At 71.8% G+C, this 55139-nt stretch carries 60 protein-coding genes (1 of these 60 running past the window's edge); 36 read left to right on the forward strand and 24 right to left on the reverse strand.

The features are described 5' to 3' along the window. Positions 1-331 precede the first annotated feature (331 nt). Positions 332-586 (forward strand): hypothetical protein, encoded by a 255-nt coding sequence (locus FHS22_RS15025; RefSeq protein WP_184942139.1) that lies wholly within the window; start codon positions 332-334, stop codon positions 584-586. 114 nt (positions 587-700) lie between these two features. Further along, a complete protein-coding gene (locus FHS22_RS15030) occupies positions 701-1204 on the forward strand; it encodes a hypothetical protein (protein ID WP_184942141.1) in 504 nt (167 codons plus the stop codon). Positions 1205-1858: 654 nt separating this feature from the next. Here FHS22_RS15030 and FHS22_RS15035 read toward each other — a convergent pair. Continuing rightward, complete coding sequence (locus FHS22_RS15035) at positions 1859-2653, reverse strand: DUF6461 domain-containing protein (RefSeq protein ID WP_184942142.1); 795 nt, start codon at positions 2651-2653, stop codon at positions 1859-1861. A 121-nt stretch (positions 2654-2774) separates the two neighbouring features. Here FHS22_RS15035 and FHS22_RS15040 point away from each other — a divergent pair, with 121 nt between their 5' ends. Next, positions 2775-3176, forward strand: coding sequence for an SCO4225 family membrane protein (locus FHS22_RS15040; RefSeq protein WP_184942144.1), 402 nt, complete (start codon positions 2775-2777; stop codon positions 3174-3176). A 40-nt stretch (positions 3177-3216) separates the two neighbouring features. Here the strand turns inward: FHS22_RS15040 and FHS22_RS15045 are convergent, their stop codons facing one another. Continuing rightward, positions 3217-3480, reverse strand: coding sequence for a hypothetical protein (locus tag FHS22_RS15045; RefSeq protein ID WP_184942146.1), 264 nt, complete (start codon positions 3478-3480; stop codon positions 3217-3219). 253 nt (positions 3481-3733) lie between these two features. Between FHS22_RS15045 and FHS22_RS15050 the strand changes: the two genes are divergently transcribed. Continuing rightward, positions 3734-4528: an MOSC domain-containing protein gene (locus tag FHS22_RS15050; protein ID WP_184942148.1), complete on the forward strand. Its 795-nt coding sequence runs from the start codon at positions 3734-3736 to the stop codon at positions 4526-4528. A 123-nt stretch (positions 4529-4651) separates the two neighbouring features. On the opposite strand, the gene FHS22_RS15055 is transcribed toward FHS22_RS15050, so the two are convergent. Continuing rightward, entirely contained in the window at positions 4652-5569 is a 918-nt protein-coding gene (locus FHS22_RS15055; protein WP_184942150.1) for an aminoglycoside phosphotransferase family protein, read from the reverse strand. Positions 5570-5691: 122 nt separating this feature from the next. Here FHS22_RS15055 and FHS22_RS15060 point away from each other — a divergent pair, with 122 nt between their 5' ends. The 5 genes from FHS22_RS15060 to FHS22_RS15075 all read left to right on the forward strand — a co-directional run bounded on the left by FHS22_RS15060 (position 5692) and on the right by FHS22_RS15075 (position 8861). After that, complete coding sequence (locus tag FHS22_RS15060; RefSeq protein WP_184942152.1) at positions 5692-6186, forward strand: hypothetical protein; 495 nt, start codon at positions 5692-5694, stop codon at positions 6184-6186. Between the two features lie 146 nt (positions 6187-6332). Beyond that, positions 6333-6905 (forward strand): hypothetical protein, encoded by a 573-nt coding sequence (locus FHS22_RS15065; RefSeq protein WP_184942153.1) that lies wholly within the window; start codon positions 6333-6335, stop codon positions 6903-6905. A gap of 54 nt (positions 6906-6959) precedes the next feature. Further along, positions 6960-7085, forward strand: a complete 126-nt coding sequence (locus FHS22_RS38045; protein ID WP_260407965.1) for a hypothetical protein — start codon at positions 6960-6962, stop codon at positions 7083-7085. A 30-nt stretch (positions 7086-7115) separates the two neighbouring features. Further along, positions 7116-7295: a hypothetical protein gene (locus tag FHS22_RS15070; RefSeq protein WP_184942155.1), complete on the forward strand. Its 180-nt coding sequence runs from the start codon at positions 7116-7118 to the stop codon at positions 7293-7295. Between the two features lie 309 nt (positions 7296-7604). Next, on the forward strand, positions 7605-8861 hold the full coding sequence (locus FHS22_RS15075) for an ATP-binding protein (RefSeq protein ID WP_184942157.1): 1257 nt from the start codon (positions 7605-7607) through the stop codon (positions 8859-8861). Between the two features lie 141 nt (positions 8862-9002). Here FHS22_RS15075 and FHS22_RS15080 read toward each other — a convergent pair whose 3' ends face one another. Beyond that, positions 9003-9365 (reverse strand): nuclear transport factor 2 family protein, encoded by a 363-nt coding sequence (locus FHS22_RS15080; RefSeq protein WP_184942159.1) that lies wholly within the window; start codon positions 9363-9365, stop codon positions 9003-9005. Positions 9366-9567: 202 nt separating this feature from the next. Between FHS22_RS15080 and FHS22_RS15085 the strand changes: the two genes are divergently transcribed. The 10 genes from FHS22_RS15085 to FHS22_RS15130 all read left to right on the forward strand — a co-directional run bounded on the left by FHS22_RS15085 (position 9568) and on the right by FHS22_RS15130 (position 18473). Beyond that, positions 9568-11502, forward strand: coding sequence for a glycosyltransferase family 2 protein (locus tag FHS22_RS15085; protein WP_184942161.1), 1935 nt, complete (start codon positions 9568-9570; stop codon positions 11500-11502). A 112-nt stretch (positions 11503-11614) separates the two neighbouring features. Continuing rightward, positions 11615-12658 carry an energy-coupling factor ABC transporter permease gene (locus FHS22_RS39250; protein ID WP_184942163.1) on the forward strand — a complete coding sequence of 348 codons (1044 nt, stop codon included), beginning with the start codon at positions 11615-11617 and terminating at the stop codon, positions 12656-12658. Positions 12659-12784: 126 nt separating this feature from the next. Further along, positions 12785-13567, forward strand: a complete 783-nt coding sequence (gene cbiQ / locus FHS22_RS15095) for a cobalt ECF transporter T component CbiQ (protein WP_184942165.1) — start codon at positions 12785-12787, stop codon at positions 13565-13567. Further along, the gene (locus tag FHS22_RS15100) at positions 13564-14322 is read left to right on the forward strand and encodes an energy-coupling factor ABC transporter ATP-binding protein (protein WP_338047759.1); all 759 of its coding nucleotides are present in this window, start codon (positions 13564-13566) and stop codon (positions 14320-14322) included. Before cbiQ ends, FHS22_RS15100 begins: the two co-directional genes overlap by 4 nt. A 120-nt stretch (positions 14323-14442) precedes the next feature. After that, the gene (locus tag FHS22_RS15105; protein ID WP_184942168.1) at positions 14443-14781 is read left to right on the forward strand and encodes an STAS domain-containing protein; all 339 of its coding nucleotides are present in this window, start codon (positions 14443-14445) and stop codon (positions 14779-14781) included. A gap of 83 nt (positions 14782-14864) precedes the next feature. Continuing rightward, positions 14865-15638: an SDR family NAD(P)-dependent oxidoreductase gene (locus tag FHS22_RS15110; RefSeq protein ID WP_184942170.1), complete on the forward strand. Its 774-nt coding sequence runs from the start codon at positions 14865-14867 to the stop codon at positions 15636-15638. A 9-nt stretch (positions 15639-15647) separates the two neighbouring features. After that, a complete protein-coding gene (locus tag FHS22_RS15115) occupies positions 15648-16433 on the forward strand; it encodes a crotonase/enoyl-CoA hydratase family protein (RefSeq protein ID WP_184942172.1) in 786 nt (261 codons plus the stop codon). A 187-nt stretch (positions 16434-16620) separates the two neighbouring features. Then, positions 16621-17265 carry a rhomboid family intramembrane serine protease gene (locus FHS22_RS15120; RefSeq protein ID WP_260407966.1) on the forward strand — a complete coding sequence of 215 codons (645 nt, stop codon included), beginning with the start codon at positions 16621-16623 and terminating at the stop codon, positions 17263-17265. Between the two features lie 200 nt (positions 17266-17465). Next, positions 17466-18005 (forward strand): helix-turn-helix domain-containing protein, encoded by a 540-nt coding sequence (locus FHS22_RS15125; RefSeq protein WP_221473682.1) that lies wholly within the window; start codon positions 17466-17468, stop codon positions 18003-18005. A gap of 36 nt (positions 18006-18041) precedes the next feature. Then, a complete protein-coding gene (locus FHS22_RS15130; protein WP_184942173.1) occupies positions 18042-18473 on the forward strand; it encodes a HEPN domain-containing protein in 432 nt (143 codons plus the stop codon). 8 nt (positions 18474-18481) lie between these two features. Here the strand turns inward: FHS22_RS15130 and FHS22_RS15135 are convergent, their stop codons facing one another. Continuing rightward, positions 18482-19129: a TetR/AcrR family transcriptional regulator gene (locus FHS22_RS15135; protein ID WP_184942175.1), complete on the reverse strand. Its 648-nt coding sequence runs from the start codon at positions 19127-19129 to the stop codon at positions 18482-18484. Positions 19130-19219: 90 nt separating this feature from the next. On the opposite strand from FHS22_RS15135, the gene FHS22_RS15140 reads away from it, so the two are divergent. Further along, a complete protein-coding gene (locus FHS22_RS15140) occupies positions 19220-19780 on the forward strand; it encodes an anthrone oxygenase family protein (protein ID WP_260407967.1) in 561 nt (186 codons plus the stop codon). On the opposite strand, the gene FHS22_RS15145 is transcribed toward FHS22_RS15140, so the two are convergent. The 5 genes from FHS22_RS15145 to FHS22_RS15165 all read right to left on the reverse strand — a co-directional run bounded on the left by FHS22_RS15145 (position 19764) and on the right by FHS22_RS15165 (position 24759). After that, positions 19764-21455, reverse strand: a complete 1692-nt coding sequence (locus tag FHS22_RS15145) for a serine/threonine protein kinase (protein ID WP_184942176.1) — start codon at positions 21453-21455, stop codon at positions 19764-19766. The two genes, FHS22_RS15140 and FHS22_RS15145, sit on opposite strands and share 17 nt — an antisense overlap. Before the next feature lie 589 nt (positions 21456-22044). Further along, positions 22045-22422: a GntR family transcriptional regulator gene (locus FHS22_RS15150; protein ID WP_184942178.1), complete on the reverse strand. Its 378-nt coding sequence runs from the start codon at positions 22420-22422 to the stop codon at positions 22045-22047. Further along, positions 22419-23231 (reverse strand): hypothetical protein, encoded by an 813-nt coding sequence (locus FHS22_RS15155; protein ID WP_184942179.1) that lies wholly within the window; start codon positions 23229-23231, stop codon positions 22419-22421. Before FHS22_RS15155 ends, FHS22_RS15150 begins: the two co-directional genes overlap by 4 nt. Before the next feature lie 560 nt (positions 23232-23791). Then, the gene (locus FHS22_RS15160; protein WP_184942180.1) at positions 23792-24166 is read right to left on the reverse strand and encodes a VOC family protein; all 375 of its coding nucleotides are present in this window, start codon (positions 24164-24166) and stop codon (positions 23792-23794) included. Then, positions 24163-24759, reverse strand: coding sequence for a TetR/AcrR family transcriptional regulator (locus FHS22_RS15165; RefSeq protein WP_221473683.1), 597 nt, complete (start codon positions 24757-24759; stop codon positions 24163-24165). The genes FHS22_RS15160 and FHS22_RS15165 overlap by 4 nt, the downstream gene beginning before the upstream one ends. A 287-nt stretch (positions 24760-25046) precedes the next feature. On the opposite strand from FHS22_RS15165, the gene FHS22_RS15170 reads away from it, so the two are divergent. Beyond that, positions 25047-25286: a hypothetical protein gene (locus tag FHS22_RS15170; protein ID WP_184942181.1), complete on the forward strand. Its 240-nt coding sequence runs from the start codon at positions 25047-25049 to the stop codon at positions 25284-25286. A gap of 69 nt (positions 25287-25355) precedes the next feature. On the opposite strand, the gene FHS22_RS15175 is transcribed toward FHS22_RS15170, so the two are convergent. The 6 genes from FHS22_RS15175 to FHS22_RS15200 all read right to left on the reverse strand — a co-directional run bounded on the left by FHS22_RS15175 (position 25356) and on the right by FHS22_RS15200 (position 28609). Next, the gene (locus FHS22_RS15175) at positions 25356-25850 is read right to left on the reverse strand and encodes a hypothetical protein (RefSeq protein ID WP_184942182.1); all 495 of its coding nucleotides are present in this window, start codon (positions 25848-25850) and stop codon (positions 25356-25358) included. A 64-nt stretch (positions 25851-25914) separates the two neighbouring features. After that, the gene (locus FHS22_RS15180) at positions 25915-26322 is read right to left on the reverse strand and encodes a hypothetical protein (protein WP_184942183.1); all 408 of its coding nucleotides are present in this window, start codon (positions 26320-26322) and stop codon (positions 25915-25917) included. A 92-nt stretch (positions 26323-26414) separates the two neighbouring features. Continuing rightward, positions 26415-27389, reverse strand: coding sequence for a hypothetical protein (locus FHS22_RS15185; RefSeq protein ID WP_184942184.1), 975 nt, complete (start codon positions 27387-27389; stop codon positions 26415-26417). A 238-nt stretch (positions 27390-27627) separates the two neighbouring features. Beyond that, positions 27628-27984, reverse strand: a complete 357-nt coding sequence (locus tag FHS22_RS15190) for a hypothetical protein (protein ID WP_184942186.1) — start codon at positions 27982-27984, stop codon at positions 27628-27630. Beyond that, positions 27981-28223, reverse strand: coding sequence for a hypothetical protein (locus FHS22_RS15195; protein ID WP_184942187.1), 243 nt, complete (start codon positions 28221-28223; stop codon positions 27981-27983). The genes FHS22_RS15190 and FHS22_RS15195 overlap by 4 nt, the downstream gene beginning before the upstream one ends. Then, entirely contained in the window at positions 28220-28609 is a 390-nt protein-coding gene (locus FHS22_RS15200; RefSeq protein ID WP_184942189.1) for a hypothetical protein, read from the reverse strand. Before FHS22_RS15200 ends, FHS22_RS15195 begins: the two co-directional genes overlap by 4 nt. Positions 28610-28753: 144 nt before the next feature. Here FHS22_RS15200 and FHS22_RS15205 point away from each other — a divergent pair, with 144 nt between their 5' ends. Further along, on the forward strand, positions 28754-30049 hold the full coding sequence (locus FHS22_RS15205; RefSeq protein WP_184942191.1) for a helix-turn-helix domain-containing protein: 1296 nt from the start codon (positions 28754-28756) through the stop codon (positions 30047-30049). Positions 30050-30146: 97 nt separating this feature from the next. On the opposite strand, the gene serC is transcribed toward FHS22_RS15205, so the two are convergent. Next, the gene (serC, locus tag FHS22_RS15210) at positions 30147-31256 is read right to left on the reverse strand and encodes a phosphoserine transaminase (RefSeq protein ID WP_184942193.1); all 1110 of its coding nucleotides are present in this window, start codon (positions 31254-31256) and stop codon (positions 30147-30149) included. A 125-nt stretch (positions 31257-31381) separates the two neighbouring features. Continuing rightward, positions 31382-32485, reverse strand: a complete 1104-nt coding sequence (locus FHS22_RS15215; RefSeq protein ID WP_184942195.1) for a citrate synthase 2 — start codon at positions 32483-32485, stop codon at positions 31382-31384. A 169-nt stretch (positions 32486-32654) separates the two neighbouring features. On the opposite strand from FHS22_RS15215, the gene pdxH reads away from it, so the two are divergent. The 5 genes from pdxH to FHS22_RS15240 all read left to right on the forward strand — a co-directional run bounded on the left by pdxH (position 32655) and on the right by FHS22_RS15240 (position 38813). Then, positions 32655-33308 (forward strand): pyridoxamine 5'-phosphate oxidase, encoded by a 654-nt coding sequence (pdxH, locus tag FHS22_RS15220; protein ID WP_184942197.1) that lies wholly within the window; start codon positions 32655-32657, stop codon positions 33306-33308. A gap of 54 nt (positions 33309-33362) precedes the next feature. Then, the gene (locus FHS22_RS15225; protein WP_338047760.1) at positions 33363-34625 is read left to right on the forward strand and encodes an MFS transporter; all 1263 of its coding nucleotides are present in this window, start codon (positions 33363-33365) and stop codon (positions 34623-34625) included. Between the two features lie 188 nt (positions 34626-34813). Further along, positions 34814-35518 carry an iron-dependent transcriptional repressor DtxR gene (locus FHS22_RS15230; protein WP_184942199.1) on the forward strand — a complete coding sequence of 235 codons (705 nt, stop codon included), beginning with the start codon at positions 34814-34816 and terminating at the stop codon, positions 35516-35518. Between the two features lie 120 nt (positions 35519-35638). Then, positions 35639-37888 (forward strand): ATP-binding SpoIIE family protein phosphatase, encoded by a 2250-nt coding sequence (locus FHS22_RS15235; protein WP_184942200.1) that lies wholly within the window; start codon positions 35639-35641, stop codon positions 37886-37888. A 148-nt stretch (positions 37889-38036) separates the two neighbouring features. After that, positions 38037-38813 (forward strand): alpha/beta fold hydrolase, encoded by a 777-nt coding sequence (locus tag FHS22_RS15240; protein ID WP_184942528.1) that lies wholly within the window; start codon positions 38037-38039, stop codon positions 38811-38813. 78 nt (positions 38814-38891) lie between these two features. On the opposite strand, the gene FHS22_RS15245 is transcribed toward FHS22_RS15240, so the two are convergent. Continuing rightward, the gene (locus tag FHS22_RS15245; protein ID WP_184942554.1) at positions 38892-39101 is read right to left on the reverse strand and encodes a hypothetical protein; all 210 of its coding nucleotides are present in this window, start codon (positions 39099-39101) and stop codon (positions 38892-38894) included. A gap of 249 nt (positions 39102-39350) precedes the next feature. On the opposite strand from FHS22_RS15245, the gene FHS22_RS15250 reads away from it, so the two are divergent. Continuing rightward, the gene (locus FHS22_RS15250) at positions 39351-39815 is read left to right on the forward strand and encodes a hypothetical protein (protein ID WP_184942202.1); all 465 of its coding nucleotides are present in this window, start codon (positions 39351-39353) and stop codon (positions 39813-39815) included. Between the two features lie 121 nt (positions 39816-39936). Here FHS22_RS15250 and FHS22_RS15255 read toward each other — a convergent pair whose 3' ends face one another. After that, entirely contained in the window at positions 39937-41082 is a 1146-nt protein-coding gene (locus FHS22_RS15255) for an acyl-CoA dehydrogenase family protein (RefSeq protein ID WP_184942204.1), read from the reverse strand. A gap of 392 nt (positions 41083-41474) precedes the next feature. Between FHS22_RS15255 and FHS22_RS15260 the strand changes: the two genes are divergently transcribed. Beyond that, entirely contained in the window at positions 41475-42746 is a 1272-nt protein-coding gene (locus FHS22_RS15260; RefSeq protein ID WP_184942206.1) for a protein kinase family protein, read from the forward strand. Positions 42747-42902: 156 nt separating this feature from the next. Then, positions 42903-43718: a class F sortase gene (locus tag FHS22_RS39255; protein ID WP_184942208.1), complete on the forward strand. Its 816-nt coding sequence runs from the start codon at positions 42903-42905 to the stop codon at positions 43716-43718. A gap of 32 nt (positions 43719-43750) precedes the next feature. Here FHS22_RS39255 and FHS22_RS15270 read toward each other — a convergent pair whose 3' ends face one another. Then, positions 43751-45061 (reverse strand): EAL domain-containing protein, encoded by a 1311-nt coding sequence (locus tag FHS22_RS15270; RefSeq protein WP_184942210.1) that lies wholly within the window; start codon positions 45059-45061, stop codon positions 43751-43753. 153 nt (positions 45062-45214) lie between these two features. Here FHS22_RS15270 and FHS22_RS15275 point away from each other — a divergent pair, with 153 nt between their 5' ends. Further along, complete coding sequence (locus FHS22_RS15275; protein WP_184942212.1) at positions 45215-46771, forward strand: phospholipase D family protein; 1557 nt, start codon at positions 45215-45217, stop codon at positions 46769-46771. A 136-nt stretch (positions 46772-46907) separates the two neighbouring features. On the opposite strand, the gene FHS22_RS15280 is transcribed toward FHS22_RS15275, so the two are convergent. After that, on the reverse strand, positions 46908-47327 hold the full coding sequence (locus tag FHS22_RS15280; RefSeq protein WP_184942213.1) for a hypothetical protein: 420 nt from the start codon (positions 47325-47327) through the stop codon (positions 46908-46910). 312 nt (positions 47328-47639) lie between these two features. On the opposite strand from FHS22_RS15280, the gene FHS22_RS15285 reads away from it, so the two are divergent. The 4 genes from FHS22_RS15285 to FHS22_RS15300 all read left to right on the forward strand — a co-directional run bounded on the left by FHS22_RS15285 (position 47640) and on the right by FHS22_RS15300 (position 51969). Continuing rightward, the gene (locus FHS22_RS15285) at positions 47640-48542 is read left to right on the forward strand and encodes a hypothetical protein (RefSeq protein ID WP_184942215.1); all 903 of its coding nucleotides are present in this window, start codon (positions 47640-47642) and stop codon (positions 48540-48542) included. A gap of 13 nt (positions 48543-48555) precedes the next feature. Further along, a complete protein-coding gene (locus FHS22_RS15290; protein WP_184942217.1) occupies positions 48556-49518 on the forward strand; it encodes a class F sortase in 963 nt (320 codons plus the stop codon). Beyond that, positions 49515-51038, forward strand: coding sequence for a DUF2079 domain-containing protein (locus FHS22_RS15295; RefSeq protein WP_184942219.1), 1524 nt, complete (start codon positions 49515-49517; stop codon positions 51036-51038). The genes FHS22_RS15290 and FHS22_RS15295 overlap by 4 nt, the downstream gene beginning before the upstream one ends. Positions 51039-51576: 538 nt before the next feature. Continuing rightward, positions 51577-51969, forward strand: coding sequence for a MerR family transcriptional regulator (locus tag FHS22_RS15300; RefSeq protein ID WP_184942220.1), 393 nt, complete (start codon positions 51577-51579; stop codon positions 51967-51969). A 57-nt stretch (positions 51970-52026) separates the two neighbouring features. Here FHS22_RS15300 and FHS22_RS15305 read toward each other — a convergent pair whose 3' ends face one another. After that, the gene (locus tag FHS22_RS15305; RefSeq protein WP_221473684.1) at positions 52027-53016 is read right to left on the reverse strand and encodes a helix-turn-helix domain-containing protein; all 990 of its coding nucleotides are present in this window, start codon (positions 53014-53016) and stop codon (positions 52027-52029) included. Positions 53017-53068: 52 nt separating this feature from the next. Between FHS22_RS15305 and FHS22_RS15310 the strand changes: the two genes are divergently transcribed. Further along, positions 53069-53461 (forward strand): cupin domain-containing protein, encoded by a 393-nt coding sequence (locus tag FHS22_RS15310; protein ID WP_184942222.1) that lies wholly within the window; start codon positions 53069-53071, stop codon positions 53459-53461. A gap of 123 nt (positions 53462-53584) precedes the next feature. On the opposite strand, the gene FHS22_RS15315 is transcribed toward FHS22_RS15310, so the two are convergent. Next, on the reverse strand, positions 53585-55139 hold the 3' portion of the coding sequence (locus FHS22_RS15315; protein ID WP_184942224.1) for an ABC-F family ATP-binding cassette domain-containing protein. Its footprint extends 128 nt past the window's final position; 1555 of the gene's 1683 nt are visible here — the last part of the coding sequence; its start codon lies beyond the right edge, outside the window; its stop codon occupies positions 53585-53587.

A 55139-nucleotide genomic window follows, 5' to 3' on the forward strand; every position in this document is an offset into this window, starting at 1 on the left:
CTCCCGGTACGCCAAGCGCGCGGTCATCTACCGCTGCCAGATCCTGCTGGTCGCGACCTTGGACTGGCTTTCGTGATTCACAGGACAGGCCTTAGAGGCATCCACCGGAGAGCCGGCGCCGGGCTCCGCGCGCCTCGTGTTTGACCATGATGAGTGGGACGAGTGACTTTGGGCCGTTGAACAGGGCGTCAGGAGGTCGATCATGATCACTCGCGACCGGCTCGATGCCCAGCTCAGCCGCTCTGCGAGGCGTGCTCCATGTACTCCTCAAGCTGGCCGTTCGGCCTCGCGCTCTCTCCACGCCGTCTGGCGTCGCGGTTACGGTAAGGGCATGGACGAGGCCATGGTGAGTGCGGAGAGGTGGCGCGAACAGGTTCGGGCGCGAGGTTCCATTGAGCAGGACCGTGAGGCGCTGGCCCGGCTGATCGAGTACGACCACGATCCGTTCGAGACCGAGCTGTACGAGAGCTCCTCCGACCCGCGGAACCGGTTGGCCGACAAGGCCGAGAGGTCGTACGCCGGTCAGTACGACCGCCGCCTGCGCCGGCTGAGGGAGCGCGCCAGGCACACCGAGGCCGATGAGTAGCCGCTGCGGGATATGCGCCGAATGATCTTCGGTGGTCGAGGTGCGGGAAGATGCCGCCACCCTGGTCAGAGGCGTAACGCTGCAGATCTCACCGACCTCCTCGCCGAACCGCCCATGCGCCGCCACGCCACCCCCGACAGCCTCCCCGGCACCCCGGCGGCCGACCTCAGCCGGGAGGGCTACCTACCGCGCCCCTGCGTGCTCCATCCCGAACGCGTCACCGAATACCCCTATCCCGAAGAGCTCCCCGAGCAGCTCCACGCCGCCCTCGACGCGTGGGACGAAGAAACCGACCGTCCCTACCAGGAGCTCCTGTCCATCGCACCGGGCTGCAAGATCGGCGGATGGGAGTCCTGGCACCTCACCGACATGTACCCGCTGCCCTGCACCGTCTGCGGAACCGAGACCGAACCGCTCCTCAAACTGGACAGCAGCGAATGGGGCGGCGGCAGCGAACCACGATGGCGGCCTCTGGAAGAACACCACCTCGCCTGGGGAACGCCCGAATGCGAGGAGACCCGCGAGCCCACCACGATGACGCTCGGTCGCTACGGAGCCCTCACCGTCTTCCTCTGTCCCCGCTCCGTCGAACACGGCTACCGCCTGACCGTCCAATAGCCGCCACCAGCCCTTGCGTCTCCGGCGGGAGCGCAACGGCCCCGGAGCGATCACCGGTGAAGCGTTCTCGGACTCGTACGGTTCCAGGAGCCATGCTGGGCGCCATCCGAACGGACGATCATGAACCGAGTCGGACGGATCTGAACGGCCGGAGGCTCGGTGAGCAGCGTGGCGAACGGGTCTGAACGATCCTGGAAGCCGTTCGGGGACCTGGTAAACAGAAGGGCAGGGGGCCGATTCCCCTCGTGGGCTCGCATGAGAAAGGCCGCTGAACAGGTGATACGCCGTCAGGGGCCTTCCGTTTCCGGTGTTCGACCGGTGCTCTCGGAGCCTTTGGGAGCCGCGGGCGCCTGTCCGCCCAGGAGAGTCCCCGAAATCGCCGTCGCCGCCCTGATGCACGACCTCTCCTGGAGCGACGAGGGGCTGTGCACCCTGTCCGAAGGACGGCGGCGGCCGACCCGGATCTGCGGGGCCCGCATGGACCTTCCCGCTATCGAAGGGGAGCCGCGACCATGTCCGACAACGGGGTACACCGACGACGCCGACCGGTATCGAGGCCGGTTCCTGGGCCGCTTCGTCGACCTCGAGGGCATCCCGCAGTGCCGCGCGCCGAGCCGGCAGCACCCCGAGATGCCCTGGGAAGCACCGGACCGGTCAGGAGGCGCCGGGAACGGCCGCGCCGAGGATCGGCCGGTGAAGGTGCCTCTGAGTGAGGACGGCGCCTGTGACACGGGCGGCGATCGCAAGGGCCGCCTCGATGGGGTTGTCGATCTGGTCGGCGGCTTCCGGATCGATGCCGAGATCCCGGAGATGGCCGTTGAGCCGGTCCGGGTCGCTTCCCTGCCGGTTGTGCGGGAACGTCGGGTCGATGTCGGTGATGAGCACACCGTCGGCGGCATAGGAGAGGTGGTGCCGGGCGGCGTAGTCGTGCCGCATCACCGCCACGGCTTCGCCGCCACCGCCGGACAGGTTCCCAAGCGTCGGGGGTTCTGCTCCGCGCCAGCCGTCCTCCTCGGCGGCGACGGCCCAGTCGCCGATCCGGGTCACGGTGATGAACCGGGGGCCCTCCGGAACCGAGTGATCCCCGTCGAGGATCGGGCGGATGTCTTCGGCGGCGGCACCCAGCCGGTGCAGCATTTCGTACTCGTCGATCCCTCGGGCGAAGACGGCGGTGTAGATCGGGCCGAGCGGACCGTCCTGCTGCCAGGTGAAGTCCTCCGGCGACGGGCCTGGCGTCCTCGCAGTGGCCCGAACGAGTTCGATTTTCCCTGCCTGTTCGTAGGCCTCGGGGGCGGCGGCGAAGAACGCTTCCACGATCTCCTCTGCGACCCGTCCCCGATGACTGACCGGATATCCGTTGGCCCGCGCCCACTCCCGCATGGCGAGGCTCAGCGATCTGCTGGTGACGAGGCGGGTGATCCGCAGGGGTGTGAATCCGGGTTCCGGCATGCGGGGAATCTACTGCGCTCTACTCCTGTCGTACCACCGCCCGAACCTGAGCATCCCACCGAGGCCCACCTGAGCACCCCTACTCAAGGCTAGGCGCCTCTGACCAGGCAGAATCGCTCTCATGGGACTTCTGCGAGCGATACTCCGCCACGTCTCCCGATATGACCGGGGCACCTTCGCCCTGTCCATCGCCGGTCCTTACGCCCTGATCGTCGTCGCCGCGACCGTCTACGTGGAGATCGCCACACACCGGCCGGGCAGCCAAGGCTTCGAGGCGCTCGTACTGTTCATGATCACTGCTCCGATCTCGGAACTCTTCATCTTCCTGCCCCTTGCTTCGCTCCCGCCGACGCTCTTCCTCTTGCTGTACACCGCCGCAGGGCTGTTTCAGGCGTGGCTCCTCTGGCTCATCGCGCGGGGGCGTAGAAAGACCGCGCCTCCGGCGAAGGTCCCGCCTCCGCAGGAGTGGTCAGGGCCGAGGCCGGTCCCGGTTGCGCCCTCACGGTCACCTGATGGCGGTTGATCTCCGTACGGAGTCGGGGCGATGGCTTTGGTCCGTGAAGTCACATTCGACGACGCCGTAGTTCCTCAAGCCATTGGCGCACCTGCTCGCCGTCATGCAGGAAGTCCTCGTCCGGCCCGTTGCGCAGGCCGATCCCGTGCAGAAGGCCCAGCGCCCACCATGACACGTCATCCCAGACGAGATCATCATCGGTGACCCAGCGCCATGCCCGGCGGTCCGCCTCCTCCCGGCTCATCCGTCCATCGAGAACCTCGGTGAAACACTGCTCGATCTCATCCGGCCCCGGCTGCTCATCGCCGTTCACGGGCTGACCGTACTCCGATGGGGCGAACGCCGGCTGATACGGCGCTGGAAGCCTGCGAGGCGGCGGCCGGTGGAACTTCCGAGCCGACTCCGGCGGAACCCGCGAAGCCGCTGCAGGGTTTTCGGTGAACGGACCCCGCCTCCTCGCCCGAGAGCATGCGAGATCCGATTCGGGGGGACCCGATGCTCCGATCCGGGCATGCTGTGGAAGCGCTCCCATAGTCTGAGAGAGCGCTTTCTCCTATCCTTGCCCAATGGAACTAGCGGAGATCCGCGCCTATCCCCTCAAATCCGCCAGAGGCATCCTCCGCCCATCCGCCCGAGTCCTCCCGTGGGGTCTGGAAGGCGACCGTCGCTGGGCCGTGGTGGATCCGCTGGGAGAGCTGATCTGGGTAGGCGAACACCCCCGGCTCCTCTCGGTTTCGGCCACGGAAACCCCTGAGGGCGGCCTCCACCTGTCGGCGAAGGGCCTGGGCGAACTCAAGGTCCCCCCGGCCGCCGGCGACACGATCTCGATAAGTTGCTCCAACCTCGACCGGGCCGTGCCCGCCCACGCCGACGCCGATGAATGGTTCACCCGTCTGCTCGGCAGACCCGCCCGCCTCATCTGGCTGGACGACCCCGGACGCCGGACCGCCACCGAGGAAAAGGGCGGCCTCTGGGACGGACCTCTCCTTCTCGTCTCCAGGAGTTCGCTCCAGCGCCTGGACGACTGGATCGCCGAAGGCGCCATGGAACGCCAGGAACATCCTCCGGCCCCCCTCGACGTCGCCCGCTTCCGGCCCAACGCCGTCATCGACGGCGCGGAACCCTTCGCGGAGGACGCCTGGACGTCGGTCCGCATCGGCGGGATCGACTTCCGCGTCTCGGCGTTGTGCGACCGCTGCGCCGCCACCACCTGGGACCCGGCCACTCAGGACCGGGGCAAGGAACCCCTGAGGACCCTGGCCAGACACCGCCGCTGGGACGGGAACACCTGGTTCGGCATCCGCCTGGTGCCCAGGAACCTCGGTGAGCTGAGAGTCGGCGACGACGTCCGGCCAGGCTAGCCGGTCAGGCGCCTCAGGGCCGCCCTCACGACCGGGGGCCGCCCTCACGACCGGGGGCCGGCGGTCCGCCGCCACGCCGCCGCCAGGCCGGTTCCACCTGGCCCGGTCCCGGATCCGAGACGATCAGCGATGGGCCGTTGCGATGAGGCGTCGCAGTGCGGCGTGGGCGGGTGGACCCCACGTGGCCTTGCCGCCTGGACGGCCGCGGACGCCGGCCTCGCCGATGAGGATGCCGCTGAGGGCGCGGCCTACCGCCCAGCCGCGGGCGCGGCGCAGGGTCGCGGCGTCCGGGGCCGGCCGGTAGGCGTCATGGAAGCGGTCGGCCGTGTCGTCCGGCAGCAGGATCCAGGCGGCGGCGAGGTCGCAGGCCGGATCGCCCGCGCAGAGGTCACCGAAGTCGACGACACCGCAGACGGCGCCGTCCGCGGTGAGGACGTTGGCCGGATGCAGGTCGCCGTGGAGCCACAGCGCCGGGCCCGCCCAGCCGGGCGCGGCGACGGCGTCGTCCCAGACCGCGCGGACGGCGTCCGGGTCGGCGACCAGCCCCAGCTCGGTGGCCGAGGCGAGCTGCCTGGCGAACCCCTCGGAGTAGTCGGCCAGCGGTCCTCCGCGGTCCCGGCCGGTGGGCGCCCGGTCGGGGGCGGGCCGGTGCAGAGCCGTCAGGAAGGCGGCCAGAACGTCGGCAGCCTCCGCGGCGCGCGTGACGGGGGCCTGGTCGGCCGGCTCACCCGGTACCCAGGTGGTGACGATCCAGGGCCGCGGAAACAGGGCGGAGGGTTCACCGAGGCGCTGCGGGACGGGCACCGGAAGCGGAAGGCGCGGGGCGAGGACGGGCAGCCAGGCGTGCTCCTTGCGCAGCAGCGCGTCCGCGGACCGCGTCGCCCAGGGCAACCGGACGGCGAGGTCGTCGCCGAGCCGCCAGAGCTGGTTGTCCCAGCCGCGCGCGCCGAGCCGTACAGGGCGATCGGCCAGGTCGGGGTGCTGGTCGCGCAGCAGATCCCGTACCAGCTCCGCGCTGATCTCGATCTCGGTGTGAGTCATGCGGGGCACAGTAGCCGGACGGCGGCCCGCCCGTTTCCTCCCCGGCCCCCGGCCCCCGGCCCCCGGTCCCCGGTCCGTCACCGTTACCGACGCCGGTGCCGACTCCGGGCTAACCTCGCACCATGACGGCAAGGGAGACCGACTGGTGGTCGCTGCTGCGTGAGCTGGACGACCCCGAGCACGTGCAATTCCCCAAGGGGTACCGTCACGCCGAGGCCAGGGCACGATTCGAGCGGCTCGTCACGCGTCTGGAGACGGACTTCGCGTGCCGGAGCACGGTCGACCGGAGCGTCCAGGACGCCAGCCACCACGGGGACGTGGTCATCCCCGGAGACCGCACCGTGAGCGGGGAGCGGATCTACATCCGGATCAGCAATTTCGGGGACCTCGCCGTTTACTCGCCGGAGAATCTGGGCTGTTACACCGACGCCGAGAAGTCCGACGTGTTGCATGACGAGGACCGGCGCCGGGTCGAAAGCGCTCTCACCGACCTCGGCTACCTGAACGTCCCGGAGGACCTCCTGTCCGAGCCCTATGACGGCCGCAGCGCCCTGGCCTCCTACCTCTTGCCCCGGTACCCGCCGAGCTGGTTCATCCGCTTCTTCGACTACCTCTGAACGGAGGCGACGGAGTCCGGGCGGCGGGCCGGCGGGAGGAGGCTCCGCCGGACACCGCGCACCGGCGGGCCCGGCACCGTCCGGCCGCGAGCGGGCTGCGTGCGGCGGGCGGATCCGGGTCATCCGGGGCCCGAGTAGGGTGCGGTATGACTGCTCCCCTGGTCGCCGATCCCCCCGGCGGGACGTCGCAGCGCGGCCGGTGGCGGCTGGTTCCCGCCGGTCCGGTGACCGTCGCCTCGGTGCTGACGGTGCTCGCCGCGTCGGTCCCCGGCGGCGACATGCCGCTGCTCATCGCCGCCGTCCCCGCGTGGCTGCTGTCCTTCTGCGTGTGGGTGGCGTGCCTCGCGGCCCGCCGCCCCCGGCGCGGCCCGCTGGTCTGCGTCCTGCCGCTGGCCGGTGGACTGGTCTTCGCCCTGGTCGCTGCGGAGGTTCCGCTGCGGGTCGCTTTCGCGGTGTCCGAGCCCGCACTGACGGAGTACGCCGCCTCTCTGCCGGAACGGGAGCGCTGGGTCTTCCAGGAGCGACAGGCCGGAGTGTTCCCGATCGGCCGGGCGCGGCGCTGGAACGGGATCACGGAGCTGACGGCGGAAGGTTCCGGAGGAACGCTGGAGCAGTGCGGCTTCGCCCACGTCCCCGCCGGGCGCCTGCAGAGCCTTGAGGCGTCCCGGATCACGCGCCTGTCCGGCGACTGGTACGCCACGTGCACCGACTTCGGCTGACGACGCCGTGGCCTCCGCCCCCGGCATGGGTCGATGATCCCGCCCCTGGAGCCGATGAGCTTTGAACGCGCCATCGCCGCCCCCGCCGGGACCGTGGGGCGGCGGGTGGCGGCGGTCCTGGCCGACTACCTGATCCTCGTCACACTCCTCGGGTTCGTCGTCATGCCGGTTCTCTTCTGAGCCGGCACCGGAGGCACCCCGTCCCTGCGCATGGGCTACGGGCTCCTGACGGGAACCCGCACCTCCCCGACCCGCCTGGAGTTCGAACTCGGCGAGCTCCGCGATCCCCTTCTCGCGGCGGTCTTCGTCGGCGCCGGCTGCACCAGGTCCTCGGCGGCGTGCCGGTCCCCGGTCAGGAGGTACGCGGTACGGAACAGCGCCTCCGAGTGATCGACGGCGAACCGCCGGAAGCCCGCCTCGAATCCTGGGTCCACCCGTCCTCCTCGCGATGTCACCACGCAAGGGCGCGGGCGGCACACCGAATCTGTGCCGCCCGGACCGGATCAGGTCCGGGCGGCATAGATGCGCTTCCCGAGGATCGGAGTGAGCCGGTGTCCGCCGGACGTCGGTCGGGCGACCGTGAAATGCCGCTTGCCATCCCGTAGGATGTCGGTGGTTCGTCGGTGAACTGTCGGTTGGAGTCCCCGTCAAATGTCGGTTCCGCAGTGAGCCGAATAGTCTGCAGTGAGGGGAAGTGCCGTGTCGGAGCTGCTCTCACGCCATGTGGCCGGGCACGCGGAAGAGTTCCTGGACGCCTTCCGAGTGCTGATCGTCAACGGCCCCCGGCAGTCAGGAAAGACGACCCTGCTCCAGCAGCTCAACCGGGAGAGAGACGGGACGTATCTCACCCTGGACGACGGCCCGCTGAGATCGGCTGCGCGGGCCGACCCCGCCGCCTTCATCGCCGATGGATCCTCCCGGCCGATGATGATCGACGAGATCCAGCGCGGGGGGGACGACCTCATCCTGGCGATCAAGGCGGAGGTCGACCGGAAGGCCGAACGGGGGCAGTTCGTTCTGGCGGGTTCGACCAGGTTCCTCTCCACCCCGTCGCTGAGCGAGTCGCTGGCCGGGCGCGCAGGCATCCTGGAAGTCTGGCCCTTCGCCCAGGCGGAGCTCGAGGGGAGGGGCGATCCCTTCCTCGTCACGGCGTTCAGTGATCCCGAGGCGCTGCGGTCCTCGTCGCTCAGCGAGTACGGCCGACGGGACTACTTCGAGCTGATCTGCCGGGGGTTCTATCCCGAAGCCGTCGCGATGCGGTCGGAGCTCACCCGGGACGGGTGGTACCGGACGTACGTCCAGTCGGTCATCGACACTGACATCAGGGAGATGGCGCGGATCGAGGAGCCGAGCAACCTCCGGCAGCTGCTCGCCATCGCCGCCGCGGGCACGGCGCAGGAGCCGAACATGGCCAAGGTCGGAAGCGATCTCCAGCTCCACCGGACCACGGTCAGCCGTTACCTCGGCCTGCTGGAGACCGTCTTCCTGATCCGCCAGATCCCGGCCTGGTCCCGGAACCTCGTGGCCCGGGCGGTCCGCCGCCCCAAGCTCCACGTCACCGACACCGGTCTGGCGGCTCACCTGGCCGGGGTCGACGCGGACGGCCTGGCCGCCCGCGTCGCACCCGCGCGGGGGCCTCTCGTCGAGTCGTTCATCGTCAACGAGATCGCGAAACAGGCCACCTGGGCACCGTTCCGGATCGGGCTCCATCACTGGAGGATCAGCCAGGGGGCGGAGGTCGATCTCATCCTCGAACGGAACAACGGGCGTGTGATCGGAGTGGAAGCCAAAGCGACCGACTCCATCGACCAGAACGACTTCAAGGGCCTCGCCACCCTCCGAGACGGGCTCGGAGAGGACTTCGTGCACGGGTTCGTCTTCTACACCGGGGCGAGGTCGCTGTCGTTCGGAGACCGGCTGACGGCTCTGCCCATCAGCGCTCTCTGGGACAGGTAGCCGGGCCGGTGAGCGGGCTGCGGCAGGCGCCGCGCCGGTCGTAGGTGGCGACCGTGCGGCGGCCGGCGAGCAGGGCCGGCGGAGTACGGCGCAGCCGCAGGCCTCCCGGGGGCGTTCTCCTCCGGGAGGACACGGCGGGCGTCAGGCGAGCTCTCCGGCGAAGACCACGATCTCGTCGATGTCGCCGTCCGGGGTGACGTGCGCGACGTCCACGCCGGAGAGCAGGGTCCGCCCGGCGGCGTCCACGTAGCTCCATCCGAAGCGCGCCCACTCGCCCGGGGCGTCCACGCCGGTCGTGCGGACCAGCCGGCAGGGGCCGGCCGGGTGGCCCTGGACCACCTGGGTGATGAAGTCCTCCACGGACCCGCGGCCCTCGCCCCGCCCGAGCGGGCTCCAGAAGACGACGTCCCGGGCCAGGGCTCGGGCGAGCAGGTCGGCGCGGCGCTCCGCATCGGTGGTGTTGGCCGCTTCGATGAACGCGTCGATGGCGTCGGTGTGGTCCACGGTTCTGTCTTAGCAGGGTCACCGGTGCGGGGTCCGGGTCCCGCGGGGGGCAAGCCGTACGAATCGGTCGGTTTTCCCTAAGCGCCGCAACGCCAGTGCGAACGAGGGGGAGCCAACAAGCCGGATCGGCCACGCACGGGCGGCTCTTCGTCACATACTGAATCGGAGCAGGAACGGAAAGTAGTCAGCGGAGGAGGCGGCGGTGACGCGAACGATCCTCCAGCGGGTCGGTCAGGGGTCCGGCGGCGCGACGGTGGAGGTCGTCTCCCGGCCCGTCACCGAGGTCAGTGTGATCGTCCCGGTTCATGACTGCCATCCCTACCTGGACCGGTGCCTGACCTCCCTGCTGGTCCAGCGGGTGGACAAGGAGATCGTCGTCGTGGACGACGGCTCCACCGACGGCAGCTCCGAGCTGGCCGACCTGTACGCCGCCCGGCACCCCGGCGTCGTGCGCGTCGTGCACCAGGAGGCCTCCGGCGGCGCGGGCCGGCCGCGCAACGTCGGCCTCTCGGCGGCCAGGGGCAGATACGTGTTCTTCTGCGACGCCGACGACTACCTCGGTCCGGAGGCGCTGGAGCGCATGCTCGCGATGGCGGACCGCAACGGCTCCGACATCGTCCTGGGGAAGGTCGTCGGCCACGGGCGCCGGGCGCCGGTCTCGATGTTCCAGGAGAACGCCGAGCGGATCGAGCTGGAGGAGAGCACGGTCTACAACAGCCTGAGCTGCTTCAAGCTGTTCCGCCGGGAGATGCTGGAGCGGCACGGCATCCGCTTCGACGAGACGCTCACGGTCGGCGAGGACATCGTCTTCACCACCCACGCCTACTGCCACGCCGGCGTGATCTCGGTGGTCGCCGACTACGACTGCTACCACCTGGTCGACCGGCCCGACGGGACCAGCATCATGCAGCGGGAGGGGAGCCGCGACCCGGCCTCCTGGGTCAGGATGATCAAGAAGCCGGTCGAGCTGATGGTGGGCCACGTACGGCCGGGCCCGCTCCGCGACCACCTGCTCCGCCGCCACTTCCGGCTGGACGCCTTCACCAACCTCGGCAGGCCCTTCCTGGAGGCGGGGGAGGTCGAGCGCAAGGAGATCGCGGCCGAGGTCGCCGACATGTGCGAGCGCTGGATGACCGACGGGGTGCGTGCGCGGCTCAGCCCGGTGGACCGCGGCCGGATCGCCGCGCTGGAGGACATCGACCGCCTGGTGCGGCTGGCCCACATCGAGCTGGCCGTGGTGCGCCGCGAGCTCACCGGCCTGCGCTGGGACCCTGGGGACACCGGGCTGGTCGTCTCCGGCCGGGTCGCGCTGGACGCCATGGAGACGCGCGGCCGTCCCGAGCTCGTCGCGGGCGGGGTCTCGCTCGTGCTGCGCGTCCGGCAGCCGGACGGCGGGCCGCCCCCCGAGATCGCCGAGGTCACCGTGCCCGCGGCGGGGGAGGGCGGCGCGTTCACCGGGACGGTCGACGTCGCCGCGCTGCCCTCGGGCGTCTGGGACGTCTACGTGGCCGTCGCGTGCGAGGGGGTCGTCCGGACCGCGCGGCTCGGCGCGGACCGGGACCAGCGGATCGCCCGCCCGGCACCGCGGATGATCGGCGGCGCGATCGCCCTGCCGTACTTCACCCGGCCCTACGGCAACCTCAGCATCGACGTCGGCGGGCACGTGGTCAGCCCGCCCGGCATCGTACGGCTGACCGCCTCGCGCTGGGGCGCCGGCCACCGGCTGGTCCTCGACGGCGAGCTCACGATGGGCGCGCTCACCCCGGACCGGCGGGCCCTGCGGCGCCTGGTCTGGCGGGAGCGGAGCTCGGGGCGCGAGCGGCGCACGCCGGTCACCGCCACGACGGGCGGGATGTTCACGGCCCGCCAGCCGGCGGGCCGGCTGGCGGCCGGCACCTGGGACGCCTACCTGGAGCTGGACCTGGGCGGGCCGCCCGCCCGGTTCCGGGTCGAGGCGGAGGCGGAGCTGGTCGCCCCCCTGCGCACGTGGTGGCGGGGTGCGTCCCTGCGGACCGTCAAGCCCTACGCCACGGCGGGGAAGGGGCGGCTCAGCCTGCTGGTGCGCGTCTCCACCATGCGGGGGTTCCTCCGGTGGCTCCTGCGCCGCCGTCCCTCCGCGGAGCGGACCGCGCGCTGACGCCGCTTCCACTGCTTCCGCCGCGGAGCGAACTCTGCGCTAATGCCTCTTTGTTGCAATAACAAGCCCATGGCTTAAAGTGAGGGTCAAACCCGCACTCCGGAGGCTCGCCGTGCACGTTCCCGATGGCTTTTTCAACGTGGCCGTCTCGGTCTCGGCGGGGGCCGTCGCCGTCGCCGGGACTGCGGTCTGCCTGCGCGGCGCCCGCCGCGAGCTCGACGACCGCACCGCCCCCATGGCGGGCCTCGTGGCCGCCTTCGTCTTCGCGGTCCAGATGCTCAACTTCCCGGTCGCCGCGGGCACCAGCGGCCACCTCCTGGGCGGGGCGCTCGCCGCGATCCTCGTCGGGCCGTACACCGCGGTGCTGTGCATGGCCGTGGTCCTGCTCGTGCAGGGCTTCTTCTTCGCCGACGGCGGCCTGACCGCGCTGGGCGTCAACATCACGCTCATGGGCATCGTCACCGTCCTGGTCGGCTGGGGCGTCTTCCGCCTGATCACCCGGGCCGTGCGCGGCCCCGCCGCGATCACCGCGGCCTCCTTCGCCGCCGCGCTGGTCTCGGTGCCGGCCTCGGCGCTGGTGTTCACGCTGCTGTTCTGGATCGGCGGCACGGCCCCCATCGAGATCGGCACGGTCGCGGCGGCCATGGGCGGCGTGCACGTGCTCATCGGCATCGGCGAGGGGCTGATCACCGCGGTCACCGTCGCCACCGTGCTGGCGGCCCGGCCCGACCTGGTGTACGGCGCGCGCGGCCTGGCCGCCCCGCTGGTGCTGCGCGGCGCGGACGGCGACGTCACCGTGGCCCCGGAGAGCCCGGAGACCGCGGAGCGCGCCCCGGCCCCCGCCGGCAGGGTCCGCCCGTTCCTGCTGGCCGGGACCGGCCTCACGCTGGTCCTGGCCGGTGCGCTCTCCTTCTTCGCCTCCGGCGACCCGGACGGGCTGGAGAAGGTGGGCGAGGACGAGGGCTTCCTCGCCCAGGCCACCGACCACGCGTTCGGCGAGTGGGCGCTGGCCGACTACGGCGACGTGGGCGGGATCCCGGTCGGCGTCGCCGGGGTGATCGGCGTGGGGATCACGCTGCTCGTCGGCGGGGTCGTCGGCTACGCCGCCCGCCGCCGCGCCCCGGAGGGCGGCACGCGGGAAGACATCACGGTCTGACGGCGCTGAACGAGGCGGCGCCGTACAGGAGGGCGCCGTGGAGAACGGCGCCGGGCGGCGCCGTGCCGGGCGCCGGAGCCATCCGGGCCGGTCCCGGCGCCGAAGTACCGCCGGAGGGGATTTCCATTGGGCGCGGGCCATCACCACCAGCTCTACCGGCCGGGCGACACGCCCGTCCACCGGCTGCCGCCGCAGTGCAAGCTCGCCGCGGTCGCCGCGTTCGCCCTGGCCGTGGTGGCCACGCCGCGCGAGTGGTTCGCCGCCTTCGCCGTGTACGCGCTGCTGCTGGCGGGCGTGGCCGCGCTCGCGAAGGTCCCGCCCGGCTTCGTGCTGCGGCGGATGGCGATCGAGATCCCCTTCGTGCTGTTCGCGGTGGCGATCCCGTTCGTCGGGACGGGGGAGCGGGTCTCCCTGGCGGGGCTCTCGCTCAGCCTCCCGGGGCTCTGGGCCGCCTGGAACGTCCTGGCCAAGGCGACCCTGGGCGTGGTCGCGAGCATCCTGCTGGCGGCCACCACCGAGCCCCGGCTGATGCTGCTGGGCGCGCAGCGGCTCCGGCTGCCGCCGATGCTGGTGCAGATCGCCATGTTCATGCTCCGCTACATGGACGTGATCATGGACGAGATGCGCCGGATGCGGGTGGCCAGGGAGTCGCGGGGCTTCACCGCGAGGGACGTGCGGCACATCCCGGTGGTCGCCCGCTCGGCCGGGGCGCTGTTCATCCGCTCCTACGAGCGCGGCGAGCGGGTGCACCTGGCCATGCTGAGCCGCGGCTACACCGGCTCGATGCCGGTGATCCAGGACCTGACCGCCTCGGTGCGGCAGTGGCTGCTGGCCGGTACGCTGCCGGGCGCGGCACTGGCGGTGCTGCTCGGCGGCGCGCTGCTCGGGACATGGGGGGTGGGGGCGTGACGGCGTCACTGGAAGTGAGCCGGCTGGCGTACGCGTATCCGGACGGCACGCAGGCGCTGTTCGGCGTGGACCTGCGCATCGGGCGCGGCGAGCGGGTCGCGCTGCTCGGGCCGAACGGCGCGGGCAAGACCACCCTGGTCCTGCACCTCAACGGCATCCTGACCGCCGGGCACGGCACGGTGACCGTGGCCGGGCTCCCGGTCTCCAAGGGGTCGCTGCAGGAGGTCCGGCGCCGGGTCGGCCTCGTCTTCCAGGACCCCGACGACCAGCTCTTCATGCCGACCGTCCGCGAGGACGTCGCCTTCGGCCCGGCCAACCTCGGCATCCGGGGCGAGGAGCTCCAGCAGCGGGTCAAGGACGCGCTGGAGAAGGTGGGCATGCTGGAGGCGATCGACCGCCCCCCGCACCACCTCTCCTTCGGCCAGCGCCGCCGGGTGGCGGTGGCGACCGTGCTGGCGATGGAGCCGGAGATCCTCGTCCTGGACGAGCCCTCCTCCAACCTGGACCCGGCCTCGCGCCGCGAGCTCGCCGAGATCCTGCGCGGCCTCGACGTGACCGTGCTGATGGTCACCCACGACCTGCCCTACGCGCTGGAGCTGTGCGAGCGCTCGCTCATCCTCTCCGGCGGGGTGATCGCCGCCGACGGGCCGACGCGGGAGATCCTCTCCGACGCCGGGCTGCTCGCCGCGCACCGGCTGGAGCTGCCGTACGGTTTCACCGTCGGCCGGGGCGGGACGCCGGAGAGCGCCCGGTGAGGCCGCGGGCATAACGCCCGGCTGCTGATCCACACGATTGATCGCGGGAGTGCCCGGCCTGGCATACGGTGAGTGTCAAAATGAAGAGGGTCCGCTCTCACGGCCTCTAGGAGGAAGCTGATGAAGCTGCGGCTGGCGCGCCGGGCCGTCGGCGACACGGTGGTGGTGGCCGTGGAGGGGGAGCTCGACCTGTTCACCGCGCCCTTCCTCCGCGACGAGGTCCGTGACGCGATCAAGATCGACGGCTCCCGGCTGGTCCTCGACCTGACCTCCCTGTCGTTCATGGACTCCAGCGGGCTGTCCGTGCTGATCGAGGCGTGGCGGCTGGCGACGGGCGAGGGGGGAGGGGTCTCCCTCGCCGCGCCCCAGGCCCCGGTGGCGCGGATCCTGCGCACGACCGGCCTCGACCGCCGCATCAAGGTCTACCCCGACGTGGGCACCGCCGTCTCGGAGGTCTGAGGCGGCACCGGCCCGCGGGGTGTGACCGAGATTTGGCACACCCCGAGTAGAACTTCATTCGGTATCCGCGTTAAAGTCCGCTCATGGACCTGAACGGAGCAGCAGCAATCATCTCGGGCGGTGCCAGCGGCCTCGGCGAGGCCACGGCCCGCGACCTCGCCGCGCACGGTGCGACCGTGGTCATCGCCGACCTGAACGAGGAGCGCGGCAAGGCGCTCGCCGACGAGCTCGGCGGCGTCTTCGTCAAGACCGACGTGTCCGACGAGGAGCAGGTGCAGGCGGCGGTGGACGCCGCGGTCGCCACCGGCAAGCCGCTGCGCGTCGTGGTGAACAGCGCGGGCATCGGCTGGGCCACCCGCACCGTCAACCGCGACGGCTCGCCGCACGACCTGGCCTCCTACCGCAAGGTCATCGACGTCAACCTGATCGGCACCTTCAACCTGATGCGGATCGGCGCCGCCGCCATCTCCAAGACGGAGCCGGTCGACGCCGACGGCCAGCGCGGCGTGGTCATCAACACCGCCTCCGTGGCGGCGCTGGAGGGCCAGACCGGGCAGGTGGCGTACTCGGCGTCCAAGGGCGGCATCGTCGGCATGACCGTCCCGGCCGCCCGCGACCTGGCCGCCATCGGCGTCCGCGTCAACACGATCTGCCCGGGCATCATCGACACCCCGATCTACGGCTTCTCGCCCAACTCCGACGAGTTCAAGGCCAAGCTGGTCGCCCCGGTGGTCTTCCCCAAGCGCATGGGCCAGGCCTCGGAGTTCGCCCACCTGGTGCGGGCGCTGATCGAGAACGACTACATGAACGCCGAGACGATCCGTTTCGACGGCGGCATCCGCTTCCAGCCCAAGTAGGAGTCACGAGTGTCTGAGCCGACTTCCGGAACCGGTGACGAGGTCCTGGTCGAGGTCGAGGACGGCGTGGCCGTCATCACGATCAACCGGCCCAAGGTCAAGAACGCCGTCAACGGCGCCGTGGCCCGGGCCATCGCGGCGGCGCTGGACGAGCTGGAGGAGCGCAAGGACGTCTCCGCCTACGTCCTGACCGGCGCGGGCGGCACGTTCTGCGCGGGAATGGACCTCAAGGGCTTCCTCACCGGTGACTTCCCGGCCGTGGAGGGCCGGGGCTTCGGCGGCATCGTCGAGGCGCCGCCGAAGAAGCCCATCATCGCCGCGATCGAGGGCTACGCCCTGGCCGGCGGGTGCGAGCTCGCGCTGGCCTGCGACATCATCGTCGCCTCGGAGGAGGCCAAGTTCGGGCTGCCCGAGCCCAAGCGCGGCCTGGTCGCCGGGGCGGGCGGCGTGATGCGGCTCCCGCAGCGGATCCCGTACCACATCGCCATGGAGATCGCCCTGACCGGCGACCACTTCCCGGCCTCCCGGCTCTACGAGGTCGGCCTGGTCAACCACGTCACGCCCGCGGGCGAGGCACTGGCGAGGGCCCTCGAAATCGCCAAGAAGATCGCCGCGAACGCCCCCCTGGCGCTCGCGGCGACCAAGCGTGTGATCGTCGAGTCCGCCGACTGGAGCATCGACGAGATGTTCAAGAAGCAGGGCGAGATCATCAACCCGGTGTTCGGATCCAAGGACGCCATGGAGGGCGCGGCGGCCTTCGCCGAGAAGCGCGCCCCCCAGTGGAGGGGCGAGTAGGAGGTCCTTCCCGCCGGTCCTGCCGACGGGAAGGATTTTCCGGGATTCTTCCCGGCGTGCCGGGCGCGATCCGCTGGGGATCGCGCCCGGCGCGTTTCCGGTCGCCGGTGCGTACGGTAAAGGTGTGGGCGCGTGCGTCGGGGGCACGTGACCTCCACCTGACGGCTCCACGAGGCCAGGAGAGTGCATGAGCGACTACTCGGGCGAGATGATCCCCCGCGGCGGCTCCTCCGGCGAGCGCTTCCGGCGCAGCGCCGGCAGCCTGGCCGGCGGCGCCCTCGGCGCGGCGATCCTCGTCCTCCTCCTGGTCGCGTTCATGTGGGTGATCGAGATCGCCGACTACGTGCTCCCCGAGAACTTCGACGCCTACGGCATCAGGTCGGGGGACGTCGACGGCCTGGCGGGCATCCCCGTCGCCCCCTTCCTGCACGCCGACTTCGGCCACCTGATGGCCAACTCCCTGCCCCTGCTGGTCCTCGGCTTCCTGGCGGCCCTGCGGGGCGTGGGCCGGTTCCTGGCCGCCAGCGTCATCATCATCCTCGTCAGCGGCCTGGGCGTCTGGCTCACCAGCGACCCGCGGTACGTCACGGTCGGCGCCAGCGGCCTGGTCTTCGGCTACTTCGGCCTGGTCGTGGCGCGCGGCCTGTTCGACCGCCGGGCCCTCGACATCGTGATCGGCGTCGGCGTCGCCGTCGCCTACTACTCGATCATCTGGGGCGTGCTCCCCACCCAGGAGGACGTCTCCTGGCAGGGCCACCTCTTCGGCCTGGTCGGCGGCGTCATCGCCGCCTGGGTCCTGCGCCGCAAGCGCCCCGCCCTCCCGGCCTACTGAGCCCGTACGGCCAAGCCTCGCCGAGCCGCCTCGTATCCGGAAAGGCATCAGAGCTATGCTGTCAAAAACGCAGCATATGCTGCGCGTCTGACAGTAAAGTACGGAGCGTGACGATCGCATCACACGCACCCGTACTGGAAAGGCCCGGCGTGCAACAGCCGCCACCGCCGGTTTTCCCGGTCTTCCGATCGCGGATCACGATGGCGGTTCTCGCCATGACCTATATCGGCGGTGGTGAATACTCGATCGCCGAACTCGCCGCCGCGGCTCGCACCGACACCGGGAACATGACCCGGGAGGTCGCCCGCCTCGAACGGGCGGCCGTGCTGAGGAGTCGCAGGATCGGCCGGACCAAGCTCGTGGAGGCCAACCGGAGCGCGCCCTTCTACCGGGCGCTCAGCGAACTCGTGACCATCACATTAGGCCCCGCGCACGTTCTGGCCGAGGAACTGGCCGGAGTGGAAGGGGTAGAGCAGGCGGAGGTCTTCGGCTCCTGGGCCGCGCGCATGCTCGGTGAGCCCGGTCCCGCCCCCGCCGACATCGACCTCCTCGTGGTCGGCCGTCCCGACCGGGACGACCTGCACGATGCCGCCGCCCGCGCGAGCGCCCGGCTCGGACGGGAGGTCAACACGGTCGTGGTGGCCCCGCAGCGGTGGCAGGCCGGCGATGACGGCTTCCTGGCGGATATCCGCAGCAGGCCCCGCGTCCCGGTGCGGCCTCAGGGGGAGGATTCTCGATGACCGGGGTGGAACCGGGGACGGGAAGAGATCCTCGGAATGCTCCAGCGCAGGGAGCTGACCCAGGTGGTCGCGGACGACCGGCTCGCCGAACGGATGATCGAAACGGCCAGGAAGCACCTTGCGAGCGCTGAGCTTCTCGCCGCCGGCGATCCCCATCTCGCCTACTCCGCACTGCACGACGCGGTCCGCAAGGCGCTTGCGGCACTTCTCCAGACGCAGGGACTGCGTGCGACGACGACGGGTGGCCATCTGGCGGTCCAGCATGCGGCCAAGGCCCGGTTCGGTTCTTCCACGGGAGGGATCCTGCGGCCCGTGGACCGGATCCGGATCACTCGTCATGAGAGCGAATATCCGACGGCCGGAACATGGATCGACGAGGACACGGTTCGAGATGACCTCCCGGCTGCGCTGGCCGTGGTCGATGCCGCGGAAAAGGCGTTGCCGCACCTGTCTCCGTTCATGACCTGACCTAGGCGTCAGGCGTGTTCGCGGCGTGCACCGGAGTGCGTCCTGCCGGTCAGGGTCAGGAAGCGGTCGACCGCGAGGCGGGCGCCGGTGCGGATGCCGTCGGGCGAGGGGGGCCGCTCGCCCAGGAGCACCCGGATCTGCAGGTCGCGTACGGTCAGGCCGTACAGGAGCTGGAACGCCTCCGCCGGGTCGTCGATCCGCAGGCGGCCCTGCGCGGCCAGCCGGGCGAGGAAGGCCTCCACCAGCGGGCCGGTGGTGTGCCGGCCGTGCCGGAGCAGTAGCGCCGACAGCTCCTCCGATGCCATGGCCGCCCGGTTCAGCGCCACCGACGCGTCACCGACGAGCAGGCCGAGCAGGTTCTCGGCGATGGCGGTCAGCGTGGTACGGGGTTCGGCCGCGGCGTCGAGCGCCGCCGTCACCGCGGTGTTGACCTGCTCGGCCTGGCGCTCGATCAGTGCGGCGAGCAGCCCGTGGCGGCTGCCGAACCAGGTGTAGAGGCTCTCCTTCGACGACCCGGCGCGGGCCGCCACCGCCTGCATCGTCATGCCCTCCATGCCGTGCTCGACGAGTTCGGCGAGCGCGGCGTCGAGCGCCGTCTGACGCCGGGCGGCCTGCTCGCCCGCGCGCGGCCGGCCCCGGCGGCTCTGTGTGGTCATGGTCCTCTCCCAGGTGCTCTGGCCCTTATTCGAACCATCGGGTACGGTTAAAACGTACTTGATGGTTCGATTTTATCCGGAAGGCTTGCCATGCCGCTCTCCCCGCCGTCCGTCGCGATCCCTCCGAGCCGGGGCGGCAGGCTCGCCCGCGGCTGGGCGCTGGCCTCCGCGACGACGCTCATGGGACTCATCGCGGGGTTCTTCTACGCCTACGCCTGCTCCGTCATGATCGGGCTGGCCCGAGTCGACGACCGCGTCTTCATCGCCTCGATGCAGTGGATCAACGCGACCGTGCGCAACGTCTGGTTCGCGCCCGCCTTCTTCGGTGCCCTGCTGGTGACCGCCGTCGCCGCCGCGCTGCACCTGAAGCGGGACGGCAGGCCGGTGCTCCCCTGGGTCCTCGCCGCACTCGTGCTGTACGGCGCCGCCTTCGGCATCACCACGGGGATCAGCGTTCCCCTCAACGACCGGCTCGCCGCCGCCGGGGACCCGGCCGCCCTCACGGACCCGGGTGCGGTGCGCGCGGCCTACGAAGGGGTCTGGGTGAGCTGGAACACCACCCGCACCGTCGCCTCGACGGTGGCCCTGGCCTGCCTGGTCCGGGCGCTGATGCTCCACGGCCGGCACGCCGCCGTCAGTTCGTCTGGGTGAACTTCTTGAACGTGACCTTGCTGTCCGTGGCGGCCACGCCGTTCCAGCCGTGTCCCTGTGGGTCGACGTCGGCCGTCCTCGACTGCAGCTTCACGCCGTCGAGGAAGAAGTGGTAGTGCGAACCCTTCCTGACGACCTTCAGCGTGTGGAAGTCCGCCGGGTCGAAATCCGCGGGAAGATCGGTGCGCTCGTCGCTCGCGGTGCCGTCGTCCCAGACCCGGGTGGCGAGCGCGTATCCGGGTTTGGTCTCGATATAGACGCCGATGTCGTTGTGCCCCTCCGTGTGGGAGAGCAGCAGGCCGTACTTCGGGGTCGGCGAGGTGTCTCCGGTCGCGAGGAGCTTGGTTCGGACGGACACGGTGAAGTGGGTGCCTTTGGGGCGCTTCCCCCAGAGCAGTCCGCGCCAGGTGCCGTCCGCGAAGCCCGTCATGCCGACGCCGCGCGGGCCGAGCACCTTCCACGGACCAGGGATGAGGTCGGAGTCGGTCTTCCAGGTCGCCCCGGAGGCGGTGGGGGACGGCTCCGGCGTGGGGGTCCGCGTCGGTTCCGGTTGCGGTTCCCGCGCCGGGGTCGGTGCCGGTGTCGTCCGCGTGCGCGGGCGGGACGAGCGGGTGGGGGACGGTTCCTGTGTCAGGGCGGCGGCCGGCGCCGCGGTCGCCGTCACCGTCTCCGTCGCGGCGGGGACCGGCGGGGCCTGCTGGGCCCGGGGCGGACCCGCCGTACCGCCCAGGGGCCAGAAGAAGACCACCCCGGCGACGGCGGCCGCCACGGCGGTCCCGCCGGCCGCCGCCGGGGACAGGACGATCTTCCTGGCGCGGTTCCCCTCCCCGGGCCGTACGGCCTCGCGCGGGGGTTCGGCGAGCACGTGGCCCTCGTCCATCAGGGCCAGCAGCACCTCCTGCGCGTCCGGGCGCAGGGCGGGGTCCTTGGCCAGGCAGGCGGAGAGTGTGCGGCGCAGCCGTTCGGGGACGGCCGACAGGTCGGGATCGAGGCTGAGCACCCGGTGGAACACGGCGGGAACGGAGTCGGCGCCGAACGCGGGAGCGCCCGTGGCCGCGAAGACCATGGTCCCCGCCCAGCCGAACAGGTCGGCGGCCGGGCCCACCGGACCGCCCCGGATCTGCTCGGGGGAGATGTACGCGGGCGAGCCGACGACGCCGCTGGACGTCACGGACGTCACGTCCAGCGCCCTGGCGACGCCGAAGTCGATCACCCGTGGCCCGTCGGCGGCCATCAGGACGTTGGACGGCTTGAAGTCCCGGTGGACGATGCCCGCCCGGTGGACGGCCGTCAGCGCGGTCACCGTTCCCACCGCGAGCCTGACCAGGTCGTCCCCGTGCAGCGGGCCGGAGCCGCGGACGGTCTCCTCCAGGGAGACGCCCTCGACGTACTCGCTCACGACGTACGGCACGCCGTCCTCGACCCCGAGGTCCAGGATGCGGGCCGTGCAGAACTGGGCGACCCGCCGGGCCGTGTCGACCTCGCGCCGGAAACGCCTGACCGCCTCGGGTTTCTCGGCGAGCCGGGTGTGCAGCACCTTGATGGCGACGCGGGAGCCGTCCGGCGCCAGCCCCAGGAGAACGGAGCCCTGGCCGCCCTCGCCGAGGAAGCCGGTCGTCCGATATGGACCCAGAGATTTCGGGTCATTTTTACGTAACTCGCGCACTCTGGACACGCCGTGATCATAGTGGCGGACGTCGCCCCGGCGGCGGTTGCGCGCCCGGTTGTTGGACTCTGGCTCACTTTTGATGATTAGTGACTCAGGGTGAGTCCGGAGAGTGCCGGCGCCTACTGTCGTTGATCGCGATCTCGTGACGGACCACCCGCACAGGCGGCCGCTCGTCAACGAGATCAAATTCCTGAAGAGGCAGTTGTTCGGACGCGCCGACTTCGATCTCCTGCGGATCCGGATACTCCACTACCGCCGATCCGCGCATCACGCTCTGCCGCGTCAATCATCAAAAGTGAGCCAGAGCCGGTTGATGTCAGTGATCCCGCGCCCGATTGATGTCAGGGAGTTTTCCCCAGCCGTTTCCGGCTGCTGCGTGTCCTCACCATGTCACCAAGAGGGCAGACGGCATGATGCTGGGAGGCGGTGATGACGCCCCCCGGGAGAGGACCGGAGGCCCTCACGCGGTGCTCTTTCCCGCGTTGAGAGCCTTCGCGCTGCGGGACGCACTCCGTACCCGCCGCGATGAGCGCGCCGGGACCGGCGTCACCCGTCCGGCCGCCCCGCCCCTGTAGCTCCCGCGGCCGGGGGGCGGTCATGATGAGGCCGGTGCCGCCGGGCCGGACGTCAGGGCCGCCTGCACGATGCGGAGCGCCTCGCCCGTGTCGAGGCCGACGCTGGCGATCACGGCCGCGTAGTCGGCGGCGGCCCGACGGGCCCGCTCCCGGCCCTCCTGGCCGGCGGCCGACACGAACGAGCCTGCCCGCCCGCGCGTCTCGATCAGCCCCGCCTCCTCCAGCTCCCGGTAGGCCCGGCCGACCGTGTTGACGGCCAGGCCGAGGTCGGCCGCCAGGTGGCGGATGGTCGGCAGCCGGGCGCCCACGGCCAGTGTGCGGTCCTGGATCTGCCGGGCGAGCTGGGCCCTCAGCTGCTCGAACGGCGGTACCGGCGAGCCGGCATCGATGACGATCATCGGACGCTCACGACCCGCCGGGCCACCGCCGCGCTCGACGGCGTCCTGGCGTGCAGAGCGATGAGCGCGGCCAGGCCCAGGAGCAGGGATGCGACGGCGGCGGCGCCCCACCAGCCGGGCGCGGTGCCGAACAGCAGCACCATGGGCAGCGACCACTGCACGTTCGGCGTGACGAGCTCGCGGGCGTCCTCGACGCGCATGATGACGTCGGCGGTCAGCGACTCCTCGTCCTCCGCCACGACCGGGTGCCTGATCAGGTGGCGCAGCTGCAGGGCGGTGATAGCTGTGGCGCCGAGCAGGCCGATCAGCGCGACGACGGCCAGCTGCCGCACAGTGGGGTCGGCAACGGCCAGGGCGCTTGCGGTCAGCGCCATCGCGCCGGTGAACGTGGCGAGTGTGAAGAGGGCGTACGGCCGGCCGAGCACGGCCCGCCAGCCGGGTTGGATCAGGTGGGCGGCCCTGCGTGACAGCGTCGCGCCCGCCCGCTGGTCGACGCGTCGCACCCACCGGTGGAGCAGCGACTGCGCCAGCAGCAGCGCGGCCACGACGACGGCCAGCGCGGTCAGGGCCGGCAGCGGCAGCGGGCCGCCGCCGAAGGCGGAGATCGCGGCGAGCGCGCTCGCGATGATCAGCACGGCCAGGAGGATGTAAGAGGCGAGGCGGGCGCGCCTGCGGACCGTCAGCCGGCTGGCCAGCAGCGGGGTCGGGTGGGCGTCGGCCAGGCCGTGCGCGGTCAGCCACTCGCCCGCTGTTCGCAGCTCGGTCGTGCGCGCCGGGGGGTCGGTGTCCGGTAGGGGTCGGCGGGTCATGGCGTCTCCTTTGTCGCAAGCTTTGTATCAATACAATGCGTCATAGGTTGCGACAAAGTCAACTCCTGCGAGTGCCCGCTGTTCTGGTGGCGCGAGCTCCGCCTCGGCGGCCGTCGCCGTGGACCATCAAGCGGACGGCGGCCGGCACCACCAGCGGCTGACCGGAGGATCGACGATCTCGATGAACTCGTCGAATCTCTCTGCAGGGCCGAGGCCCCATACGGGCTATGCCATACGGCAGAGCTACCGGCCATCGCTGACGCCGCCATGACTGACATCAACCGGCTCTGGCTCGCTTTCATGATTGCGGTGGCGCAGAGCGAGCGGTGGCTGTTCGGCGGTAAGGGGGACGCCGGTCGCCGGAGGGTCGAGATCGGCTTGGCGCCCCTTCAAGGCCGATCTCTTCACACACGGTCATCACGTCATCGAAAGTGAGCCAGAGCCGGTTGCTGTCAGTGATGCCGGACGTCATCGATAGCCGGTGGCGTCGTGGCACGTATCTGGCCGCGGCCGGCCAGATCGCGTGTTTCCGGAAGCAGGGGAGCGGTCCGGCCCGGGGGTCAGGCCGATGACATCACCTCGTACAGGTTGCGCGCGGCATCGACGAAGAACAGCCCGCGCGCGCACAGCGGGTGATCGATGCGGCCGTTGTCGGGCTCGGTGGGGCGGTTGCCGTAGGGCACGCCCGCCTGCTGCAGGCGGGTCAGGATCGCATCGAAGGTGGCCGGGTCCACATCGAAGGCCAGATGCATGCCGACGGGGTCGGCCACGGTCATGAAGTCCAGGGTCAGCTGTTCGTTGACCCGCACGGGGGCGAAGTGGCCACCTCGGCCGGCGGGCGGCAGCTCCGGCAGGCCCATGATCGAGGCGAAGAAGCGGGCCGCCTGACGGTGGTCGGCCGCGGGCACGATGGTGTGGTTCAGCGTGATGGTCATGCCGGGCTCCCCGGAGCGGCGAAGGCGCCGTGCGCGAGGACACCGTGCAGGAGGACGTCGACGATGGTCTGCGGGGACGGCCCGGCCTGGCCGGAGGCGGGGCGGGAGGGGGACAGCATCCCCAGGAAGACTGAGGCGATCGTCTCCGGTTCCAGGCGCAGTGCTGCGCGGTCGGGTTCGATCAGCTCGGTGACGGCCTCGTGCGTCGCCTTCATCGAGGCTTCCCGGCCGCCCGGGGCGGGCTGGTCGCCGGGGGCTCTCCCGCGGCGGTGGCCGGAGGCGTGCAGGGCGCCGATCACGGCGCCCATGCGCTCCAGATGGGCGCGTAGCGCCTCGGCCGCCTGGACCAGCCGGTCGGTGAGCGGGTCGTCCAGAGGGATCGAGGCCAGTTCGCGCAGCACGTGCTCAGGGTTCATCGCCTCGCTCAGGCAGGCCTGCAGCAGGTCGTCCTTGTCGGTGAAGACCCGGAAGATGGTGCCTTCGCCGATGCCGGCCGCCCGGGCGATGCGACTGGTGGTGACCGCGGCGCCGTACTCGGTGACCAGAGGCAGCGTCGCGGCCGTGATCATCGCTCTGCGGTCTTCGGCGCTCATTGCCGGCGCTCGCCGCCGGGTGGGGGTGTCCGTCATGCACTCATCATTAGGAGTGAGTGCTCACTCCGTCAATGGGTTAACGGCAGCCGGACCGTGAGGCTGCTGTCGGCGGGCCGTCACCGGCGAGCTGTTCTTCACCTCCGGCAACGACCTGATCTGCCAGTTCGACTACGCGCACGACCCCGGCCGAGCCGGCGAACCCGTCCGTCGGACGTCCCCAGTGTTCGGTGGTGGCGTCGTACGGCGTAGCCCGTACCCAGCTTCGGCTCGGCAGCAGCGCCGCCATCATGACCGACGACGAGAACGCGGCGATGTGCCTTACTGTCAAGGCGTTCGGCGCCGCCCCGCCGCTGCGGCTCAAGGGCTGGGACCGGATGGTCGAGGTGGGCATCGCCAGCCGCAGCGGCCGCCTGGTCGTCCCGCCCTACCCCGAGGGCGGCGACAGCGGAGCGATCCGGCCGCTGCCCAACCTGGCCGTCGACGGCCCCGGCCGCTCCACGGAGAAGATCGTCCATCGCCGGCGGTGACCGGTTCCCGGGGGTGTGTTCGGGAGACACCGCCGCGGCGAGCGGTGAGCGGTCCGGGGGGCCGGACGCTCAGCGGATCCGCCACAGACCCCCGTCCACGGGGACCTCCGGCAGGCCCGGCAGCGGTGCCGTGGCCGCGTGGAGCGTGAACAGGTCGTCCTCGTCGTCGTCCTCGTCCATCGCGGCGCGCAGCCGGCCGCCGTCCGGCAGGACCACCGTCCACAGTCCCGGCGGCTCGGCCTCGCCGTACAGCACGAACGCGCCGAAGCGCGCGGCGAGCCTCTCGATGAACTCCCGGCGGCCCACCCGGTCGGCGAGGCGCCCCTCGACGCCGACGTCGAAGCCCATCGCGAAGTGGCCGCGAACCTCCCGGTAGGTGCAGAACGCGGCGAACACCGCGTCCTGCGGGACGTCCCGCAGGTCCTCGGCGACCCGGTCGGCGTGGCCGACGAACAGCTCGTGCCCGGCGATCCCGAAGCAGTCCAGCAGGAACTCCCGCAACCCGGACACCGGGACGAGGCGGGACGACAGGCCGTCGTAGCCCGTGGCCGGTGTCTCCGTCACGCCGTCACCCTACGCGCCGCGGCGCATGCCGCCGGTCCACCGCGAGCCGCGGGGCGGTGGGGGCTCAGTCGTCGGTGAACGACCGTACGGCGGCCCCGAAGCCGAGGGTCACCTGGTTCTGGGTGTGGCAGTCGGCCTCCCTGGTCGCGAGTTCGCTCCCGCAGCCGGCGCAGACCAGGTTGGGGCCGCAGGACCCGTCGAGGCCGCAGCATCCGGTCCGCCGCCTGTAGTCGGGGTGGGGCTCGACTCCGAGGAGGTCGTCGGGGTGGACGACGAACCCGGCCGGCTCCCTGGCCCACCTGTCCGGCCGCGTGGTGCGGGAGTACGTCCCGGACGGCATGCGGGCGGCCCGGATCCGGTCGCTGAAGTGCTCCGTCCGCCCTTCCGGGGAGGGGACCTCCGGCGGCAGCGGAATCTCGGTCAGTCGCGGAGTGACGGGCCGACGGCAGGACGCGCATGCGAAATACGGCACACACGTCATTGTGTCCCGCAGGGCACCTTTCGTGACCCAGGAAGTCCGTCTCACCGGCGGACGCGTGACCATGTGACCGACCGCGCCGGGGGTCACCGGCTCCGGCCGGGGACGGGCAGGCGCGCGCCGGGGAGTGCGGTCATGGCGTCCTGGGACTCCACGTCCTCGCTGTCGATGACCGAGGCGGCGGGCGGAGCGGTGACGGTGACCTTGCCGCCCCAGTGGCTGAACTCCGTCTTGGTGGTGACGGTCATCTGCGAGCTGTAGGTCAGGTTCTGGGTGGTCTCGGTGTAGGAGCTGGTCAGCCGGCGGGTGAGCTGATCGCCGTCCAACCAGAGTTTCCAGCGCAGCTTGAGCTTGGCGCCGATGCCGCGGGGCCTCTCTCCGAGCTGCTTGCGGAAGGAGGGGGAGGCCGCGTACAGCTGGGCCACGGTGATGACGCCGGAGCGGACCGTGGTGCGGGCGCCGCCGACGCGCTGGCCGTCTCGGGTCGTCTTGGCCGTGGCGATCAGGTGCTTGAGGGTGGACGGCTCCAGCGCGTTGATCGGCTGCGAGGTGAAGTTGAATGAGGGGCCGGGGGACATGCGCATCCAGGTCTTGCCCTCGGGCAGGGAGAAGATCTTGCCGGCGACGTAGGTGGCCTTGGGCAGGGAGATGATCCGCGTCCGCATGTCCAGCAGGTCGGGCTTCATCGTCCAGGTGAGGTCGTAGGCGGTCACGCCGGAGCGGCCGAACCGGTAGGCGCCCGTGGTGACGGACTTGGTGGGTGGTCCCTGCGGGTCATCGGGGTAGGTCATCGTCATGACCTCGGTCATCTTGACGCCGCGGCCGGTGACGAACTGGCGCTTGAGCGCGGTGGCGGCATTGGAGCCTGCGGGCCGGGCCTGCGAGGAGGCGGCGGACACGGGTGAGGACCGGTCGGGGTCCGGCACGCGGGGTGCGGCGGCGGCCGGTGACGCGGCGGCCGGTGACGCGGCGGCGCAGAGGGCGACGGCGGCGGCTGCCGCGGCCAGGGCCGCGCGCGCGACCGAACCGCAGGAGGAAGGAAGGGGGAGGGCAGGCCGCACGGGAAGCTCCGAGGGAAGAGATGAGGATGGGAAAGAGATGCCGAAAGGCGTACGCCCAACCTCATGTGCTTATTTCTCCCTTATAAGGCGTATGTCCTTTCTTGGCCTGATGATGGTCGGTTGCAGGGCACAGGTCTCACCCGAGCCTCGATCAGGAAAGTCACGCAGGGGCGGGCTGGATGGCACGGCGGCACGGGAGGTTCGTGGGCTGCGTCCTCTCCATGCCGCCGCGCCTGCTCTATCGCGCCTGGCCGGTGAGCAGGCGGAGCCACCACCGCTCGCCTTCACGACGGGTCCAGGGACCCGCGTGGTGCGTGGTGCCGAGGTGGCGGACCGTACGGCGCACGACGAGCCTCCCGCCGAGGCTGCGCAGCTCGAACACCGTGGAGCGGCAGGAGCAGGTGTGGGCGAGCACCCGCCGCGCGTCGCCCGGCGCGAGGGGCCGCCAGTCCAGTTCGACCACACCCGCCGTCGGCGGGAGCGGATGCGGTGACAGTCCCGGGCACGGCCAGGAGACTGGGGCGGCCTCCTGGCCGGAGACGACCCCTGCGACCGCCGGGCCGGGGGTTCGGACGTGCGCTTCGGAGATCGTCATCCGCTCTCGTCCGTCGCGGCGCGGGCCGCCAGCTGTTCGCACAGGGCATCGGGGGCGGGGGCGTGCAGGGTGCGGGGAAGGCCGCCCGGATCGGGACAGGTGGCGTACCAGGTGCGGTGGGCCCGCCAGACCGTCCACCCGGGGAACGCGCGGCCGATGCACGCGGCGAGCGAGTCGGCCTGCTCCCAGGTCAGCGCGGGCGGGTAGGGGAACTCCTCGTCGTAGGTCATGAGCGTCACACCGCCACCGCCGTGACCGCTCTCCGGTACGGCTCGCGCGAGGGCGGGGAGACGCCGTCGGGCGAGCGGCCCCGGCCGTGGACGGCGGCGGCCGGTACCGGCCGTGCGCGGAATCCGGGCCGGGCCTCGGGAACGGCGGGCGGACGGACCTCCAGGGGACACCTCGGCGCCGCAGGCGGGACCGGCCCGCCCAGGCCGAGCCGCCGCCGCGCGGTCGTCCGGGCGTGTACCTGCGCGGGCGTGGGCTGCTCCCACAGGTGGTCACGGCGGTGCGGCAGGCTGCGCGCCTCGTGGGAGTAGGGGGCGTGGCCGCACCACCGGCAGCCGAGCGGCAGCGGTGGGGCATCCGCCCTCCACCGGACCCTGATGGCTCTAACCTTGCTCATGGGTCAGGACTCACTTCCTGATCAAGGGGCCCGCACGGCGTGTCAGCGCCTGCGGGTCCCGCCTTTTCTTCTCACCTCCCATCACAGCGCTGCGTAATCCCTCCGGCACAGGTGCGGCTGGGGGACACTGGGGGATAACAGCGGATGTCCCCCCGCCCCCCGGAGGTGCCCGTGGCCGCCGAAGACCTTCCCGCATGGGCCGTACGGCTCCGCGCCGAGCGACGCGACCGGCTCTGGAGCCAGCGCGAGATGGCCCGGCGGCTCTTCGAGGCGGCCGATGAGGGCACCCGCGCCCGTCTCCCCTCCCGAGAGTCCATGGTGCGCAGGATCAAGGCGTACGAGGCCGGTCACCACCATCCCGACGATCCGTACCGTGTGCTGTACGCGCGCGTTCTCGGCGTATGCGAGTCAGAGCTGTTCGGCGACGGTGTCCGGGCGGATGGCCGGCGGGGCGCCGTCGTCGACGATGAGCTGGACGCCATGGAGTTGGCGCGCCGCGTGGCCGCCAGTGATGTCGGCGCCGAGACGCTTGAGCGGCTGGAGGCGGCGGTCGACGATCTGGCGGTGGCGTATCCCGGCACGCCGCCCGCGGAGTTGCTCGGCAGGACGTGCCGGTACCTCGCCTATGTCTCCCGGCTGCTCGGTGCCAGGAAGACGCTCGCCGAGCATCGGCGCCTGCTCGTGGCCGGGGGCTGGTTGTCGCTGCTCGCCGCCACCTGTCACATCGACCTCCGTCAGTTTCCGGCCGGTGCCGCTCGTCTGCGGACCGCCGCCCGGCTGGCGGAGCACGCCGAGCATCCCGAGATCGCGGCGTGGTGTTTGGAGACGGAGGCGTGGCAGGTCCTCACCGCCGGGGACTACCGGCACGCCCTGAGCCTGTCCCAGGGGGCGCAGCGGGTCGCGCCGAAGGGGAGTTCGGCCCACATCCAGGCGACTGCGCAGGAAGGCCGCGCGTGGGCGCGGCTCGGTGCCGGTCCGCAGACACGCGACGCGCTCGATCGGGTCGCGCGCCTGGTGGCACCCTTGGCGACACCCGACCGGCCTGAACACCACTACCGGTACGACCCCGCCAAGAGCGACGCCTACACGGCGACGACGCTGTCGTGGCTCGGAGATCCCGCGGCCGAGCCGTACGCCCGCGGGGTGCTCGCCCGCCTGGAGTCGACGGTGGACGGCCCGCCGCGGCCACGCAGAGCCGTGTCCGCCCGGCTCGACCTGGCCCTCGCTCTGCTGGCCGCCGACCAGTCCGACCAGTCCGACGAGGCCGGGCACATCACGCTCGCCGCACTGACGAGCGGTCTGCTGGTGCCGTCGAATCACTGGCGCGCGGCCGAGGTGATCGCCGCCGTCGAGGCGCGCCGCATGTCCAGGGCCACCGAACTGCGCGAGGCGTACCGGGAACTATGCGCACCCGCCGGGTCCTCCGGTCACAGCGCTTGACGGGTCCTCGGCGGGGCCGTACGGCGTGCAGACGGGTGCGGGGACGCAAGGCGAAGCCCGGGGACCAAAGAGCCGTCCCCGGGCCGCAGGGGCGGAACTAGAGCCGCTCGACCACGTGGTCGATGCAGTGGGTCAGCGCCTCGACGTCGGCCGGGTCGACCGAGGGGAACATCGCGATGCGCAGCTGGTTGCGGCCGAGCTTGCGGTAGGGCTCGGTGTCGACGATGCCGTTGGCGCGCAGCACCTTGGCGACCGCGGCGGCGTCCACCTCGTCGGAGAAGTCGATCGTGCCGACCACGTTGGAGCGGAACTCCGGACCCGCGAACGGCGTGGTGTAGGAGGTCTTCTCCGCCCAGGTGTACAGGCGGCTCGCCGAGTCGGCGGTGCGGGCGGTGGTCCAGGCCAGGCCGCCGTTGCCGTTCATCCACTCGATCTGCTCGGCGAGCAGGAACAGGGTGGCGACCGCCGGGGTGTTGTAGGTCTGGTCCTTGGCGGAGTTGTCGATCGCGATCGGCAGGCTGAAGAACTCGGGGATGTAGCGCCCGCTGCCGGCGATCTCCTCGACCCGGGCCAGCGCGGCCGGGGACATCAGGGCGATCCACAGGCCGCCGTCGGAGGCGAAGCTCTTCTGCGGGGCGAAGTAGTAGACGTCGGTCTCGCTGACGTCGACGGGCAGGCCGCCGGCGCCGGAGGTGGCGTCCACGAGGACGAGCGAGCCCTCCTCGCCGACCCGCCTGATCGGCATCGCGACGCCGGTCGAGGTCTCGTTGTGGGTGAGCGCGTAGACGTCCACGCCGGCCTCGGTGACGGCCTCGGGGTGGCTGCCGACCTCGGACTTGATGACGCTCGGGTCGCCCAGCCACGGGGCCTTGGCCACCACGGAGGCGAACTTGGAGGAGAACTCGCCGAAGTGCAGGTGCTGCGACTTCTCGCGGACGAGCCCGAAGGCGGCGATGTCCCAGAACGCGGTGGTGCCGCCGTTGCCGAGGACGACCTCGTACCCCTCGGGGAGGGAGAACAGCTCCGACAGGCCCGCGCGCACGCGCCCGACGAGGGACTTCACCGGCTTCTGGCGGTGCGAGGTGCCCAGCACCGAGGAGCCGGAGGCCGCGAGCGCGGAGAGCTGCTCGGGGCGCACCTTCGAGGGCCCGCAGCCGAAACGGCCGTCGGCGGGCTTGAGGTCAGAGGGAATCACGATGTCAGCCACGCTGACCAGCCTACTAAGCCCGCCGATTGGACTAGACCGGGGTCCGGGGTTTGAGACGGAAGCGCCTGGAATGCGGGACGGCCGCCGCGTGGGGAGCCCTCGCGGCGGCCGTGCGCGTGCCGGGGTCAGCCGCCGAGGATCTCGGCGGCGCCGGGGACGTCGTTGACCGACCGCTGGGCGGGGCCCACGTAGTCGGCGCTGGGGCGGACGAGCCTGCCCGTGCGCTTCTGCTCCAGGATGTGGGCGGCCCAGCCCGCGGTGCGGGCGCAGGTGAACATCGAGGTGAACATGTGCGAGGGCACCTGGGCGAAGTCCAGGATGACCGCGGCCCAGTACTCGACGTTGGTGGCGAGCACCCGGTCGGGCTTGCGGGCGTGCAGCTCCTCCAGCGCGGCCTTCTCCAGCGCGGCGGCGACCTCGTAGCGCGGCGCGCCGAGCTCCTTGGCCGTACGGCGGAGCACGCGGGCGCGGGGGTCCTCGGCGCGGTAGACGCGGTGGCCGAAGCCCATGAGGCGCTGGCCCTTGTCCAGCTCGCTCCGGACGTACTGCGCGGCGTCGCCGACCTGCTCGACACCCTCGATCATGTGCAGCACGCGGGCCGGGGCGCCGCCGTGCAGCGGGCCCGACATCGCGCCGACCGCACCGCTCAGCGCCGCGGAGACGTCGGCGCCGGTGGAGGCGATGACGCGGGCGGTGAAGGTGGAGGCGTTCATGCCGTGCTCGGCCGCGGAGACCCAGTAGGCGTCGATGGCCTTGACGTGCTTGGGGTCGGGCTCGCCGCGCCAGCGGACCATGAAGCGCTCGACGATGCTCTCGGCCTCGTCGACCCGCTTCTCCGGGACCACGGGCTGGCCCTGGCCGCGCGCCGACTGGGCGACGAAGCTCAGGGCGGTCACGCTTGCGCGCGCGAGGTTGTCGCGCGCCTCGTCCTCGTCGATGTCGAGCAGCGGCTTGAACCCGTAGTGGGGGGCCAGCATGGCCAGCGCGCTCTGCACGTCGACGCGGATGTCACCGGAATGGACAGGAATGGGGTAGCGCTCGGCCGGGGGGAGACCCGGCTGGAACTTGTTGTCGACGAGCAGGCCCCACACGTTGCCGAACGAGACGCGGCCGACCAGCTCTTCGATGTCGACGCCCCGGTAGCGGAGGGCGCCCCCTTCTTTGTCCGGTTCCGCGATCTCCGTCTCGAAAGCTACGACGCCTTCGAGCCCGGGTTTGAAGTCGGACATTCTCGGCCGCCTCCCTTTCTTGAAGTCAAAGCCTTGATGTCGAGATACCGGCGAGTCATATTCAACCCGTAGGGTCGCGGTGCTGTGTCACCGGACCCGCCCCAACGCGATCGCCCCTGGTGAGGGGCGGTGCGCGGGCTCCCCGCCGGACACGCGACAATACCGTTCCGTGGACGACACCTCGCGCCCGCCGTCGCTGGCGGGGCTTCGCCGTACCTATGAGGGCCTACCCCTGCTGGAGGCCGACCTCGCACCCGATCCCGTCTCGCAGTTCGCCGCCTGGTTCGGCGAGGCCGTGGACGCCGGGCTCCCCGAGCCGAACGCGATGGTCGTCGCGACCTGCTCGGCGGGCGGCCGGCCGGCGGCCAGGACCGTGCTGCTCAAGGGATACGACGAGAGCGGCTTCGTCTTCTACACCAACTACGAGTCGCGCAAGGGCCGCGACCTGACCGAGAACCCGCGGGCGAGCCTGCTGTTCCCCTGGCACGAGATCCGCCGCCAGGTGCGCGTGGAGGGCACGGTCGTACGGCTCCCGCGCGAGGAGTCGGCCGCCTACTTCCGGTCCCGGCCGTACGGCTCGCAGATCGGGGCCTGGGCCTCGCGCCAGTCGGCGGTCGTGGGCTCCCGCGAGGAGCTCGACGAGCGGTACGCCAAGCTGGAGCGGCGCTGGCCGCAGGAGCCACCGGTGCCGGACTTCTGGGGCGGCTTCCGGGTCGTGCCCGCGGAGGTGGAGTTCTGGCAGGGCCAGCTCGACCGCATGCACGACCGGCTCCGCTACCGCCGCTCGGGGGACTCCTGGGTGATCGAGCGGCTGGCTCCCTGAGATCCTGGTCTCTTCGCGGGAACATCCGGAGGTGTCCGGCCAAGGGGGATAGCTGTGGGCTTGTCGGCTTTCGTGCGCAGGCACATGGTGGACGTCCGGCCGCTCGCCGTCCTCCCCTACCGGCGGCTCTGGGCGGGCCAGGGCGTGTCGTTCGTGGGCTTCCAGCTCACCTCGACGGCGGTCGCCGCGCAGATCTACAAGACCACCGACTCCTCCTTCTGGGTCGGCATGCTCGGCCCGGCCAACCTCGTCCCGCTGGTCGTCTTCGGGCTCTGGGGCGGCGCCGTCGCCGACGCGGTCGACCGGCGCAGGCTGCTGATCGGCGGTGCGCTGGTCGCCTGGGCGGCGACGCTCGCCCTGCTGCTCCAGACGCTCCTCGGCGCGGCGAGCGTCGGTCTGCTGCTGGCGACCGTGGCCGTGCACGCCACCGGCTTCGCCATCACCAGCCCGACCCGGGGCGCGATCATCCCCAGGCTGCTCCCGGCGGAGCTGGTCCCGGCGGCCAACACGCTCAACTTCCTGGTCAGCAGCATGGGCGCGGTGATCGGCCCGCTGGTCGCGGGCGTCGTGCTCGCGCGGGGCGGGTTCGCCGCCGTCTACCTCACCGACGCGGTGCTGTTCGGCGCGAGCCTCTACGCCGCGGTACGGCTGCCGCGGCTCGCGCCCCTCGGCGAGGTGACCCGGCCCGGCCTGCGCTCGGTCGTCGACGGCCTGCGCTACATCGCCGGCAACCGCGTGGTGCTGATGTCGTTCGTCGTGGACGTCATCGCCATGGCGTTCGCGCTGCCCAGGGCGCTGTTCCCGGAGATCGCGGACGAGCGGTTCGGCGGCTCGCTGATCGCGTTCGGCTGGCTGACGGCGAGCATCGCCATCGGCTCGGTCGCGGGCGGCCTGCTCTCGGGCTGGGTCGGCCGGGTGCGGCGCCAGGGGCTGGCCCTCACGTTCACGATCGCCGTCTGGGGGGTCAGCGTCGCCGCGGCCGGCCTCGCCCCCGCGCTGTGGCTGATGGTCGCCCTGCTCGCGGTCGGCGGGGCCGCGGACATGGTCTCGGCGGTGTGGCGGCAGACGATCCTGCAGACCCACGCGCCCGACGAGATGCGGGGCCGGATGCAGGGCGTGTTCACTGTCGTGGTCGCCGGCGGCCCCCGCCTGGGCGACCTGCGGGCCGGGGCCGCGGCGACCTGGTTCGGCGCCACCGGGGCGTGGGTCGGCGGCGGGATCGCGTGCGCGGTCGCGGTGCTGGCGGCCGGGCTCGCCGTACCGGCGTTCCGGGAGTACCGCGCGGCGCCGCGCGGGCCGGAGAAATGTGACGTCTGACCCATAGGGAAGGGTTCGGGATGCCGCGGTGTTGCCGTCCTTTGACGGCGCGCGCCACGGCACCTGGTTTCTCCCAATAGGGTCGGAGTCCGGGACTTTTTCGTTCACGCGGCGCCATGGAACGGTGCGCGCGGCGAACTGTGACGGACTGAGACGAACATGACATTCGAGACAGGACGGGAGGAGCCTTGACCGCACACGGCCTGATCGACACCACGGAGATGTACCTCCGTACGATCTTCGAATTGGAAGAGGAGGGAATCGTCCCTCTGCGTGCGCGAATCGCCGAGCGGCTTCAGCAGAGCGGCCCGACCGTCAGCCAGACGGTCGCCCGGATGGAGCGCGACGGACTGGTCAGGGTCGAGGGCGACCGGCACCTGACCATGACCGACCTGGGCCGCACGCTCGCCACCCGCGTCATGCGCAAGCACCGCCTCGCCGAGTGCCTGCTCACCCAGGTGATCGGCCTGCCCTGGGAGGAGGTGCACATCGAGGCCTGCCGCTGGGAGCACGTGATGTCCGAGTCGGTCGAGGCGCGCCTGGTCACCCTGCTGAACAACCCGACCTGCGACCCGCACGGCAACCCGATCCCCGGCCTGGAGGAACTCGGTGTCCAGGACTCCGGGGGAGCCGTGCCGGAGCCGCTGCCGTCCATGGCGGAGCTGGCCGGGACGAGGGATATACCCGTCGTCGTCCGCCGAATTAGCGAACAAGTGCAAAGCGATCCCGCTGTGATGCTTAAACTCAAGCAAGTTGGGATACAACCCGGACGCGAGGTCACGCTCGCGGCGAGCGACGAAGGTGTGCGGGTGATCGGTGACGATGAGGCGGGCAACTCTCTTGCGGACCTTCCGCGAGACATCGCTGCCCACGTTTTCGTCGCCGCACGCTGACCGGCGCGCTTCTGCTTGGTTGAATCCCACCTGGGGGTCCCTCCACTCCCACGCCGAGACTGCAGCAGGAGCAACCGTGGTTCGCTTTGCGCACAGCCGTCCCCGAGGGGTGGTCACCGGATGAAGCGGTGGGGGGATCTCTCGCAGGACGCCGCCGACCACCTCTCGGCCGGCTCGGTCCTGGACCAGGCCGAGATGGCGGTGGTGGTCACCGACAGGTTCAGCAACCTTCTCTACTGGAACCCGTTCGCCGAGCGACTGTTCGGCCACTCGGGCCCGTCTATCCCCGGTGGCCCGCCGGGGTTCACCCTGGGGATCCTGGAGAAGGACAACCCGCTCGCCGTCGAGCTCGCCAAGCACGTGCTCAAGGGCGGCGTGTGGGAGGGCACGTTCGACGTCAAACGCGCCGACGGGACGATGATCTACGTCCGCGCGCAGGCGGTGCCGCTGCGGCACTCCTCGGGATCGGTGACGGGTATCGTCGTCACCGCCCGCGAGGCCATGCGCAGCAACGAGCGGGAGAAGGACCGCTTCGGCCTGCTGGAGCGGATCGGCGAGCGCCTGGCGGGCTCGCTCTACGTCGAGGAGACGCTCAAGCGCGTCGCCGAGATGCTCGTCCCGCAGTTCGCCGACCACTGCTTCATCGAGCTGATGGAGGGCGACCGGCTCACCCGGAGGGTCTCCACCCACGTCCAGGGCTGGAGCCCGCCGCCCAACACCTGGGCCCCGCTCGGCGCCGAGATCCGCTACCCGGCAGGCCACTACGCCGACACCGCGCTCCGCCGCCAGGAGACGATCCTGGTCGAGGACTTCGCGCAGACCAACTACCCCAGCCCGGGCGAGGGCAGCACCCGGCTGGCCGCGGAGGTCGGCCTGACCTCCGCCATCGTCGCCCCGCTCTGCGTGCGCGGCGAGACCCTCGGGCTGATGTACCTCGGCCTGTCCAACCTGACCGACCGGCGCAGCCCGCACTACGACACCTTCGACCGCGACTTCGTCGGGGCCATCGCCACCCGGGTCGCGCTCGCGGTGGACAACGCGCTGCTGTTCGAGGAGGAGCGGCACACCGCGGAGTCCTTCCAGAAGCACCTGCTGCCGCGCGCCCTGCCCCAGCTCGACGGGCTGGAGATCGCGGTCCGCTACTACCCCGCCGCCCCGCTCGCCTCGCACGGCCAGGGCATCCAGACCCAGGTCGGCGGCGACTGGTACGACGTGATCCCCCTCTCCGCGGGCCGGGTCGGCATCGTCATCGGCGACGTGGAGGGCCGCGGAGCCAAGGCCGCCGCCGTCATGGGGCAGCTCAGGGCCGCGCTGCGCGCCTTCGCCCAGGACGACAAGCCCCCCGCGGAGATCCTCGCCCGGCTCGACGAGTGGACGCGTATCATCGCCACGCCCGAGCAGGACGCCAGCGGCGCCGACATCAGCGTCCCCCCCATCGTCACCTGCCAGTACCTCGTCTACGACGCCTGGTCGCGCCAGCTCTCCTTCGCCAACGCCGGGCACGCCCCGCCGCTGCTGCTCGTCGACGGCGCCTGCGTCGAGCTCGACATCAAGGAGGTCGGCCAGCCCCTCGGCGTCCGCGCCAAGGGAGTCCACGCCGACCTGGTCTACAAGGAGGAGACCCGGACGCTCCCGCCCGGCGCCTCCCTGCTCCTCTACACCGACGGCCTCGTGGACCGCCGCCCCATGCGCGACTCCGGCGAGCGGCCGCCCGGCGACGAGGAGATGCTCGCGATCCTCTGCGACAAGCTCGTCGAGCTGTCCGGCGCCTCGGTGGAGCGCATCGCCGACGCCGCCACGGTCGCCGTGCCCGGGGAGATCGACGACGACATGGCCATCCTGGTCGTCAGGTCGTCGGCCGCCGACCTGGACGTCGAGGAGCGCACCTTCGCGGCTGAGCCGATCATGGTCAGCGAGGCCAGGCGGATGGCGTCGGAGGCGTTCGCCGGATGGAACGTCCCGGAGGAGCGCGCCGAGCTCGCCTGCCTGCTCGTCTCCGAGGTGGTGACGAACGTCGTGCTGCACGCGGCCAGCACCAGCATCCCGCGCCGGGAGCTGATGATGGACGGCGGGATGGCGGACGGCGGGCTGCTGGACGGGTTCGAGGACTCCTGGGACGTCCCCGGCTTCGACGAGGAGATCGCCGCCGCCGAGAAGGAGTTCACGCTCCGGCTCCGCCGGGGCGCGGAGTCCGTCTGGGTCGAGGTCTTCGACCAGGACCTGCGCCTTCCCCGCATCCGCAGCGCGGGCGAGAACGACGAGGGAGGCCGCGGCCTCTACCTCGTCGACCAGCTCGCCAAGCGCTGGGGCTCCCGCCCCACCACGGAGGGCAAGGCCGTCTGGTTCGAGATCCCCACCAAGTCCCGCTAGGGCCGACGACGGTCCTCCCGCCGGGCTTCCGGCGGGAGGCCTCCGGCGGTCCCGCCGGCGCGGTGGCGGGAGATCCCCGCGGCCGCCCGCCGAGATTCCTGCCCCGCCCCGCTAGGCGATCGCCCCGATCGGTGTTTGAGTGGATCCCATGGAGCTGGCCTTCGAACGCCGCGGGGCCGGAGCGCCCCTGATCCTGGTGCACGGCATCGGGCACCACTGGCAGGCGTGGCTGCCGGTGCTCGACCGGCTGTCCGCGGAGCGCGACGTGATCGCCGTGGACCTGCCGGGCTTCGGCGTCTCGCCGCCGCTGCCGCCCGGCACGCCGTACACGGCGGAGACGCTGGCCGACGCGGTGGAGTCCTTCTGCGCCGTGCTCGGGATCCGCGAGCCGCACGTGGCGGGCAACTCCCTCGGCGGGTACGTCGCGCTGGAGCTCGCCTCCCGGGGCGTCGTCCGTACGGCGTGCGCGCTCTCGCCGGCGGGTTTCTGGAGCCGGGGGGAGCTCGCCTACGCACGGGCCGTGCTCCGGGCCACCCGGGCCGCGGCGGTCGCCGTCCCGCCGGAGCGGGCCGCGATGACGACCGGCAACCCCGTCGCCAAGGCGATCTCGGTGGGGATGATGGTGGCCCACCCGGGACGGCTCCCCGACGACGCGGTCCTCGCGGCGGGCGAGGCGCTGCGCAACGCGCCGGGCTTCGACGAGACGCTCGACTCGTTCGCGTGGCTGATGCCCCCGGCCCCGCCGAAGGCGCCGATCACGGTCGCCTGGGGCGAGCACGACCGGCTGCTGCTGCGGCGGCAGGCCGTACGGGCCGCCAAGTGGTCGGGGCAGCGGGTGAAGCTGCTGCGGGGCTGCGGGCACGTGCCGATGAGCGACGACCCCGAGCTGGTCGCCCGGGTGCTGCTGGAGGCCTCGGCGATCTGACGGCGGCGGACCGGAGCGGCGCCGTACGGCCCGGCGCACCCTCCCGGGAACTCCCGGGCCCCGCCGCGGGGCGCGGCCTCAGCGCATGGTCTGGCCCCAGACGGCGAGCATCGCGATGATGAACACGATCATCACGCCCGTGTAGGCGACCGGGCCGAACCGCAGCGCCCGGCGCACCCGGTTCAGCCCCCAGGAGAACAGGAACGCCAGGAACACCAGCAGGATCAGTCCGCTGTCCATCGTCACCGCCTCGGGGGAGTCTCCGCTGACCAGTATGCGCCGCCGCACGGCCCGGTGCGGAGGAGTGGCGGATATCACAGCGGCCGGGTGAACCAGGGGACCGGCCGGGGGGTCGAACCTCTCGGACGACGCACCGCCGTCCGCCCCGGCGGGAGAGCGCCGCGGGCGGTCCACCGCGGAGGCGGACGGCACGCCGGGATCCGCTCCGGGGCCGGTACGGCTCCCGCCGTGGTGTGCATCTGCGTGGGATGCGTCCTGTATGTGGATTCGTAGAGGTTCATGGAAGGTTGGGTCCCTGTGAAGGGAACATCGAAGGCGGCCCGTGTCCTGCTGGCGGTCGTGCTCGTCGTGGGGCTGGGGGCCTGCTCGGGGAAGCGGAAGCGGCTGGACGACGACGTGGCCGACGCTCCGGCCGCGGTCTCCGACGTCTCCGGAGGCGGGGAGAGCGCCGGTGCCGCTCCCGAGGCGACGACGGCGTCCCCGAGCGAGAGTCCCGCCTCCCCGGTGACGGGGCAGGTCTCCCTCAAGGGGGCGGACTCGATCACGGTGCAGGAGGACGACGGGACCGTGCACGAGGCCGGGCTGGGGCCGCTCACCGTGGTGCTCGACACGCAGGCAGGCGTCTGCGACACCGGCGAGCTCCCGCACATGTGCACGGTGGACCAGCTCAAGAAGGCCCTGAAGTCGGGGGTGTCCCTCTACGCCGCGGTGACGATCGACGGCGACCGGGCCACGCGGATCGAGGAGATCGTCAGGAACTGAGGCCCGGCCGCCGGGAGCGCCTCTCCGGCGTGGGGCATGTGTCCCGGGGCGCGTGCCGGCATCGGTCGCGGTGCCGCGGCGGCATCCCCGCGGTGCCACGACCGATGAGCGCCCGCCGGGCTCAGAAGCCGAAGGAGCGGCCGATGATCTCCTTCATGATCTCGGTGGTGCCGCCGTAGATGGTCTGCACGCGGCTGTCGATCCAGGCCTTGGCGACGGGGTACTCCATCATGTAGCCGTAGCCGCCGTGGAGCTGGAGGCAGCGGTCGATGACCTTGTTCTGCAGCTCGGTGGTCCACCACTTGGCCTTGGCGGCGTCGACGACGGACAACTGCCCGGCGTTGAGGGCGAGGATGCACTTGTCCAGGTAGTGCCGGGCGATCTCGACCTCGGTGTCCAGCTCGGCCAGGACGAACCTGGTGTTCTGGAAGCTGCCGATGTTCCGCCCGAAGGCCTTGCGGCTCTTGCAGTACTCGACCGTCGTGGACAGGACGGTCTCGGCGGCGGCCACGGCGGCCACGGCGATCGACAGGCGCTCCTGCGGCAGGTTGCCCATGAGCTGGAAGAAGCCCTGGCCCTCCTGGTCGCCGAGCAGGTTGGCGGCGGGCACCCGGACGTCCTCGAAGAACAGCTCGGCGGTGTCCTGGGCCTTCATGCCGATCTTCTCGAGGTTCCGGCCCCGGGTGAAGCCCTCCATCCCGCGCTCCACGACCAGGAGGGAGATGCCCCGGGCGCCCTCGTCGGGGTCGGTCTTGGCCACGACCACGACCAGGTCGGAGTTGATGCCGTTGGTGATGAAGGTCTTGGAGCCGTTGACGACGTAGTGGTCGCCCTCGCGCCGGGCGGTGGTCCGCACGCCCTGCAGGTCGCTCCCCGCGCCCGGCTCCGTCATCGCGACCGCCGTGATCAGCTCGCCGCTCGCGAAGCCGGGCAGCCAGCGGGCCTTCTGCTCGTCGTTGGTCGTGTCGACGAAGTACGGCGCCATGACGTCGTTGTGCAGCGAGAAGCCGAGGCCCGAGGCGCCGATCCGGATGACCTCCTCGACGATCACGGTGTTGTACCGGAAGTCGGTGATCCCCGACCCGCCGAACTCCTCCGGCACGCCGAAGCCGAACATGCCGATCTCGCCGGCCTTCTTCCAGACCTCGCGGGGGACGATGCCGTCCTTCTCCCACTGGTCGTGGTGGGGAGCGACCTCCCGGGCCAGGAACTCGCGCACGGTCTCACGGAAGAGGTCGTGCTCCTCGTCGAAGAGGTCTCGCTGCATTGACTGCCTCCACAGGGGTGTCCGGTCTCGCTGGGGACCAGAATACGATTCTGTTACCTGGAGGTACAGGCGGCCGGGAAGTCTGCGCCGGCCTGATGGAACGTGCCGAGATCACAAGTCCGTGACGGTCGGCTGTGGGTCTTGTTATCCGCCTGCCGGAGGACACCTGGGGGCAGTACGATCCGGGCCTAGTTGTGGTGAGATGACCAGATTTTGACCAGGTCTTGGCATACGGGAGTGTTGCGGTGTTTCGGTGGAGAGCTGGCCTCCGTGGGACAGTCGCGGCATCCGTCCTGAGTGTGGCGGTTGGTGGTTTAGTTGTCCTGTCCGCTGCAACGGGACGTGCGGAATCTGTTGATAATTTCTTCTACGACTATACCTGCAGTGGATTGTTGGTCGGCGGTCAAGAGAAAAACCTTAGAATTCAGGTAGGCATTCCAAAGACGGTCGCTCTCGGGCAGCCGCTAAAGGTTGACTGGACTGTAGTGGGAGATTCTCCGCTCCGGTCTCCGGGAAAATACGCCAAAGGCGCCAAGGTTTCTGTGTCCGCAGTAGCATCCATTTCGAATTTCTGGGATGGTTCAGGAACGCTGGAATCAAAGGGAGAATTGACAACGGATGTGGATCTGGCCGACCAGTCCGTTTTGAAGATTCCGGCGATCACTTCTGGTTCGTATACGACAGGTGCTCAAGAGGGTGAAATTAAGGTTGAGCCCCAGGAGTTGAAGTTTGGGTTCACGCCCGTTAAGGCAACGGAGGAAGTGAACGATTCGGCTCTGACGGGTCCCATGCCTAATCCTCCAGCCGAAGACGGGAGGCTCTACTACAAGGGGAAGTGGAGCTACGAGTTCAATCACAGTGCACGCATACCGCCGACAGAATGGGTTGGAAGCGTGCGCGACCGGAAGGACGATGTTCACCATACTCAGACGCAGGGTGATACAGCAACAATTAAGTTCGAGGGTACCGGCATCGAGTACATCGGTGAGCGTCACAAGCTACATGGTGATGTGAAGGTTGAATTGCTCGATGCTGGAGGAAATTCGATCCCTGAGTATTCGGCTGAAATTATCTCGCCATGGTTGAAGACTAGCTCTGAGGGTGCGCCAGAGGTCGAAGAGGGGAAACGTTACGCCAGCCAGGTTCTTTGGGCTAAGACCGATCTTCCTTACGGGAGATATCAGCTAGTGCTTACATCTGAGGCTAAGGCTTCGCGACCGTACATGATGGTTGACGGGTTCAACGTGATCAACAAAGAGCATGTGACTCCGCCCAAGATGTTCGACACCGTTTGTAAGCCGTCGGGCCCTGTGGTTGCCGCCACAGTAAAGGTGCAGAAGACATCGGCGAGTCCCTCTCCGACTCCCACCACCAAGACTCCCACGCCCAAGCCCACCGTCACCGTGACCGCCAGCCCCGGCGGGACCGCCACGGCCAAGCCGACCGTCACCGTGACCGCCACCGTCACCCCCACCCGGGCGACCCCCACCACCCCCCAGGTCACCAGGGTTCCCGTGGGCGGTGCCGACACCGGTGTCGGACCCGAGGAGGAGCGGTCGGGGATGGGCCTGGTCGGCCTCGGGTCGGTGATGGTGTTCGGCAGCGCCGTGGGCGGCGTGATGCTCAGGCGGCGTCGCGCGGCGCACACGCGCGGCCGGGGATAGCAGGAGCGTTCGGGGATGCATCCAGGGCCTTCGCACGGCGGCACGCCGGATCCCTACCAGGGGAACCCGGCGTACCAGGGTCAGCCGGACCACTCGGGCCAGCCGGTTTACGCGGGATATCCCGGCGGGCCGGGCTACCCGGGACATCCGGGCCAGGTGCCGCCCGCCAAGGCCAAGCGGGGCATGCTGCTGCCGTCCCTCCTGGTCGCCGGGTCGCTCGGCGGAGTCGCCGCGATCATGGCGGGACTGCTCACCTACTTCGCCCCGCCCTCCGAGGAGGAGGTCTACGGTCCGCCGATCCCGCTGGCCAACGCCACCGCCCAGGCGGCGAGCCCGCCCCCGGGCCAGCCCCAGCAGGTGGTCCCGGAGCAGCAGCCCCAGGAGCAGAACCCCGCAGGCCAGCCCGACCAGGTGGGACCGGGCGGGCTGGACCTGCCGCTGACCGCCGCCGCGCCCACCGCGCCGCCCCCGCTCCCCGTCGTGATGCCGCCCGAGCCGCTCAAGAGCACCGGGGTCACCCCCCGCAAGCTGGCCATCTCGAAGATCGGCGTGATGACCTCGCTGACGCCCCTCGGGGTCGACGCCAAGCAGCGCGTCCAGACGCCGCCGCTGAGCAAGCCCGCCCTGGCGGGCTGGTACAGGCACGGCCCCGTCCCCGGCCAGCAGGGGCCCTCGGTCATCCTCGGCCACGTCAACGCCAACGGCAGGGCGGCGGTCTTCAGCCGCCTGCGCGAGCTCAAGCGCGGCGACAAGATCAAGGTGTCGCGCTCCGACGGGGCGGTCGTGGAGTTCACCGTCGACGGCGTCGAGCAGGTCAGCAAGCGGGCCTTCCCGTCCAGGCGGGTCTACGGCAACACCGGCGAGGCCACCCTCCGCCTGATCACCTGCGGCGGCGTCTACAACTCCAAGACCCGCCACTACACCGACAACATCATCGTCTACGCCACCCTGTCGGCCACCCGCCGCGCCTGACCCCCCACCCCGGGCCGTCCGCCGGAATCCGGCTACCGGGCGGCCGCGACCGTGCTGTCCCACCGGTGGTCGGTCGGCGAAACGCCCCGGCCGGCCGCGGAACCCATCCGCCACAGCACCATCCGGGCCACCGCATGGACCAGGTCCGGGTCGTGGGTCAGCACGAAGTCCACGCTGCCTCCCGGGCCGGGCCGTACGCAGAGCGCGGCCGTGCCCTGCGGGCTCACCACGGCCAGCGCCGTCTCGGCGTCACCGGGCCCGGTGACCGGCACCACCCGTACCGGGCGCGGATCCGGGCCGGCCAGAGAGGGGCCGACGATGCCGGCGAAGGCGGCCGTACCGGCCGCGGGCACGAGGCGGGGCAGCCAGGACCGGCCGACCTCCGGATCCGGGTACGCGCCCAGCACCAGGGTGTACGGCCCGCTGCCCGACGCCAGGGACAGCAGGTACTCGGTCAGCCCGTCGACCGTCCGCTGGTCGCCGACGCGGCTGTGGTGCCGGGCCGAGGCCACGCTGAACGGGGTGCCGGACGGCAGGTGCAGGCCCGGCCGGGGCGAGCGCAGGCGGGCGGAGCGGTGCACCGGCAGACCGGAGACCGCGCCGAGCGGACCGGGCCGCCCGAACAGCCAGCCCTGACCCCACCGCGCGCCCAGCGCCCGCGCGGTGGCCAGGTCCTCCTCGGTCTCGATGCCCTCGGCCAGGACCACCGCCCCGCACCGTTCGGCGTACGCGCCGACCACCGCGGCGGTCTCGACGGTGTGCCGCGCGTGCGGGTCGCGCAGCAGGTGCATGTCGAGCTTGACCACCTCCGGCTCGACCAGCGGAAGGAAGGCCAGCGAGAGCGGGTCGGCCCCGACGTCGTCCAGGGCGAGCGCGCCGTCGGTCTGGTGCACCTGGCTGGCGATGGTCAGCAGCGCCGCCGGATGCGAGGCCAGCGCCCGCTCGGTGAACTCCAGCACGATCCGGTACGGCCGCTCCGAATTGATCGCGTCCACCAGCTCGGGGGTGAACGGATGGCTCAGCGCGGCCGGTTCGGCGTTGACGAAGAGCAGCGGCGGCGCCCCGTCCGGGGCGTCCCGGGCGACCTCAATCGCCCGTGCGGCGCAGAGCTGGTCGACCAGCGGCAGCAGCCCGGTCCGGGCGGCCGCCGCGAACAGGGCGTCCGGGAACTCGACGGACGAGCCGGCCGGGCCGCGCGCCAGCGCCTCTGCGCCCGCCACGGTCCCGGTGGCGAGGTCCACGATCGGCTGGTACAGCGGGGAGACGGCACGCTCGGCGAGCACCCGCGGGATGAGCGCGTCCGGCTCGTCATGCGGGTTCCAGCCGCTCCGTGTCGGTTCCATGCCGCTCCGATCTCCCCGATGACGTCCGCCGACTGGCGCCACGCCTATCGGCGCCGTGCGACCGGAGGTGAGGGTTCCTCTCCGGCCCCCTCGCCGCCGGGCTCCGGCGGACCGGCCGGGCATGACCGTACGGCAGGCGGGTAGCCGGAACGGGTGAGACTTGACGACTGGTTCCTCACCGCCGAAGAACGGGACAACCCGGCCACCACGCTCGACGCCTGGACGACCGGGAACCTCGTGCGCCCGCTCATCCACGGCGCCGCCTACTTCGCCGAGCTCAAGGCCCGGGTGGACCGGCTCGGCAAGGACGACCTGCTGCTGTTCGCCGACTGGCGCGGCGACCCCGACGAGCTGCTCACCGACGACGGCCCGGGGGTCGCGCGGGTGATGGCGCAGGCGGCGGCCAGGGGGGCCCTGGTCCGGGGGCTGATCTGGCGCTCGCACCTGGACTGGCTGCGCTTCTCCTCCGAGGAGAACCGGCACCTCGGCGAGGACGTCGAGGCCGCCGGCGGCCAGTGCCTGCTCGACACCCGGGTACGGCCCGGCGGGTCGCACCACCAGAAGTTCGTCATCCTCCGCCACGACGAGGACTCCGCCGAGGACGTGGCCTTCGTCGGCGGCATCGACCTGTGCCACAGCCGGCGGGACGACGCCGGGCACCGGGGGGACCCGCAGACCGTCTCCATGCCGGAGGCGTACGGTGACCGGCCGCCCTGGCACGACATCCAGGTGATGATCCAGGGGCCTGCCGTGGGCGAGGTGGAGAAGGTCTTCTGCGAGCGCTGGCAGGATCCGGCGCCCGAGACCCGCCACCCGGTCAAGCGGCTCCGCGACCACTTCGAGCGGATGGACGACGTGCCGCCGCTGCCCGATCCGGGGCCTCCCCCCGGACCCGTGGGGACGCACGCCGTACAGCTCCTGCGGACCTATCCGCACCGGCGCGGCGCGTATCCGTTCGCGCCGCGCGGGGAGCGGAGCGTGGCCAGGGCCTACCACAAGGTGCTGGGGGCGGCGCGTTCGATGGTCTACCTGGAGGACCAGTACCTGTGGTCGACCGAGGTGATCGAGCCCTTCGCCGGGGCGCTGGAGCGGGAGCCGGAGCTCCGCATGGTCATCGTGGTGCCGCGCCACCCCGACCAGGACGGCTGGCTCGCCGGGCCGGCCAGCCTGATCGGCAGGGCCGACGCGCTGGCCAGGCTCCAGGAGGCGGGCGGGGACCGGATCGCGGTCTACGACCTGGAGAACCACGCGGGCACTCCGGTGTACGTGCACGCCAAGGTGTGCGTGGTCGACGACGTGTGGGCGGCGGTCGGCTCGGACAACGTCAACCTGCGGTCGTGGACCTTCGACTCGGAGCTGAGCTGCGCGGTCGTCGACGAGGAGCCCGATCCGCGCCCGCCCGCCGGGGCGGGCAGGTACGCCCGGGAGCTGCGCCTCGCGCTGGCCGCCGAGCACCTGGACCGCGATCCCGCCGACGTGGACGACCTGTGCGACCCCGTGGCGGCCTTCGACGCGTTCGCCGACTCCGCGGCCCGGCTGGAGAGGTGGCACCGCGACGGGTGCCGGGGGCCCCGCCCGCCGGGACGGCTCCGCCCGCACGCGCCCCCCAAGCTGGGGCACCTGGCCAGGGTGCTGGCCATGCCGCTCTACCGGATGGCGGTGGACCCCGACGGACGGCCGCCCGCCCTGCGCCGCTCGAACGACTTCTGACCCGCCCCGGGGCTGGAGAAGCCGGTGAGGAGCGGTTCGGCCAGGGCATGCCGGAGGAGCGCGGGCGATCTGTCCCGCCAGGCCCCCGCACCGCGTACGACGGGAAACCCCAGACGTCGTCGGGCCGGGCCGCGGGTCAGCAGCGGCGGAGCTCCTCGGCGACGAGTCCCGCGCCGATGCCGAGCAGCCAGACGTCCTTGGCGATGGCCATGCCCTGGTGGGTGGGGCGCAGGCTGCCCTCCTCGCGCATGCCCGGCGTCCTCAGGTAGAGCCCGAGGAGCCCGCCCGCGAAGGCGGTGAGCGCGGCGCCCGCCAGCACCGACGGCACCGCCGGGATCAGCAGCGCCGCGCCGACGGCGATCTCCGCCTTGGAGAGCAGCTTGACGAAGTCCTCCGGATCCATGTCCTTCAGGAAGGGGTAGGCGCCCGAGGCCATCCCGTGGAGCTGGGCGGCGGTCTCCTTGTCGGCGGCGGACTTGGTCAGGCCGGAGTTCAGGATGAGCGCCCCGGCGGCGAGCCGGGCCGGGAGCTGGTGCGGGCGGGCCAGGAGCCTCATGGTTCCTCACAGAGGTCGTACGGGACCGGGACCGGGCTCCTTCCCCGCCCTCCGCCGGGCCACCCCGGGTTGATCGTCCGTTGGCGATGGCCGGACCCTTTCGTTGGGGGAGCGCACGCCGTACCGCCCCGGCCGTACGGCGCGGCTCCCCCGGGGCGCACGCCCTGGGACGTGAGAGAATCTATGCCCGGTTTGCCGACAGGCTCCCGTTTCTTGACCGGGCTTCATAAGATCTAGGGCGGACCGTGACCATCGGCTGGAATCGTGGGTAGTGACCCAGGCCGGTCAACCGCATCGAAACGGAGACAGACCGTGCTGAAGCCCAAGACGCGGCGACGCGTCATGGCCAAGACGGCGGCCATCGCAGCAGTGGGCGCGGGTGTCCTCTTCGGTGCCGTCCCGGCGGTGGCGTCCATGGTGACGACGATGGCGCCCAAACCGGTCACCTACGACTGCACGGTGCCCGGGGGCGCGGCGGCCACCTACAAGGTCCAGCTCGACTTGACCGGCCCGCTCAACCCGGTCCCCAGTTCCACGATCGTGGCGACCTGGAAGATCGGCCCCTCGGCCTCGCCCGCAATCACGGCCCCCTCGGCGATCCCGACGAGCGATCGCATCATCGTCGAGGGCGATGTGCTGATCACGAGCAGCCCTCTGGCGGTTCCTTCGGAGGCCCGCCAGCTCGAAGCCACCGGAGCCGCCGTCTCGGTCGCGGCCGGTGCGACGATCACCCCGCCCAACCTGCTGATCACGATGACCCCGACGGCGACGGGGGTCATCGCGGTCCAGCCGGACGCGTTCACCCTTTACGTGATGCCGTCGGGCGGGACCGAGAGTGAACTGCTCAACTGCGCGGTGTCCACGGCCGCCGCGGCCGAGGCGACGGCGGCGGCGCTGCTGATCACCGTCAAGCCGTCGACCGCGTCGACGGGGACCCCGACGAACACGGGCACCGGGACGGCGACGCCGACGCCGACGAACACCGCCACCTCGTCGGTGAAGCCGACGATCACCGTCTTCGAGACCGTGACGGCGAAGCCCACGGCCGGCAGGACCCGCCAGATCGAGAAGACCCCCGGCGGCGGGGCGGCCACCGGCGGGGGAGGGGACGCCGGACCGGACGCCCGGGTGATCATGCTGAGCGGGGCGCTCATGATCGCGGGAGCCGCGGCGGGCGGGCTGGCGCTGCGGCGCCGTACGGCCTCCCGGGGATGACCGAGGCGGTGAGATGACCACGCCCACACCGGACGACCGGCGGCCGGAGCCTCCGGCGCGGGGCGGAGGGCCCGGCGGGCCCGCGCAGCCGTACCGGCGGCCGCTGCCCGGCCACCCGCGGCAGGCGGGCGCGCCCCTCCCGCCCGGATACCCCCGGCCCGGATACGCGCAGCCCGGCCACCCGCGGCAGGCCTACCGGCCGCCCATGCCCCCGCGGCCCGGCTACCCGGCCGGCCACCAGGGCCCCGGCTACCCGGTCCCGGAGTACGGCGACCCGGGCGGCGGGCGGGTGCTGCGGTCGGTGCTGATCCTGGCGGCGATCGCCGGGGTGGTCACGGTTCTGGTGGGGGTGTTCTACATGCTGGCCGCGCCCGAGCAGTACGGCCTGGCCGACGAGCGCGCCCTGCCACCGCGGGCGCAGCAGGACCCGGCCGGCGCCGAGGAGACGTACTTCTCGGCGCCCCCGACCGTCCCCCCGCCGCAGCCGACCGTCCCCGCGGCCCCGGCGATGCTGCCCTCGACGCCGAAGCGCCTGGTCATCCCCAGGCTCGGCGTCGACGCGCCGGTCAGGTCCGTCGGGCTGGACAGGAAAGGGGCGGTCCAGGTGCCCCCGGTGAACAACCCCAACCTCGTCGGCTGGTTCCGGGAGGGGCCCACGGCGGGGGAGACCGGGCCGGCGATCATGCTGGGGCACAAGGACACCCAGGCGGGGAGCGCGGTGTTCAGCCGCCTCGACGAGATCCGCAACGGCGACGTCATCGAGGTGCACCGGCAGGACGGCGTGATCGCGGTGTTCACCGTGGGAGGGCTGGAGCAGGCGGAGAAGTCGGTGTTCCCGACGCAGCGGGTCTACGGCGAGTCCCCCGACCCCCAGCTCCACCTGATCACCTGCGGCGGGGCCTACGACCGGGCCACCGGCCACTACACCGACAACGTGATCGTCTACGCGACGATGACGGCCACCCGGCGGGCATGAGCGCGGGAACGATCCCCGGTGCCGAGGGCACCGGGGAGACGGAGCGGACGGAAGACGCCGCGGGAGCCGGGCAGGCCGCGGGGCTCCCCTGGCGGCGGCTGCACGCGCTGGCGCTGGGCGCGGTGGTGGCCGTGGCCGCGACCGCCTACGCCGTGCTCGGCCTGGTCAAGCTCGCCACCTTCCGGGCCAGCACCTTCGACCTGGTCATCTTCGACCAGGCCGTGCGCGGCTACGCGGGCTTCGGGCCGCCGCTGGAGCCCTCGGTCGGCATGTACTACGGCCGGGGCATGGACTTCGTCCAGCTCGCCGACCACTTCTCCCCGATCGTCGCCGCCTGGGCCCCGCTGTACTGGATCCACGACGCGCCCGAGACGCTGATCGTCGCCCAGGCGGTGCTGCTCGCGCTGGCCGCCGTCCCGATCTGGCGCTACACCGAGCGCCGGTTCGGCGCGTTCTGCGCGTACCCGGTCGCGGTGGCCTACGCGGTGTCCTGGCCGGTCGCGCAGGCCGCCGGGTTCGACGTGCACGAGGCGGCCTTCGTCCCGCTGCTGAGCGCCGTCATGATCGAGCGGTTCGACGCCGGCCGGGTCGTGCCCGGCGTCCTGGCCGCGCTCGGCCTGCTGCTGGTCAAGGAGGACATGGGCCTGCTCGTCGCGGGCTTCGGCGTCTACCTGCTCGCCACCCGGCGGCGCTGGGAGGGCACGGCGCTCGTGCTGTTCTCCCTCGGCGCGCTGGTGCTGGTCCGCAACGTCCTCATGCCGCTGGCGGGCTCGGGCGAGGCGGGTTTCCACTGGGCCTACGGCAGATGGGGGGTGACCCTGGGCGAGGTGTTCCTCGGCCTCGCGCGCGACCCCCTCGGCGCGCTCTGGCAGCTCGTCAGCCCGGAGATCAAGGTGGACACCCTCGCCTTCCTGCTCTGGCCGGTCCTGCTGGCGGCGCTGCTGTCGCCGCTCACCCTGGCCGCGCTCCCGCTGGTCGCCGAGCGGCTCCTGGGCGACCGGCCGCAGTGGTGGGGTCCCGACCACCACTACAACGCGTTCGTCGTGGCGATCATCTTCTGCGCCGCGGTGGACGGGGTGGACCGGCTCGGCGGATGGCTCGGGAGGCGGTACGGCGGGCGCTTCGACGGGCGGCGGCTCGCCCGGCACTGGGCGGTCGCGGTGTGCGTCGTGGGCGTCACGCTGATCCCGCGGTTCGCGCTCGGCAACCTCGTCGAATGGTCCTTCTACGAGGGCGAGCCGCACGCCGCGGCGGCCCGGCAGGCGGCGGCCGCGGTCCCGGACGGGGTGGTCGTCGAGGCGGTCAACCACGTCGGGCCCGCGCTCACCGCGCGGACGACGGTGCTGCTCTGGGGTGCGACGCCGTACGGCTCGCCGTGGATCGTGGCGGACACCGACCGGTGGAGCTACCCCTTCCCCTCGCACGACGTCCAGCGGGAGCGGGTCCAGCAGGCGCTGCGCGACGGCTACCGCACGGTCTTCGAACGCGACGGCTACGTCGTGCTGCACCGCCCGTCCTGAACCGCCCGAGGAACCCGCTCCGAACCGCCCGGTACACCGTCCTTACCTCGCGATGACCGAAAATCTGTAGTGGCCGATGTAGACATTCAGATTGATGCCGGATAGAGTTTCTCGTGTCTTAAGGGGTGTTCCACGAGGGCAGAGCAGGAAGTACCAGGACGAGCTGCCCGGACGAACGTGGATGGAACAGATGGACGGCAGAAGGTCGGATGTGCCGGGGCCGATGCGTGGAAGGGCTCCGGCCGTGGACGCGCTGCCACGATGTCGGGTGAAGTCGAAGTAGCAGGGTTAGTGAAAGGAGTGTTGAACGCCATCGGGATCGCCCGTCGCCGGCTGGGTTTCGCCGCACGGGTACCGCAGCTCCACAGACAGGACGGTGGTCTACGGTCACGCATACGCGATCCCCGCACGACCGCCCCGCAGGGCGGCAGTGCGGACGTAACAGATCCGGCCGGATGGCCGGTAGATGGTGTTGAACCTCGTTCGGGCCCCGGCGCCTTGTGGCGCCGGGGCCCCTGTCCGTGTCAGGAAAGGTCGTATGGACCAAGCATCACCAGCGCCGACCGACCGGTCGGGCCCCGATCCCCGGGAAGCGTCCGACGAGGCCGAGACGCTCCACCCTCCACCCCCCACCGCCGACGAGAAGCTCGACGACGAGGACTATCCCGCCTACAGCATGGGTCGCGCCGCCGAGCTTCTCGGCACCACCCCGGCCTTCCTGCGCAGCCTGGGCAAGGCGAAACTGATCGAGCCGCAGCGCTCGGAGGGCGGACACCGCCGCTACTCCCGCTACCAGCTGCGGCTGGCCGCCCGGGTCAGGGAACTGGTCGACCAGGGCACCGCCCTGGAAGCGGCCTGCCGCATCATCATCCTGGAGGACCAGCTCCAGGACGCCCTGCGCATCAACGCCGAGCTGCGCCGTCTGCGCTGATGCCGCCCGCCCCCGCCCGGACTCGGAGGAGCCGGCTTCGCCCGGCTCCCGACGGATTCAGACCGCCGCCGGGCCGAACCGCCGGCGGTAGGCGGTGGGGGCGAGCCCGGTCCGCCGGCGCAGCTGGACCCGCAGGTTCGCCGCCGTCCCGAGCCCGCTGGCCTGCGCCACCGCCTCCAGCCGGAGCTCGCCGCGTTCGATCAGCCGGCAGGCCAGCGCGACGCGTTCGGCGGTGAGCCAGGCCAGCGGGGTGGTGCCGAGCTCGGCCTGGAACCGCCGGTGCAGGGTGGCGGGGCTGACCGCGGCGTGCGCGGCCAGGTCCGCGACGGCCAGCGGCCGGTCGAGGTGCCTGCGGGCCCAGGTCAGGACGGGGGCCAGGGAGGCGTCCGGCACGGCGGGGACCGGCCGTTCGACGAACTGCCGCTGACCGCCCTCGCGGTGGGCGGCGAACACCAGGCGGCGGCTGACCGCGTTGGCCACCTCGGCGCCGTGGTCGCGGCGGATCAGGTGCAGGCCGAGGTCGAGTGCCGCGGCGCTGCCGGCCGCGGTGAGCACGTCGCCGTCGTCGACGAACAGCACCCCCGGTTCGAGCAGGACCGCCGGGTGGCGGGCGGCGAGCTCCTCCGCCCAGCGCCAGTGGGTGGTGGCCCGGCGCCCGTCGAGCACGCCGGCCGCGGCCAGGGTGAAGGCGCCGGTGCAGAAGCTCACCAGGCGGGCGCCGCGCGCCGCCGCCCGCCGTACGGCCGCCAGCACCGCGGGGGCGGGTGCGACCTGCGGGTCGGGCCGGTTGGGCACGATCACGGTGTCGGCGCCGTCCGCGGCGTCGAGCCCCGCCACGTCCGAGAGCGTGAAGAAACCGGTGTGCATGCGCACGGCCGGCGCCGCGGCGCACAGCGCGAAGTCGTACCAGGGCCGGTCCAGCTCCGGGCGGCGCAGCCCGAACAGCTCGGTGGCCACCCCCATCTCGAACGGGTTCGACCCCTCGTCGACGATCATGACGACCCGGTGGGGGCGGCGGTGCGAGGAGTGCGAGGATCCGTGCGGCATGTGCGATTCCTAGCACTCACGGCGGTCGGCCGCCACCGGCCATGCTGGCCGTATGACGAGCGAACCCATCGACCTGCAGACCGCGCTGGCCGGCTTCGACCGCCTGTGGAGCCCCCGGATCGTCACCCGGGTCAACGACTACGACGTCCGCGTCGCCAAGGTGGCCGGCGAGCACGTCTGGCACGCCCACGACGGAACCGACGAGTTCTTCCTGGTCCTGGAGGGCGAGCTGGGCATCGCCCTGCGCGAGGGCGGGACCGAGCGCGTGGTCGTCCTGCCGCGGGGGTCGGTCTTCGTCGTCCCGCGCGGCACCGAGCACCGGCCGTTCTCCACCGGCGGCGCCTCGATCCTGATGTTCGAGCCGGCGGGCACGCTGAGCGTCGGCGACCGGCACGACGCGCTCCCGGACGGGATCGACGCCACGACCGGGCACGCCCTCGCCTGAGAGTCCCGGCCGGGCGCTCCCGCGCGCCGGAGCGCCGCCCGGCACGGTGCACCGCCCGGTACCGTGCGCTGACGGTGCGCCGCCCGGCACGGTACGGCTTCGCACGCGGTCTCACGCGTGCTCTCAGCGGGCGCGCTCGACCCGGCCCTCGTGCCAGACCGGTTCGGCGCTCTCGTAGACGGTCCCGTCGGCGCCGAAGACCAGGAAGCGGTCGAAGTCGGCGGCGAACCAGCGGTCGTGGGTGACGGCCAGGACGGTGCCGGAGAAGCCGGCCAGACCCTGCTGCAGGGCGTCGGCGCTGGCCAGGTCCAGGTTGTCGGTCGGCTCGTCGAGCAGCAGCAGGGTCGCACCGGACAGTTCCAGCAGCAGGATCTGCAGCCGGGCCTGCTGGCCCCCGGAGAGGGTCTCGAACCGCTGGTTCGCGGCGGGGGCGAGCTCGTAGCGGGCCAGGGCGGCCATCGCCTCGTTCAGGGTGAGCGGGTGACCGGCCATGACCAGCTCGGCCGGGGTGCGGCCGTGCAGGTCCGGCCGGGTGTGGGTCTGCACGAAGCGGCCGGGGGTCACCCGCGCTCCCAGGCGCACGACGCCGCCGTGGCGCACCGGGGGCACCGCGCCGTCGGGGCGCGCCAGGGGTACCGCGCCGTCGGGGCGCGCCAGGGGCGCGACGCCGTCGGCGGCCTGCTCCAGCAGGCGAAGGAAGTGCGACTTGCCCGAGCCGTTCGAGCCGAGCACCCCGACGCGCTCGCCGTACCAGATCTCCGCGTCGAACGGCCGCATCAGGCCGGTGAGCTCCAGGGACTCGCAGACGACGGCGCGTTTGCCGGTGCGCCCGCCGCGCAGCCGCATCCGCACGTTCTGCCTCCTGGGCGGGCGCTCGGGCGGGCCCGCCTCCTCGAACCTGCCCAGCCGGGTGCGCGCGGCCCGGTAGGCCGAGGCCACCGCGTCGTTGCCGGTCGCGGTCTGCCGCAGGGTGTGCACCAGGTGCCTGAGCCTGGCGTGCTCCTCGTTCCAGCGGCGGCGCCGCTCCTCCAGCCGGTCGATGCGGTCCTGCCGGCCCCGGGCGTAGGTGGCGAAGCCCCCGCCGTGGACCCAGGCGCCGCGTGACTCCACCGTCACGATGCGGTCGGTGGCGGCGGCCAGCAGCTGCCGGTCGTGGGAGACCAGGAGCACGGTCTTGGTGGTGGCCCGGAGCCGCTCCTCCAGCCACTGCTTGCCGGGCACGTCCAGGTAGTTGTCCGGCTCGTCCAGGAGCAGGACCTGGTCCGGGCCGCGCAGCAGGGCCTCCAGGACGAGCCGCTTCTGCTCACCGCCCGACAGGGTGTTCACCGGGCGGTCCCGCGCGGCGTCGTGGGGCAGGCCCAGGGCCGCGGTGGTGCAGGTGTCCCAGACGACCTCCATGTCGTAGCCGCCGGCGTCGGCGTAGTCGGTGATCGCCGCCGCGTAGGCGAGCTGGGTCTCCTCGTCGTCGCGGACGGCCATCGCCTCCTCCGCCCGCCCCAGGGCCGAGGCGGTCGCGCGGACCCGGTCGGGCGCCACGGACAGCAGCAGGTCGTGCAGGGTACGGCCGTCGCGGAGGCCGCCGATGAACTGCCGCATCACTCCCAGCCCGCCGGAGTGGGCCACCCGGCCCTCGTCCGGCCGCAGATCTCCGGCGATCAGCCGCAGCAGGGTGGTCTTG

It is taken from the genome of Thiemannella venezuelensis (assembly GCF_014203605.1).
GTDB lineage: Bacteria > Actinomycetota > Actinomycetes > Streptosporangiales > Streptosporangiaceae > Planomonospora_A > Planomonospora_A venezuelensis.

What these genes read in the sequence shown, in the direction of transcription:
- FHS22_RS15215 (WP_184942195.1), bottom strand. Translation starts at nt 32,485, where the DNA reads ATGTCCGACTTCAAACCCGGGCTCGAAGGCGTCGTAGCTTTCGAGACG.
- FHS22_RS15270 (WP_184942210.1), bottom strand. Translation starts at nt 45,061, where the DNA reads ATGGAACCGACACGGAGCGGCTGGAACCCGCATGACGAGCCGGACGCG.
- FHS22_RS15120 (WP_260407966.1), top strand. Translation starts at nt 16,621, where the DNA reads ATGAGCGACTACTCGGGCGAGATGATCCCCCGCGGCGGCTCCTCCGGC.
- FHS22_RS15140 (WP_260407967.1), top strand. Translation starts at nt 19,220, where the DNA reads ATGCCGCTCTCCCCGCCGTCCGTCGCGATCCCTCCGAGCCGGGGCGGC.
- FHS22_RS15165 (WP_221473683.1), bottom strand. Translation starts at nt 24,759, where the DNA reads ATGAGCGCCGAAGACCGCAGAGCGATGATCACGGCCGCGACGCTGCCT.
- FHS22_RS15135 (WP_184942175.1), bottom strand. Translation starts at nt 19,129, where the DNA reads ATGACCACACAGAGCCGCCGGGGCCGGCCGCGCGCGGGCGAGCAGGCC.
- FHS22_RS15050 (WP_184942148.1), top strand. Translation starts at nt 3,734, where the DNA reads ATGGAACTAGCGGAGATCCGCGCCTATCCCCTCAAATCCGCCAGAGGC.
- FHS22_RS15300 (WP_184942220.1), top strand. Translation starts at nt 51,577, where the DNA reads ATGGACCAAGCATCACCAGCGCCGACCGACCGGTCGGGCCCCGATCCC.
- FHS22_RS15065 (WP_184942153.1), top strand. Translation starts at nt 6,333, where the DNA reads ATGACTGCTCCCCTGGTCGCCGATCCCCCCGGCGGGACGTCGCAGCGC.
- FHS22_RS15155 (WP_184942179.1), bottom strand. Translation starts at nt 23,231, where the DNA reads ATGACCCGCCGACCCCTACCGGACACCGACCCCCCGGCGCGCACGACC.
- FHS22_RS15060 (WP_184942152.1), top strand. Translation starts at nt 5,692, where the DNA reads ATGACGGCAAGGGAGACCGACTGGTGGTCGCTGCTGCGTGAGCTGGAC.
- FHS22_RS15200 (WP_184942189.1), bottom strand. Translation starts at nt 28,609, where the DNA reads ATGAGCAAGGTTAGAGCCATCAGGGTCCGGTGGAGGGCGGATGCCCCA.
- FHS22_RS15025 (WP_184942139.1), top strand. Translation starts at nt 332, where the DNA reads ATGGACGAGGCCATGGTGAGTGCGGAGAGGTGGCGCGAACAGGTTCGG.
- FHS22_RS15125 (WP_221473682.1), top strand. Translation starts at nt 17,466, where the DNA reads ATGGCGGTTCTCGCCATGACCTATATCGGCGGTGGTGAATACTCGATC.
- FHS22_RS15030 (WP_184942141.1), top strand. Translation starts at nt 701, where the DNA reads ATGCGCCGCCACGCCACCCCCGACAGCCTCCCCGGCACCCCGGCGGCC.
- FHS22_RS15160 (WP_184942180.1), bottom strand. Translation starts at nt 24,166, where the DNA reads ATGACCATCACGCTGAACCACACCATCGTGCCCGCGGCCGACCACCGT.
- FHS22_RS15070 (WP_184942155.1), top strand. Translation starts at nt 7,116, where the DNA reads ATGGGCTACGGGCTCCTGACGGGAACCCGCACCTCCCCGACCCGCCTG.
- FHS22_RS15280 (WP_184942213.1), bottom strand. Translation starts at nt 47,327, where the DNA reads ATGAGGCTCCTGGCCCGCCCGCACCAGCTCCCGGCCCGGCTCGCCGCC.
- FHS22_RS15305 (WP_221473684.1), bottom strand. Translation starts at nt 53,016, where the DNA reads ATGCCGCACGGATCCTCGCACTCCTCGCACCGCCGCCCCCACCGGGTC.
- FHS22_RS15255 (WP_184942204.1), bottom strand. Translation starts at nt 41,082, where the DNA reads ATGCAGCGAGACCTCTTCGACGAGGAGCACGACCTCTTCCGTGAGACC.
- FHS22_RS15055 (WP_184942150.1), bottom strand. Translation starts at nt 5,569, where the DNA reads ATGACTCACACCGAGATCGAGATCAGCGCGGAGCTGGTACGGGATCTG.
- FHS22_RS15110 (WP_184942170.1), top strand. Translation starts at nt 14,865, where the DNA reads ATGGACCTGAACGGAGCAGCAGCAATCATCTCGGGCGGTGCCAGCGGC.
- FHS22_RS15205 (WP_184942191.1), top strand. Translation starts at nt 28,754, where the DNA reads ATGTCCCCCCGCCCCCCGGAGGTGCCCGTGGCCGCCGAAGACCTTCCC.
- FHS22_RS15295 (WP_184942219.1), top strand. Translation starts at nt 49,515, where the DNA reads ATGAGCGCGGGAACGATCCCCGGTGCCGAGGGCACCGGGGAGACGGAG.
- FHS22_RS15190 (WP_184942186.1), bottom strand. Translation starts at nt 27,984, where the DNA reads ATGACGATCTCCGAAGCGCACGTCCGAACCCCCGGCCCGGCGGTCGCA.
- FHS22_RS15105 (WP_184942168.1), top strand. Translation starts at nt 14,443, where the DNA reads ATGAAGCTGCGGCTGGCGCGCCGGGCCGTCGGCGACACGGTGGTGGTG.
- FHS22_RS15235 (WP_184942200.1), top strand. Translation starts at nt 35,639, where the DNA reads ATGAAGCGGTGGGGGGATCTCTCGCAGGACGCCGCCGACCACCTCTCG.
- FHS22_RS15290 (WP_184942217.1), top strand. Translation starts at nt 48,556, where the DNA reads ATGACCACGCCCACACCGGACGACCGGCGGCCGGAGCCTCCGGCGCGG.
- FHS22_RS15170 (WP_184942181.1), top strand. Translation starts at nt 25,047, where the DNA reads ATGACCGACGACGAGAACGCGGCGATGTGCCTTACTGTCAAGGCGTTC.
- FHS22_RS15310 (WP_184942222.1), top strand. Translation starts at nt 53,069, where the DNA reads ATGACGAGCGAACCCATCGACCTGCAGACCGCGCTGGCCGGCTTCGAC.
- FHS22_RS15130 (WP_184942173.1), top strand. Translation starts at nt 18,042, where the DNA reads ATGCTCCAGCGCAGGGAGCTGACCCAGGTGGTCGCGGACGACCGGCTC.
- FHS22_RS38045 (WP_260407965.1), top strand. Translation starts at nt 6,960, where the DNA reads ATGAGCTTTGAACGCGCCATCGCCGCCCCCGCCGGGACCGTGGGGCGG.
- FHS22_RS15035 (WP_184942142.1), bottom strand. Translation starts at nt 2,653, where the DNA reads ATGCCGGAACCCGGATTCACACCCCTGCGGATCACCCGCCTCGTCACC.
- FHS22_RS15040 (WP_184942144.1), top strand. Translation starts at nt 2,775, where the DNA reads ATGGGACTTCTGCGAGCGATACTCCGCCACGTCTCCCGATATGACCGG.
- FHS22_RS15150 (WP_184942178.1), bottom strand. Translation starts at nt 22,422, where the DNA reads ATGATCGTCATCGATGCCGGCTCGCCGGTACCGCCGTTCGAGCAGCTG.
- FHS22_RS15240 (WP_184942528.1), top strand. Translation starts at nt 38,037, where the DNA reads ATGGAGCTGGCCTTCGAACGCCGCGGGGCCGGAGCGCCCCTGATCCTG.